Here is a 57,671-nt window from a genome sequence, read left to right as displayed (position 1 = left end):
TGGTATTCAGTCATCCAACTGTTTCACACAAACTGATCAACAAGCCAACGACCAACAAAAAGAAGTCGCTTGGGTTAACTTGGTAGTTCGCTCAAATCAGTACAACGACAAAGTACTAATTAACGGCGTTAACTACGGCAGCACCCCTGTTGAAGTCATGCTGCCAACCGGCCCGCACATGGTGACGATCGAGAAAGAAGGTTACCTCTCTTTCCACCAAGAGCTAAAAATAACTCGCGATCACAACCTAAGAGCAGTGTTACAAGCCAAGCAAAATACGTTAAACGTGGGCACCAAGTTTGCGGACCCGATGAAAGATAGCACTCAAAGCCCTGAAATGATTGTTGTCGGCTCTGGTCTTTACCTACTGGGTGAAAACAGCGCCAAGCAAGTGACGATAAAACAGCCGTTTGCCTTAGCCGCTACCCCAACACGTGTACAAGACTTTAGAGCATTTGTAGAGAGCACTGGCTACCAAACAGATGCAGAGCTAATGAATACATGCGATACCTTCGCTAATGCTGAAATTACCTCTGTTGCCGACAGTGATTGGCAAAAACCAGGCTTCACGCAAGCAGACAATTCACCAGTAGTTTGTGTCAGTCAAAATGATGCGATTGCCTACACTCGTTGGTTATCCAAGAACACCGGCTTTACCTATCGCTTGCCAACACCACAAGAGTGGGAAGCGGCAGCAAGAGCAGGCCAAGAAACCAACTTCTGGTGGGGTAATGAATTCCGTTCAGGTAAAGCGAATACGGGATGGGCAGGCACACCGTGGTCAAACGTGAGTACCTCTCCGGTAAAATCATTCATGCCAACACCAACAGGTTTCTACGACATGGTAGGCAATGTATGGGAGTGGACAATCATTCAGAAAGGCCTAGCCAAAGGTGGCGCGTGGAGCTTCTCTCCTGAAGAAGCCAAAGCATTTAACGAGCTGTACGTTCCGCCTTCAACAGCAGCCAACTACCTCGGCTTTAGAGTGTTACGAGAGCTATAAGCTCTCGATAACTCGCACCATTGTTTAAAATATTTACTCTAGGCTCTCATTTATCGCATTCAATTGTGTTTATAGGGGAATTCCCCCCTTATACATGAGCACGTCTAGGAGTAAATTTGTCGATAGAGTAGTAAGTCACTCTGGGTATCTAACTGATGCCTCAGCTTAATTTACCTGACCCTCGTAAACTAAGCTGAAAATCTTCTACATGTCGACAAGGCATATCTTGTCTTTGGCCAGCCCTTCTTCAGGCTGGCTTTTTTTGCCTATCGATCACTCGGTTAGCCTATCTATTGCCCGTGAATCATGCAGTTATTCAACACTCTGATTAACGAAAACTCACCCCGTCTTTTCTACACGTACTACAACCTGTAATTGCCATTGCAGTTCCATAGTAAACTGATATCATTGCAACATCGCAATCCACGAGATAAAACCTTGCCAGAATCACTAAACCCCATACATCGTTCTTTGTTCGAACAACTTCCAGGCTGCTGGGGCTGTAAAGATACTGACTCTGTTTTCGTATACGCAAACCTATCTTATAACCAATTGATCGGTTTAAAGCCGGGCGAAAGTTGTACTGGATTGACAGATTTTGATATGCCGAGCCAAACCATCGAGTGCGCGCAAGACTTTAGGGCTCAAGACAAGTATGTAATGGAAACGCGCTCGACGCTTAAAATCCTTGATATTCACCCCTACCCTGACGGACGCTGGCACGCCCATATCTTCACCAAAACGCCTTGGCTTGATGACAACAACATCGTACAAGGCACCATCTTCTATGGTCAGGAACTCACTGATACGGCAATTTTAGAAGTGGGTCACTGGGTATGTCAGGCAACTTGCGCCAAAGACAATCAGGCATCGATCGCAGGCTCAACACCGCGTGTGTCCAAACTGAAAAAGAAGCTGACCTCACGTGAATCAGAAGTCCTATTTTTGCTGCTGTTCGGTAAGAAACCTCAATACATTGCATTGACGTTAAACATCTCAATCAAGACGGTTGAGGGACATGTCGCAAGGCTGAAGCAAAAGTTCGATGCACGCAGTAAGAGCCAGTTAATCGAGTATGCATTGGATTCAGGGTTAGGCTCTGTGATTCCTGAAACTTTGCTCAAGAAACAGATCTCTGTGGTTCTACACAGCGACTGATTAACGACTCACAGCGCCCATAGAGATGAAAATATAGACAAAAAAATACCGTTGATGTGAATGAACACAAGATCAACGGTATCTTCCTAATTTTACTGTCTTTACTGCTTAATCCAGCAGGCTCAAACTATGGCGCTAGGCGATCAATGTCCCAGCTGTTGTCTTGGCGTGAGAACAAGAAGCGATCATGCAGGCGGTGCTCACCACCTTGCCAAAATTCAATGCTATCAACTCGCACTCGGAAACCACCCCAGAAAGAAGGAACCGGGATTTCGCCTTTCGCAAACTTCTGTTTAAGCTCTAAATATTTGCCCTCTAAGATGCCACGAGCAGAGATGCGGCTGCTTTGCTTACTTGCGATAGCTGCCAATTGGCTCTCTTTTGGACGAGACGAGAAGTACTTCATGTTTTCCATCGCCGTCAGCTTTTCAGCCGTACCAGTAATATGAACTTGTCGCTCTAAAGGATGCCAAGGGAAATGCAAACTGATCTTGCTGTTGTGCTCAAGTTGCTGCGCTTTACGGCTACCTAAGTTGGTGTAGAAAACGAAACCATCTTTATCAACATTCTTCAGCAAAACAATGCGTTGGAATGGCTGTCCATTTTCATCAACCGTCGCCACTGTCATTGCCGTCGGATCCGTCAACTTAGCTTCAATCGCTTGCTCTAACCAAAGGTTAAATTGGTCAATTGGGTCTGCGGCTAAGTCTTTACGTCTCAATCCACCCTGAGCGTACTCACGACGAATGTCTGTCAGTTCCATTTGGTTACTCCTTTTAATTTTTTGTGATTCTGCGCCGTAATCCTTTGAAACACAAGTCTAAGCCTTAATTTTGTCTCATTGGAGGTGCTCTGTGTTAACGAGATCTCGGTACGCCAACCGTCACATTGATAGTCTATATGTAAATTGATTGTAAATTGAGTTTCTCGTGTCTAAAAAACTGTCTAACCTGATCACGCCTTTTGTATTTTTCTCATTGATATTGGGAGCGGCAGGGCTAACCGCAACTCACTTTTTGGCAGGTCAATACCAAGAACAAGTTGTCACACAACAACTCAACGAAGCAGCGAACAAAGCCAACCTACAGATCGATTCTGAATTAGAAAAGTTCAAACAAATTCCCGACCTGCTCAGCCACGATCCGCGCCTGCTGTCCTACTTTGATAAATCACCAAAGACCGACAAAATCTCCACAGCTGAACTCAACACATTGTTATTCGAATGGTTGGGGCAAAGCCAAGCCGATACCATCTACATCCACGATCCGAGCGGCACAGTGGTTGCCTCAAGTAACTATCGAAAACCTCGAACCTTCGTTGGCGAAAACTTCGCGTTTCGCCCCTACTTTGCGTCCGCAATAAAAGGCCATAAAACCCAATATGTCGCACTCGGCGCTCGCTCTGATGTGCGAGGCTATTTCTTATCTTCACCACTCTATATCGACGATCACATCGTGGGCGTCATCACGGTGAAAGTAAGCTTAGAAAACCTAGAAAACATTCTAACTAGCGACGACTTTGAGATTGTGGTGCTTGATTCCAACCAAGTGGTGTTTCTCTCTAGTCAAACGCCTTGGCTTTATCACTCATTACTACCATTAACAGATCAACAGCAACAGGATATCGCAGCGCAACGCCAATACGGCCAAAACAAAATTTCGATCATTGATGCGTTTAACTCTTCGAACCAAACAACCGATGCAAGCAAAGTGCTTACTGCAAACAAGTTATTTAAACTTGGAACTTTTAACCTGTACCCAGCCACTACCAGTGACAACCAGTACCAAGTTGTTGCTATCAAGGACACAAGCTCCGTACTACTCAAGGTGCTGCAGATCGACGTTATCTTCATTGTGATTTACAGCTTGGTCATGCTGATTGCCTGGTCGTGGCGCCAAACCTACCTCGCGAAAGTGGCACTGACTGAACTCAATCAGAACCTTGAGCAAACCGTAGATAAGCGAACTCAGTATCTGAAGCAATCCAATCAACAACTTCAACAAACACTCTTTCAATATCAAGAGTCTCAATTGAAGTTAAAACAGACAGAGCAAGAACTAACGCAAACCGCTAAGTTAGCCGTGCTGGGTGAGCTGTCAGCCAGTATTAACCACGAGATTAATCAACCACTTGCTGCACTCAGAACCTACAGCGAAAACAGCGTCAAGCTGCTTGAGATGGGACGTTCAGACTTAGTAAAAAGCAATCTGGATAAAATGATCGCGCTAAACACTTCGATTACCGAGATCATTGCGCGCCTTAAAGTATTTACGCGCAAGGTGACCAAGCAAGAGCATCATGTGGCGAATCTGAATCAAGTGATCAACAATGCCACCAGCATTCTCAGCGCACTGATGATCCAACAAGGCATCACCCTTAGGTTAAGTACTGTACCAGGTGACATTAATATCGCGATTCACCCAACCGAGCTTGAGCAAGTGTTGGTTAACCTGATGCACAATGCGACACAAGCGCTTTCTCAACAAGCCGCACTTCAAAACGACTTAGAAATTCAAGAAGGGGGTCAACCGACCATTCCACAAATTGGCGTAGAGTGGCAGCTTAATAATGATGCCTGCCAACTGATCATTTGGGATAACGGAATTGGTATCACCAGCGACAAACTGGAACAGTTGTTCGACCCATTTTTTACCACTAAGCATGAGGGGTTAGGGCTCGGACTTTCGATATCGAAGCGAATCATTGAAGCCTATCACGGCACGATCAGCGCAATCCAACTCGAGCCTTCAGGCATGGTATTCTCTCTGAATATTCCACTTTACCAAGATAAAGGCTAACAGCCTGTTATTAAAAGCTTTCTCAACATTAAGGACTCAACACTTGCACTCTATGCCTAAACTCTACTTTGTCGATGATGAACCCGCGATTCGTGACTCGGTAGAACAAGCCATGCTCATTGAAGGTATCGATATAGTCTGCTTTCCGAATGCCATCGAGGCTCTCACGCAGATTAACATCACGCAAGCAGGCATTGTGATCACCGATATTCACATGCCAGTGATGAATGGCATTCAATTTACACAGAAGCTGTTGAGTCAAAATCCGAACTTTCAAATCATTGTTCTCACTGGTCACGGTGACGTGCAAACCGCCGTTTCTGCGATGAAGTCCGGAGCTTATGATTTTCTTGAGAAACCGTTTGTTGTTGATTCGCTATTAACGGCAGTCAAAAAAGCAGCCGATAAACTCGCTTTGGTTGAAGAGAACAATCTACTCAGAAAAGAGCTTGCTATGCAAAATCAAGTGGGCCCGAAACTGATTGGTCAATCTCAATCAATGCAGACATTGCGCCGCGAATTGATCACCTTAGATTGCAAACAGAACCCGCTGTTACTGTTTGTTGGCGACATAGGCACAGGCAAACGAATCACCGCGCAGTACACTCATGATTTACACAGCCATCCCACCGCTGAACTTTGTCCGATTGCTGCGTTTAGTTTACCACGCAATGACGAAGCGGCATTTCACCAGTTTGTCTTACAGCTCTTTCACAAACATCAAGGCGGAACACTCTACATCCATGAAACAGAAACATTAACTTCAGATCAATGGCAGTGGTTGGCGGCTTTAAAACCGACTCTGCTTCGAGAAAACTCATGTAAGAAAAATGCAACTTGTATCGTTGTCGCAACTACAGTGGTTCCTACTACAATTACAAGTGAGCTGCGCCGATTTGACTTATTGCCTTTGGCGCAACGAACAGAGGATATTGGCTCTTTGTTCAAACACTTTGCTAGAGGTGCAGCAAGTCGTTACCAGTTGCCACCACCAGTGATCACAGAGAAAGAGATTCGACGCTTGATAGCCACTCACTGGGGCGAAAATATTCGCCAGCTTCGTCAACATGCCGAGTTGCGCGTGCTAACTCAGGTGAAGCAACCAGCACTCGACAATCAAGAGTCAGATCAAGCAGACGATCCAAAACCATCGGATGACGGTTCGCTAGACGTCAACATTGAAGAACAGCAATTATCGTTAAGCCAACGTACCGACAGCTTTGAGCAAATTCTCTTGATAGAAGCACTGCATCGCCATCAAGGGTGCCTAAAAGACGTACAACAAGAGCTGCAAGTGTCGAGGAAAACCCTCTATGACAAGCTAAGAAAGCACCAACTCAACAAAACAGATTTCAAAAACAGATAAGAGTAAAAAAATATATAAATTCAAATATTTAAAAGAACATTTTCTTAACATTTATCAAAAGTAATAATACACTCAATAGGCTTGCACTTTTATTCAGCAAACAAGGACTGTTATGAGCCACAAGAATTTCAGCAAATTGAATGAAACTGAACTTGAGTACGTCGACGATAAAACCGCGGCATTACTGCTCAACACGCCGACCAGTGCGCGTATCATGTTGTGGATGATCGTTCTGTTCTTTATTGCTGCTATTGGGTGGGCCGCTTGGGCAGAGATCGACAAAGTCACCGTTGGCCAAGGCAAAGTGATCCCCTCTTCTCAGATCCAAGTTGTGCAAAACCTTGAAGGTGGTCTAGTCAAAGAGATCTTAGTTAAAGAAGGTCAAAAGGTTCAAAAAGGCCAACAACTGCTATTGATCGATGACACTCGATTCCGTTCTGACTTCCGTGAACGTGAACAGCAAGTTGCCAACTTGACCGCCAACGTATTGATGCTTTCCGCATCTTTAACCAGCGTAGTGATCAACGAAGACTTTGACGAAAAAAAGTGGAAGAAAAGTGTCACTCTTGATTATGGAAAACTCGCTTTCCCACCTAAGTTTTACGAGGTTCAACCTGAGCTGGTTAGTCGTCAAAAAGCAGAATACCGCCAAGATTTAAACAATCTAAAGAATCAACTTTCCGTTTTTGATCAACAAGTTGAACAGAAACAACAAGATCTTGTTGAAATAAAAGCGCGTGTGCGAAACCTAAAACAGAGCTACCAATTCGCTCGCCAGGAATTGGACATCACGAAGCCGCTTGCCGACGAAGGCGTGGTACCAAGAATTGAATTACTTAAGCTGCAACGACAAGTCAACGATACTCGCCGAGAAATGACCTCAAGCGAGCTTAAAATCCCTCTGCTACGCTCAGCGATCAAAGAAGCCATGCTCAGCCGTATCGACGCGGCGCTTAACTTCCGCTCTGAACAACAAGAAAAACTCAACCAAGCACAAGATAAACTCTCTGCACTAACCGAATCTGCGGTTGGCTTAGAAGACAGAGTAAACCGTACTGTCGTGGTTTCTCCAGTAACCGGCACCGTTAAAACGTTAGGCATCAATACCGTAGGTGGCGTAATCCAGCCAGGTATGGACATCGTTGAGATTGTACCGACCGAAGACTCCCTGCTCGTTGAAGCAAAAATTGCCCCGCAAGACATCGCATTCCTACGTCCAGAACTGACCGCCATTGTTAAGTTTAGTGCTTATGATTTCACTAAATATGGTGGCTTAGAAGGCGTGTTAGAGCACATCAGCGCCGATACGACACAAGATGAAGAAGGCAACAGCTTTTATATCGTGCGTGTACGAACCGAAAAACATAATTTTGGACAAAACGAAGAGCTGCCAATCATTCCAGGTATGACAGCCTCGGTCGATATCATCACAGGTAAAAGAACCGTACTCGAGTACATGTTGAAACCTATCCTCAGTGCACAAAACAACGCACTAAAGGAATAAGGACGTTTGATGGTTAACAACGCCTTTCAATACATAGTAAACCAACAAGAGTTGATACTATGAAGTCTCGAATATCGCTGTTATTGCTCGTCCTCACCTCTTTTACTTCTGTCGCTCTCAATAAGAACGACCAAAGATGGATCGATGCTGTCACGCAAACCTACGGTGAGAGAGCCGGAAAGCGCGTGGCAACTTGGCGCTCAAATATGACGTCATACGATGGTTTAAGCGAAAAAGAGAAGCTCACGTCAGTTAACCGGTTCTTCAATCAGATGTACTTTGTCGACGACAGCATCCTGTGGGGAAAGAAAGACTACTGGGCAACACCACTGGAGTTTTTAGGCAGTAACGCAGGTGACTGTGAAGACTTCACCATTGCGAAATACTTCTCTCTGCTTGAGCTAGGCGTTCCAGATAAGAAATTGCGATTAGTGTACGTAAAGGCACTGGAGCTAAACCAATTCCATATGGTGTTGGCTTACTACTCCACACCGAGTGCAGAGCCACTAATTTTGGACAACTTAAACCCTGAGATAAAGCGCGGCTCTAAGCGCCCTGACCTACGACCAATTTACAGTTTCAACGGTAAAAGCCTTTGGTTAATCAAGTCATCAGCAGGCAGCGGCAAGCTAGCAGGGAAATCTTCAAGATTGAACTTATGGAACGACTTACGTTCCCGTGAGCGCTCTCTAAAATTAAACAAACCCATTATCAATTACGATGAGTAGGTACAATGACTTTATATAAACAGCTTGTGGTCGGGATGGTTGCGGTGTTCATATTACTGATGACGTCAGTCTTTATGATCGAATTCAATACTACCCGTGGATACTTAGAGGAGCAGCAACGCTCTGAGGTAAGTAATACCATTAATACTGTTGGACTGGCTCTTGCCCCTTACCTTGAAGAAAAAGACAAGGTATCGGTAGAGTCTGTTATCAACGCCCTGTTTGATGGCAGTTCTTACTCGGTCGTACGATTGATTTTTCTCGACAGCGGTGAAGACATCATACGTTCATACCCTGTAAAACCATCAGGTGTGCCCCATTGGTTTACCAATCTCAACCTATTTGAACCCGTTCATGATCGCCGAGTGATTACCAGTGGCTGGATGCAGCTTGCAGAGGTAGAGATCGTCAGCCATCCAGGCCCTGCCTATGATCAATTATGGCAAGCCTTCACTCGCTTATTAAGCATCTTTGGTGTGATCTTCTTACTCGGCTTGATCTCGATTTCATGGATCCTTAAGCGGGCACTACGCCCACTATCGATGATCATTACCAAAATGGACCAGATCGCTAAGAACCAATTCGGTGAGCCATTAAAACGCCCTAAAACAAAAGATCTGATCTTAGTGGTTGATGGCATTAATCACATGTCGACTCAAGTTGAACAAGCCTTTAAAAACCAAGCAAAAGAAGCTCAGAAGCTACGTGAAAGAGCGTACATTGATCCGGTTTCTCAGCTGGGTAATCGCGCTTACTACATGTCGCAATTAAATCAGTGGCTAGAAGAATCGAGCTTAGGTGGTCTTGCAGTACTGAAAGCGGAATTTATCAGTGAAGAATACGACGAGAATGGTTACCAAGAAGGTGACGCGTTAGTACATCAATTGGCAGAAAAACTGCAAGCTTCTATCTCATCACCAGACACCATCATTGCGCGTATTTCTAGTGACGAGTTTGGTTTCATTATGCCGAACATTGATGAAAGCGAGCTTAAACTGGTCGCTGGCAGCATCGTCAACTGTATTCAAAGCCTAGGTTCAGATCCAACAGGCATGGCAAATCCACACATTGCATTGGGTGTAACGCATAGCAACAAACGTAAAACCAGCACCGAAATCATGTCATTGGTCGATAACGCGCTCTCTAGTGCTAAAGCGAATCGTGAACTCGCTTACGGCTACGTCACTGCTGATGACCATGGCGCAGTAATGGGTAAACAACAATGGCGCATGTTGGTTGAAGAGGCGATCATCAATGACCTAGTCACATTCCGCCTGCAAGCTGCAAATAATGCGTTTGGCAAAACCTATCACCAAGAGGTGTTCTCAGCGATTGAGAAAGATGGCATTCGTTACGGTGCTAACCAATACCTATACGCACTAGAACAGCTTGAAATGAGCCATATTCTCGACCAATACGTTATCGAGAAAATGATAAATAAGCTAACAGCAAAAGAGGTGACAAGTCCAATTGCAATCAATATCTCACCAAGCAGTATTTCTCAACCAAGCTTTATCCGTTGGATTGGCAAAACACTTGAGCAAAACGCTTCAGTTGCTCACCTGCTGCACTTTGAGATCCCAGAAAACTGTTTCATCAACGTTCCGCACTACACGGCACTATTGTGTAACACCATTCGTAATGCTGAAGCGATGTTTGGTGTCGATAACTACGGACGTAACTTCCAATCACTGGACTACATCAACGAGTACCGTCCTAGCTACGTGAAGCTGGATTACCTGTTCACGCATAACTTGGACGATGAGAAGCAGAAATTCACGCTCACGTCGATTTCACGAACGGCTCATAACCTTGGTGTCACCACCATCGCATCTCGAATAGAAACTCAGACTCAGTTAGATATCTTGTCTGATAACTACGTAGAAGTGTTCCAAGGTTTCATTGTTGATAAATAGTTGTAAGGGTTATATCGCATGCAAGATCCACTATTGAACTCATTGATCTACGTTAGCCGATATTACGGATTAGCGAACTCGCCTGAGGCGTTGGTCAATGGGTTGCCACTATCAGACGGAAAGCTAACCCCTTTCCTGTTCCCACGTTCGGCAGAACGTGCGGGGCTAGTGGCAAAAGAAAACCGTTCCGACTTAGATAACATCCCACACCTAATTTTGCCGGCGGTATTATTGCTAAAGCAGGGCGAAGCGTGTGTGCTCATCAGCATCGACCTTGAAAAACAAGAAGCTGAAATAATCACAGCTGAGAGTGGAATGGTGCCAATCATCATTCCTGTTGCCGAACTTAAAGAGCAGTTCATTGGCCGCTACTTCTTAGTTAAAAAGCAGTTCCGCTATGACGAGCGTTCACCAGAGGTTCTGAAAACACGCAAAGGTCACTGGTTTTGGAGCACCATTTGGGAATCGAAAAACATCTATCGCGATGTATTAATAGCGTCGATCCTTATCAACATTTTTGCGATTGCTGCGCCGATGTTTACGCGTTTGGTATACGACAAAGTAGTACCTAACCTTGCATTTGAAACCTTGTGGGTATTAGCGAGCGGCATTTTCGTCGTCTTCCTGTTCGATCTGCTCTTAAAGTTGATGCGTAGCTACTTCATCGACGTTGCGGGAAAAAAATCCGATATCCTGATTTCCTCCAAATTGTTTAGCAAGGTACTTGGTATTCGTATGGAAGCAAAACCAGCTTCAGTTGGTGCCTTCGCGAAGAACTTGCAAGAGTTTGAGTCAATTCGAGAATTCTTTACCTCTGCGACGATCGGCTCTCTGATCGACTTGCCTTTCGCTCTCATGTTCCTAGCCTTAATTTGGTTAATGGCGGGCAACTTGGTGTTTGTTCCAGTCGCAGGTGTGATGATTCTGATCATCTACGCACTGCTGATTCAAGGTCCATTGCGTCGCACTATTGAAGAAGGTTCACGCCTAGCCTCTCAGAAGTACGCGAACTTGATTGAAAGCTTGGCGGGCCTAGAAACCGTTAAGCTGTTCAGCGCACAGAGCCAGTTCCAATTCCGTTGGGAAGAAGCCGTTGCTCACATGGCGAACTGGAATATTAAAAGCCGCCGCATTACTGACAGCATCCAAAACACCGCAGGCTTTGTTCAGCAAAGTACCAATGTCGGGATGATCATTTTTGGTGTGTATCTAATTGCGGAAGGAGAACTGACGATGGGTGGTTTGATCGCTGCAACCATGTTGAGCGGCCGTGCGATTAGCCCTTTAGTTCAACTGTCGCTACTTTCTACACGTTACAACCAAGCCAAATCTTCAATGACGCTGATTGAACAAGTCATGTCGATGCCTGACGAGCAAGAGGAAGGTAAGCGTTACATTCACCGACCAATCATTCAAGGTCATATTGCGCTAGATAAAGTGACGTTCCACTATCCTTATTCCCCCGTCGCTTCAGTGCGAGATCTCAGCCTGACCATCGCTCCCGGCGAGAAGGTAGCGATCATCGGTCGTATTGGTTCAGGTAAAACAACCCTAGAACGCCTGATTATGGGCCTGTACAAGCCCACAGAAGGTCATGTGCGCATTGATGATACAGATATGGAACAACTTCACCATGTCGACGTACGACGCAATATAGGCTGTGTACCGCAAGACAGTAACCTATTCTATGGTTCAGTCAGAGATAACATTACTCTAGGCCGCCCTTTGGTGGACGATCGTGATGTGATGGATGCAGCGAACCGCGCCGGTGTGACAGCGTTTACTCAGCAAGATCCTGCTGGCCTAGAACGTCAAGTGGGTGAAGGCGGTGGTTTGCTTTCTGGTGGTCAACGTCAGTCGATTGCGATTGCTAGGGCTTTCTTAGGCCGTCCTCCGGTGCTACTAATGGATGAGCCAACCAGTGCAATGGATAACCGTTCAGAAATGCACATCAAGCACCAGCTTAGCCAACTGTTACCAAGCGAAACGCTGATCCTTATCACTCATAAAACCTCGATGTTAGATGTTGTAGACCGAGTCATCGTCATGGAGAAAGGCAGCATAATTGCTGATGGTCCGAAAGCGAAGGTTCTGTCCGATCTTAAACAAGGTCGTGTAAGAGCTGTTAGCTAAAAGCCTGTCATCAACACAATCACCAAAGGGGGAGCGAATGCTCCCCTTTTTTATCCCCTTAAACCGTGACAAAAGGGGAACAAAGTAACTGAACATTTTCTTATTTTCTCGAAGTTAAGTTGAGTAAAATACTAGGCTATCCATTAACAAAGGGCTCTTGGTGTCTAATCTCAACCTGCTTAGGTATTATCAGCGAATCGCACCCATTGGTGTCGGAAGCGAAATAAAAACCACAGTACAAGAAGTGGCTGATTTACTTTGTACTTCTCCTCGACATGCCCGCAACCTGTTATCACAAATGCAAGAGCTAGCGTGGTTAACTTGGCAACCGAAAGCCGGTCGAAACCAACGTTCGTCGCTTCTGCTAAACATTGAACTAGGCGTACTCAAGGAGAGCCTTGCTCTAGAGCGAATCCAACAAGGCAAGTATGAGAAAGCTTTGGCTATTCTTGATGAGGACGAAGCAACGTTTGGCCGCCTACTGAAAACCACCTCTGGGGCTTCAGTTCAAGAAGGCCGTGTCAGTATTCAACTCACATACAAGCGCATGTTCGAGCGTATTGTGCCACACCAATTACACCGCCGTAGCGAGCGCTTCTTCTTGCGTCAGGTGTATTGCTGCTTAGTATCCAGCCATGACAATGGTGTTATCAAACCAGAGCTCGCTCACCATTGGCACTATGACGAAGCGAGCTATCAATGGACATTCCATCTTCGCCCTGGACTTAAGTTCCACAACGACGAACCAATTGACGCAGATACCATTGTGAGCCTCTTTGCTAAACTCAGTGCCCTTCCCTATTATCAAAAAGAGCTCGCACACGTCAGAGACATCAGCGCCCCACATCCATTGAAAGTGGTATTTAAATTAAGCAAACCAGATCAAGGATTCGCAGGGCTTGTCTCTGGTGTCAAATACGGTATTCAGCCAGCAAACCAAGTTAATGTTGCAAACAACAATGCTGTGATTGGCAGTGGCCCATTTACAGTGGTCGAACACGACAAAAATAAGCTTAAACTGCAAGCATTCGATGGCTACTATTCGTGTCGTGTGTTGGTCGACTTAGTTACGATTTGGAGCGTCAACGACGAGAAAATGGAGAACCTATCACTATCCAGTAATACACCAATCCAAGTATCTGAAACAACAAGCGGTATTGAAGTTTCAATACAAGCACCCAATGCTATTCACGCGAGTCAACACAGTCGCACTGAAGACGGCTGCTTGTTCGCGTTATTCAACCATCATGCAAAGCATCCGTTAACACGTGCCCAACGCTGTTACATCACGGAATTGATTCAACCGCAGCGACTACTCGACGTGTTCCAGAAAAAGAAGGTTCATTACGGCAGTGTCGTAGCTAACAACTTATTGCCGGTTTGGAACCCCGTTTTACGCCCGTTTGGTGAATTCAGCACGCTACCAAAAACCATTACCATTGCTGGATACAACTACACAGCTCTGCGTCGATGCGCTCGGGCTATTTCTTCAGTACTTGCCGAACACAATTGTGTAGTTGAAATTGTGATGTATTCCTATCGAGAGTTGAGTGAGAAAGCGAACAACGGCACGCTCGATGAAACACTGATCTTAACCAATATCAATTTAGACGATAACCGTCATGCTTCAGCGTTTTCTAATTTCTATTGCAACAACGTGCTGTACCACACTTTAGGGGAAGCAAATGCAAGTTGGCTTGATCAACAATTGGAAAACCTCAGAGCGAGCACCCCGCTTGAAGATTACCTAACGGCGTTAGAGCCGATAGCTTCAACGTTGGTCAGTGAGTACTGGGTTGCCCCAATGTTTCATCACACTCAAACATTACGATTTCAAGGTGTCTTAGAAGATGTCGCACTCACCAACTGGGGATGGCCAGACATTCGCTCGGTGTGGTCTTCTGATTAAAGGAAGGTGTTGATGAGGATATTTTGATATGGGTGCCGCACACTGGCACCTTTTATAATGAAATGTCTTCTTGTTCCATCTTAAAGGAACATTGAATCTCGTATTGGTTGAAGGAAAACACGCTTCCCCCATGGGTACGCTTAGTTGTCACGGTTTCATCACCAAACTGCACGGTGACTCGAGTATAAACTTTTTCATGTGCTTCGACCGTACACTCCGCAAGGTTCGTTTCAAATTCAGCTTCCAGAGTATCAAGCTTTTGTTTAGTGCTTTCTATGGCGTGATTGTTCTTCTCGCGCTGCTGCTCTATTTGTAACGCTTGTTCTTCACTTCGCTCTGCTTTAGGTAATTTCTTAAATTCAAGCTCTTGTCGAATTACGTCCATAGTCTGTTCTTGCGTGTGTCTATAAATTTCCTTGAGCTCAGCAATCTTCTGTCGATAACCATCATAGCGTGCAAAACCATGAACTTTAGTTGCAGTATCTCCTTCAACGCCTAAGAAAACGCACTCCACCTTGCCACCCACTTTCGCTTCACCGCCACTGAGTGTGCCGTGCTTCTTGAGTGAGTCCATCACAATAAGGTTGTTACCACAGCGGATTTCATTACTCATGCTGTGTACGCCAAGGCGCATATCGCTCGCCGTTTGTAACTCGGCATTTTGAGCATAGCTTGCCGTGATAGAACCTTTGCTAAATACCTTACAACTTTTCGGTTCTCCCTCTTTCGTCGTATGTCCGATGATTCCTTTCGCGACTTTGATATCGCCTTGCGCCTGAACTTCAGCAGATTCAATAAAGCCGCCGACGGTAATACTCCCAGTGGCTTTCACAACCATGCCTGGTTCAATGTTGCCAGAGACAAGCACATTACCTTTAAACTTTACGTGTCCAGTAGAGACATCGACATTGCTAACACACAGTGCGTCATCCACTTCGATGGTTCGATCTTTAATGATGGGTAAGCCAGGGTGGGAAGCGAGCAATAGATTAGGGTCATCAGGAGAAATGTACGTACCTTTACCAGGCTTGATTAAGCTGTCTTGTCCAGGGATTGGTGGGATGACTCGGCCTTGAACCGTAAATCCAGCAACACCTTTAGTCGCGGGAGTACGCTTCATCAATTGGTCATTCAGTCCAACGGTGATGGTTTCTCCCAAATCCCGCATATCAATCTTGTCTTCGTTTTTACCGCGGGGCTTTAGAACTTGGCGCGTAATGTCTTCCACGAGCGCCGCAAACTTGGCGTCTTTACCCCTGATTGGCTGAGTGCCTTTAGCGACAGGCTGAGTAAACGTTTCTCCCGGCCTAAGCTTACTACTCATCATTAATACTTTTCTAAGGGCTAATTTATTAATCCCTTTAGTGATATGAGCTTGAGCTAGACAATGGATGATGTCACTACCGCGCAGAGGGTTTCCGTTGTATGGACCAGTGACAACAAGACTCGCTAACATCTCGTCATCGGATAGTTGCACCTCTACACTGGCGTCGCGAACCTCAGCAATCAGAATACCTTCGTAAGCTTCTCCTTTGCCTTCTTTAGCAATAGAGACAAAACGCAGCACTTCTTCTTCAAAAAGAAAATAGCTTGATGCGTCTATTGCTTCCAAGGCTGGTGGCAGTGTCTTGTTATCAAAGCTTGCATCAACCACAACACCTAACGGCAGACATGCCATCACTTGTTGTTTATCTTCCGACAATGTAACGATGTTATCCCACATTCGAATTGAGTATCCCTAATGACTCAGCTGTTATTCAGTCTATATAAATCAATCTGTGCTTAGAATCGTCACATTATAATAATCAGCGTCACATCACTTACTTTCGTGACTGCAAAGATGACTCATAAATAAGACGTACTCATTTTATGATTTGTCTCACCTTTACAAAGACAAAGCGACAATTCTCACACGGTTTAATTTGAAGTTTCAATGTCCTGTGATGTGGTGGGTTATCTGAGTAAAATAGGAAATTGAGATAGTGGAATCGAAATGAGGCTGAAGGCTTAGTGTTAAGGAACAGTTTACAGTGTAAATTCAACCTTCTAATTTACACTGTAAATCACATTTAAAACTGACTGCCGCTATTTACACTGTAAATTTACCAATAAGGCTTCTACATCTTTTCGGAATTGAGCCTCGGCTTGCTTACGCCCAATAAAGTTAAACTGTTCAACACAGCTCCCCCACCCTTTCTGTTGAACAACTTTGGCAATCAACAAATCAGAAACGAAAGAATGAACGACATTCGTAGTATCAACAACTGTTTTCTGGGCTTGACGTGCATTACTAATAAGCACCAACTTCAACACACTGTAGCCAATGCTATCGTAACTATTCCCTCCATCAACATAGCTCTTGATAAGTTGAACTTCGAGTTCGCAGATCGATTCAGAATAAGTTGGAAGCAATGCTCGCACCATATCAACTTCAAGAGATGCCAGAGAGCCGGAAACAACAAAACAAAAACTACGCTCAAAATGATTCAGAAGTTGGCTGACCCAACTATCTGAATTTGCTTTAAGAGGTTTAACCATTAGCACAGAGTGACATCCACTTGCCTGATCACGCTGGTGACCAATATGTACTGGAGCAAAATCATTATTCCTCCAGAATGCAATCAAATCACTTGTCGCTCCAAAGCTCGTCGCTAAGTAGTCGGCTTGTTCAATGCGCTGTGACAACTTGTCCAACATCCAACTACCGATACCAAAACCTTGGTGACATGTCGACACCGCAATACGCATGACTCTGATACAGATGCTCGTTGCCGCTTGTACTGCACCAAGTTGATTTGCTAACAATACCGGAGCCAGATGACCTTGAGGTCTGCGTTTTCCAATTTGAATCTGAGAAATCAATTCACTGTCTAACCCACCCTCTTGCGAAACCAACATACAACTCAAACACTCTTCTTGATGCCAAGCCGCGTACAACTGAATCGCTGGGTTGTTGAGAAATTGCATCAAGTCATTTGGGGATGTTTGATAATGAGCATCGACCAATAACGAAAAGCATTGTTGAAGCATGCTTGGGTTAGCTAAACAATCTTGCTTGGATAACTCGACCAAACTTAGTGAGCTGAGTTTCTCGCTAAAAAGCAGCTCAACATCGCGCTCTGCGGCGTTATTTGATGAGGCGGCACCAAGTAAGAAACAATCAAACAACCAAGCTTCAAGCGGATCATGATTATTCCAACGAATAGGTTGTTCCAACTTATAGCCTTTCCAGCCAGGTCGGTGTTTAGTAAGCCAAGCCTCGAACTTTATTCCAAAGCCTCGACCACTGCCTTCGTAGCCATGCACAGTGGTTGAAAAAACCATACGGTGATAATTGTCGACCATAGATTTCAACATTGGGATAGGAATCGCAGCCGCTTCATCAACCAATAATAAATCGCACTCGGACTTTGATTTTAGTAGTTCATCTGGCGCAACAAATCTAAGGCTACCGCCTTGATAGCAAACATGAGTGGCATTCACGACTTCACAACCATTGAGTCGTTGCTTCGCATGTGAAAAAACAGGCTCGGTGGCTTTAACAGATGGAGCTGTCACAACAATGTTGAACCCAGGACGTTCTGCCAAAAGCTGTGCTGCTGCAATACCTAACGTCGAACTCTTACCACGGCCTCTGTCAGCCGTTAAAATCAAAGGACGCTTTCGATGACCAGACACCACTTTTTTGACTAACTCAACGGCGATATTCTGCTGCTCAAATCGATCTAGATGATTTGGAGCGTTACTCATTTGTGGAAGTAAATCGAAGCTGCGTTCCAATCCTGAAGCTTCATCGTCTTGAGACACTGAAATTAGCTTTTCGAAATGCGTATGTAACCAACGTTGGCCAAGCACTAAAATTTCGGTATTTTCAATATCAGGCGGTAACACCAACAACAGTCCGCCACCGACCAAGGCACCAAGTGCTGCACTAAAGCCATTCGCATCAAACTGCTCTCTAAAATCACAAACAAGCACTTGGCATTCACGACCGAGAAGTTGCTGACCTTTCTTTACAGGTGCATGAATAACGCCGTCAAAAGGAGTCCCACCAATTTGGAAAACGATTTGTGCGTTGTTCTCTTTGAGGTAACCAGAGATAGCAGAGTTTTGCCATGTCGCATCGCCATTAAACACCACGCCGTAACGGTAAGCATTATGTTGGGCGATATCGGAAAGTGTATACAGAAATGTGTTGATTGGGCTTGTCATAATTTGTGTCCAGATTCATCTAAATACAGTTTATCACAGCTAAATAAAAAGCCGCATAAAGCGGCTTTAGAGAAGTTTTGGAAAGTAATCGACTTAGTCAAGTTTCGATTGCACAAACGTTAGGATTTCTTGCATCGTTGCATCATCAATTTTCTTCAGGTTTAACGCTAGGTTTGAACCCTTACGGCTGTATGATGCGCGGCCTTTGATAAGCTCAACTTTTGGTGACGCCTTTTTCGCTGGTGCAGGAGCCAATTCAAGAATCCAACCTTCTAGCGTTTCCGTTACGTCTTTAGTTAAACGAGTCACACCTTGTGCTTCACTGCGCTGCCATACAAAACCTTCAAGCGCATCACATTTAGTGAGTAATGTTTTCTGCTGCTCTTCAGTCAGGCCACTGAATTGTTTATACAGTTTAACAATCGTTGGACGACCAAGGTCGCTCACATTTGGGTAAGCTTGAAGCAGTTCAAGTGGTAAAGCCGCTGCTTTCAATGCACCACTCACTAGCGCTTCACTGCACTGGAACATTTTTGCTAACGCTTTTTGGTCTTCAGCTTCGCCTTTATCAAGCTTGGCTTGCATCTCTTTGCCCTTCTCGTACAGAGAAAGCGGCTTATGAGCGTTGGCTACATCAGATAAGAACTTAGCGTGTTCGCCGTGAATGTTTTCGGCAACATAGATTAGGAACTCTTTGTCAGCCAAAATACAAGACATACGACGACGGCTACCATCAAGAACTTCAATCTTACCGTCTTTGTTTTTACGACCTACTGCTGGGTATTGCTGGCCGCGTTCTTTCAATGTTGTAAGAACATCAGAAAGAGCATGTTCGTTTAGGAAAGATTGCTCACGAGCATTCTCTTCAAAAACGACGGTGCGGGTTGCTACTTCAGAAGCAGGAATTCGAACCAATTCAAATGAAACTAAATCTTCGCCAGCAACAGAAAGCTCGATCACTTGAGCCTGTTCTTTAGCAGCAGTTTGCGCTTCTTGAGGCGTAGCAACACGACGTTTGTTCGCCTTACCAAATAGCTTTGCATTTAAGTCAGATGTTTTAATTGCCATTCTTGTTATCCCTGATTAAGTGAAGGCCAATTGCTATGTAATACTCGCTCTAATTCTAGAGCACTTTTTTGTACCGCGTCTTGAGCGACAGCCAGAGTCTTCTTACCGCCTTCAAAATCACTCACTGTAAGGTCGAAAACCGTGCTGTAAGTATCTGCACAAGTCTCGAATGCGCGGCTTCTTGGAATCGTTGCCATCATTACTTGGTCATTCAACAGGTAATTCATTTCTGTCAGTACAGATACCTGTTTCTTGTTGTCGTCTTCAAACATGGTTGGCATCAGACGAACAAACTCAAGCCCTTTCCAATCGTCCGGGAACATTTCGTAGACGGTTGGCAAGTGTTGGAAGAAGTTAACCGTTGAAGCCCAGTCCAAACGCTTCGCCGCACATGGAATCAACAGTGCGTTAGACGCGTACATCGCGTTCCATACCAGTGGGTCTACGTGCGGGCCGGTATCAATCATAATCACGTCAAAATCATCCGCGATTTTATCGATAAGCTTCTCTTTTAAAAGACGCACAATATCTAAAGACTGATCTTGAGAAAGGCTTTGCCACGCTTCAGCGTTGAACATTGCATCTTCTGGGAAAGCTGAAATTGTCTTTAGGTTTGGATATTGTGTTGGCAACAGTACATTTTTACGCAGAAATTCTTGGTCAACTTCTTGGCCTTCTGGCACGTTGTCCAACATGATATCTACAGCAGAATAAATGCTATCGTGCTCAGTACCACTAATTTGTGGGTTTAGGAATAAGCGCAGAGAGCCTTGTGGATCCAAGTCAATCAGACAGATACGGTAACGTTTATCAAGATTCAAAGATAAACATGCCGCTAAATGAACCGCTGTCATTGATTTACCCGTACCACCCTTTTGGTTCTGTACGTTGATAATCCAAGGCTTATTTCCCGCATGCTGTTTACGTTGATGGAATTTTGGCACTTCAGCCGCGTCCATCAGCATGTGAGCTTCGGTCAATGAAATTGAGTAATGGTTAGCATTATTCTTCGTAAACTGGTGGCCTTCCGCCTCAAGCTTAGTGATAGCCTCATCCAATTTACGGCGAGTTAAGCCAGAACGAGTCTCCATCATAGCCTTAGACATAGGCGGAAAATGCTCATCACTTCGCTCCTCCAAAATAATCTCAATTCGGTCAGCCTGAACTTGTTGAGTTTGTTCGGCTAGCTGATAGAGCTTATCAATCGTTTGTTCTCTTTTCATTGCCAGTTTCCGTAATGATTAACTAGATATAAATTGTACAGCGATCAGTGATAAAAACAACAAAAACATGCACATACATTTATGAGTAAAATCACATAAAATAGACTGAATTTTTACAGTTTGATGAAAAGGTATCTAAAACGAATACAAATTTGACTACTTTCATAGCGCATAACTGGCCTAATTTTACCTTATATTTAAAATGTTACAGCATCACTTATTTACAATGTAAATGCTAAAATGACTAAAAAACGCCGGAACGATTGAAATACAACCATAGATTACGGTCTATGTGATTTTCATTGTAAATTACAGGCGAATCACGTAAAAAATAACAATACATGAAAATTCAAACTTCGATTTAAGAAAAGCGATTCGATATCTAGCCATTCAAAGTAATGAGCACCATTGAATAATGGACAAACTGAATCACACCGGAAGAATGATCATGGTGTAAATGATTAATTCTACAGTTGATAAACTAATACTATGAAGCATGATCAAGGTTCATCGTCGCCAATATTGATCCGAATGAATGTCAGTTCAAAATGATCAACTTCCGGAAAAATGATCAAGTAGATATCGTGCCGGAAGCATATATTTGGAGAGCTAACTTACGGAAAAATGCTTTTGGAATGGGGATTCATGACTTATTGGGCCTTATTGCTAGGAAATTCAATCGACACAAGATGGGAATACAGAAACATGACAATTTCATGATCATGCTTCCTACCTTTGGTTCGATGTCTTTTTAAAACGAAAGGCAACATGTGATAAATCGATACTGAATGGATTTTGTACGAAAGAGGGCAGGGAACAATGAAAATCACCACTTACTTGATCATTGTTCCGATAAATTGGCCTTCAAAAATATCCACACTTTCAGCAAATAAGCACTTCGAAACAAAATAGACAAAGATCGGTTGTGGATAAGCTGTATAACCATAATGATCATGCTTTCGAATCAATAATGATCATGCTTAAAATGATTTAATGATCATAGTTCTGACTCGCTGTGATCATGCTTTCTTCTGTTTTATGATCATCGTTTCGAGAAGCTTATGATCATGCTTTCCAAGCGTATTTTATTTAATTGTTTAAGTTCATAGACTTAACAGCAAAATTACAGCCAGATCATTAGATCACTTAATCATTTAAGATCATATTAATCTAAAAGATCAGTTATTTAAAAGCCAATAAATTCTCTTTATTTATGATCATTCTTTCTTTATCATCAGGAACTATAGTGAAATTACGGTTAGTGTGATATGGATCAAAAATGAAACCAGAAGAGAAATTGTTAATTAAGGCACGAAGCCACAAAGATGGTCATTTATTTGAGGTATCTGAAACAGCCGTTGAATGGATTGAACAATATCAACACTTCAAAGGTGTCACTAAAAGCATAGTTGAGCTTCTAAACCTAATTTCACTTCGTGGATTTAGCAGTAAAGATGGATACGTTTCAACGACCGAGATTATTGAATCAACCGATGGTCAAGTTACCCGCGCAGCTTTGCAACAAAGATTGAGAGCGGCTGTAAATATCGGTCTTTTCAAGCAAATCCCTGTTCGCTTTGAAGAAGGCCTAGCAGGAAAAACCATGCTCCATCGTTTTGTTAACCCTAACCAATTAATATCGGTATTGGGTGCCACCAGCTTGGTGACGGAAAGTGTCAAACAAAATGAAAAGCAGAAGCGTTCTAAAGCCCTAGCCCAAACCAAAGTTAACAAACGCCTGCTGAATGAACACGGACTAAATACTCCCCCAACAATGAAAGATGAAGCGGACCAGTTCATTGTATCTCCAACAAATTGGGCGGGGATTATTGATCAGGCGTTAGCGCCACCACGAACGCGTAAGAGTTACCAAAAATCAATGGTTTCGATCTCAGGTACTCGCGCAGTGATCGAGACAAGATCATCGAAAAATATCATGACAGTTGATGATCTCATGACACTATTCGCGTTATTTACACTCACCGTTCAATACCATGAGCACCACCAAGATGACTATCATCTTGATGCAAAACACACACCGAACAAAACCCCACTCTACATCACTGATATTTTGTCGCTTCGAGGCAAAAAAGACAGCGGACCTGCACGTGACTCAATCCGTGACAGTATTGATCGTATCGAATTTACAGATTTTCAACTGCATGAGCTTACTGGTCGTTGGCTTAGCGAGAACATGCCAGAAGGCTTTAAGAGTGATCGTTTCCGATTCTTAGCGAGAACCATTACTGCATCGGAAGAAGCGCCTACAGAGGGCTCTGACGGCGAAATTCGCATTAAACCGAACTTATACATCCTTGTTTGGGAGCCATCGTTCTACGAAGAGCTGCTGACACGTGATTATTTCTTCTTATTCCCGCCAGAGATCCTGAAACAGCATACTTTGGTTTTCCAAATGTATTCTTACTTCAGAAGCCGTATGGCGCGTCGTCATTCTGATTGCATGTTGTTAAGCGAACTTAATCAGAAGTTGGCTCGCAACATCGATTGGCGTCGATTCTCAATGGATCTGATCCGTGAATTGAGAAAGCTTGGCGAAGAAGGAGATCAAGAAGATACCTTCCTGGTTAATCTGTGGGGTTACCATTTGACGATCACAGCTTTGATCGAGAAAGGGAAAACTACAGACTATCAAGTTGATATAAAATGTAACGTGGAAGAAGTATTGCGTTACTCAAGAGCCCGCACCACCAACGCTGGTAAACGTAATATGGCACCAACGCTGCCAAACCCGCTCCGCAACGAGATGGTATCAAAGCAGAAGCTGGAAGAGCTGTCTGAAATCATCGATGGTGAGTTCGAGCCAATCCAACGCAAGGCACCATCACCAAGAGGTAAATTAGGGCGTCGTGTTAAGCAGCGTAAGCACTCTGTCGAGATCAATGCAGACGAGATCATGATAACACTCTCTAAATATACCTCTGCAGAGGCTCTAGAACGCAGCATAACGGCTTTATCTGCTATGACAGGGCACTCACACGCCTCAATCAAAGAAGAGTGCTCAGAGCTTATAGGGAAGCTTGATTGGCTGAGAGTAGGTGATGAGATCATTCCTTATGAAACGTTGAGTAAGTTAATTGAGCTGTACAACGACCGCGATAGTAACTGCAACCGCCATCTTTCGATTGAACGTCTTATTTCTGGCTTGGCGGTTCGTCGTAAAGTGTGTAAGCAAGTTCACGAAGGACATTTGGATGAGAATGTGTTCTTAGCGTTAGATGAAATGGCGATTGGCCACTGATTCTGGGCCTGATTTCAGGCCTGTGGATGGAAATTTGAAACATCATTAGGTGTTGATAAGAACCGCACCTAACGCTGACAAAGTGATGACAAAGTAGCGCAGTCGGTTGATTATTCTTTATCCCGAATAGACAACCTTTTGTCCTTTCTTATGATTAACAGATTGGCTCATATTTTGTTACATCATACTGAATAGATTTTTGCGAGTTCCCCAAGGGACTCGCTTTTTTTTGTAAAAAATTCGACTAGCCATTAAAAATCAGTAGTTTAATGTGTTTCCTTCTGAAGTATGATCAAGGTTAAATCATGCGTTCATGGATCTGGCTCTCATTGGCAGGAGTGGAAGCTTCTTAAGGGTGGACTTTGGATCAAATGAGTAGCGATCAGTGAATCTGATGTTTTACATTACATTGATCATCGTTTCGGGGATGGCTCGCCATGAAGCGGACGTGCGACTCGATCAACTTCTCTGACTCTGCTTGCCAGCGCGGCTCATGCTGCTGATTGGCAAACTCGAGAGCCAGCACACACAGATGCTGAACTCGTTGAGTACACCACTCTTGCAAGTTCGGCTCTGCTTTGGGGTCACAAGACACCGCTTGCAGCTTGCTGTAAGCAAACATTAGGTATTGGTAAGCCCTTTCTTGATGCTGTGCATTTTCATTCGGGTGTCGATAGAAGGTAAAGATTCTCAGGCAGCCATCTAACCAACATGCGATGCCTTTGCTCTGTTCATCCGTGATCAATGGCCCCCAGAGTGCATCTGGAGGCGTTAAGATCAAAGGTTCTAACCGTTCCACTTGATCATGCTTTCGGGCTTTGTACCAATCTCCGATCCGCTCTAACCAAGTGTCTAGTTCATTCATGCAACATCATCCCATTGTTTTACGTAGTGATTATCAGCAACTTGTTTAACGTTATGCTGTATTTCACTGCTTTGTTCTCGAATAAGCTCCGCGTCTATTGAATAGTTTGGTTCATTTTTAACGAGTTCGCCAAATGGCAGATCAGGATCTGGCACCGCAGAGATCAATAGCTTGGTGTATGGGTGTTGAGGATTGGTCAAGATCGACTGAGTGGATCCCCATTCGACGACCTGTCCTTTGTACATAACTGCTGTCTCTTCTGCGATGTAATGTGCGGTCGCTAGATCATGGGTTATGTACAAAAAGCCAATCCCGAGTTCTTTCTTCATTCGTAGCATGAGGTTGAGCACACCAAGTCGAATCGAAACATCCAACATGGAGGTAGGTTCGTCGGCAAGAATAACCTCAGCGCCAACAGCCAGTGCTCTTGCTAGGTTAACCCTTTGTCTTTGGCCCCCACTGAGCTCGTGAGGGTACTTAGCCAGTGTTTCAATGGGTAACTCCACCAGCGTTAATAACTCTTCCAAGCGCTCTGCTAGCGCTTGTTTATTGGCGACTTGCTTATGAATCTTGAGAGGGCGCGTTAAATGGTGCTCTATAGTGTGTGTCGGATTCAACGAGCCAAACGGGTCTTGGAACACCATTTGCACTCGGCTGCGGTAGTCCAAGATGTCCTTGCGGTTGTGGAGGGTTGAGATGTCTTTGCCATTGAACAGGATCTCGCCCTTTGTCGGTGGGTAGACCTTGGTCATTAGCCTCGCACAGGTACTTTTTCCGCAGCCTGATTCGCCAACGAGTGCTAGCGCTCTTCCTGGGTATAAATCAAAACTCACGCCATGCAGGGCTCTAAATATCTCCTCTTTGTCAAATCCGCCCCCAACAGTGAACTCTTTAACGAGGTTTTTTACTTGCATAATTGGTTGTGACATTGAGGCTCCTAGCACGCTGTGGCGTGAGCATGTTCGTGAATATTAGGGAATGAACTCCACAGCTTTTGGGTGTAGCAGTGCTGAGGGTTATTGCGAATCTCATAGGCTTGATTGACTTCAACGATCTTGCCATGACGCATAATGGCAATGCGGTCACACAGCTGGCTCATCAGGGCCAAATCGTGGGTAATAAAGAGGATAGAGAAGCCGAACTCTGCTCTGAGTTGGTGTATCTGTTGCAATATTTCTCGTTGAACGACGACATCCAAAGCCGTCGTTGGCTCATCCATGATGATCAGTTTGGGATTGAGCGCGAGAGCAATCGCAATCACTAATCGTTGACGCATACCGCCACTAAATTGATGAGGGTATTCGGTCAGGCGATGACGAGGTATATTCACTAGGTCGAGCAGTTTTTCTGCGCGGTCCTTGGCTTGTTCATCACTCATTCCTTTGTGGTGGCGTAGTACGTCAGCAAATTGTTCTTCGATAGTTAATACAGGGTTGAGTGAGTTCATGGCACTCTGGAACACCATGGCGATCTCACTCCAACGTAATGTATTAAGCTGGCTGTCAGATAGTCTCAGTAGGTCTTGCCCATCAAAAAGTATTTGACCGCCAGAGATGAATGCGGGCGGCTTGTGAAGTCGGTTAATAGCAAAGGCGATGGTGCTCTTGCCACAACCCGATTCGCCAGCCAGACCAAAGATTTCTCCTTGCCCTATGCTAAAGTTAACGGACTTTACCGCGTTGAAGTCTCCGTCATCGGTGATGTAGTCGACACATAGATTCTTCACTTCTAGAAGAGGTGTATCTGGATTTTCCATAGACATGATAGATACTCAGTTATGATATTGATAACTATTATCATTAACACGTGTTGGATTTAGTGAAAGCGACCAGTACAAAAACAATGAAGTGCCTCGGAATTTATCTAGCGGTATTTCAGGAATTTTCAGTGGGAAAGGCGAAAATTAAGGGAGGAAAGTGAGAGTTGGATCAAACCCCATTTATTATGGAGAATCCTCTAAATGTAATTGCAGAAAATGGCTTTGGCAAAGTTTAAATGAGCCATTTGTTAATGAGCTTTATGAAGCGTCGTAATCATCACATTTCAGTGCAGAATTTCTTAACAAGCGAAATAGCATTTGCTACAGATTACCTGTCCATTACATGGTGCTTTTCGGAGGAAAACATGTCCATTAATTCTATCAACCATGATGAAATGACAAACATTGCAAACAAGTGGGATGCTGAAGAAGAAGTATCTTTCAAACCAGAAAAGAAAATGAAGTCCGCTGAAGCTCGTCGTCGTATCGAGGCTTTAAGAGAAATTAGAGAAAGCGGTTTGAGTCTGGAAGAAGCGAGGGAGCTGGGTCTTATTCACTAATATCCCCGATTGCATGTAATAGGGTGGCTCAAGGCCACCCTTTGATTTGTATGCATTTTATTCATTTCTCATTTGATTCTCCTCTGTAATTTTACCTTCTGGGCATAAAGCTCACTCATACAAATTCTCTCGGCAGTTTCTACTTTTCGTTTAAAAGCAGGCTGACGGCATACTCTTGAACTAAGTTGTTTGACAGCAATATGTGACGCCACTAATTTTAAAGGCAAAGCAAAAATATGTGATGTCGTTGGTAGGGAGAAGGCTATGTCGAATTCTGTGGCTCAAGCTGAAGAAGTGTTGTTTTATGAACCAGAAGATCCGAATGGATACCTTTCAAATTTTGCCGCTTGCCCGATCAAGGTGGATGGGCAAGTGTGGGCAACCAGTGAGCACTATTATCAGGCAATGAAGTTTTCTTCACCGTCACTGAGAAATATCATCCTTGAAGCCTGCACACCTGCTGAAGCATTCTCATTAAGCCGACAATACAAAGAGCAGGTTCGAGAGGACTGGTACGACATTCGTGTAGAGGTGATGCGATTTATTGTGACTGAGAAATTCACACAGAACCCGCAGTTTGCTTTGTTTTTAACGAACACGGGCGATTCGGTGATCAAAGAGCACTCTCATAAAGACCATTTTTGGGGAGATGGGGGAGACGGAACCGGTGAGAATCACTTAGGAAAAATTTTGATGGCAGTGCGCCAACAACTTCGTAGTCAGCAATTGCATTTGATCACATCACATTAAGTACACATTAAAAAGGCCGCTCTGCTTAGCTTGTACGCTGAATGCAGAACGGCCTTTTAGATTTCTATAGTTCCGGTATTCGAAGCCGCTAGAGTGCGTTACAGAGCCATAGAATGACGCTAGAACTATAAGTAACTTTGGACGATGTCATCAAGCTGTCCATCGTCTTTCATTTGGTCTAAACGTTGGTTAATAAAAGTTTCTAGCTTGGGGTCCATTTCTGGGTCGAAAGCCAAATGAATCGGATAGTTATTGATGACTGAACCAAAGTCTTGGATTTGATAATCATCGATATTGAGTTTCTGTTGGTTTAGGTTGTATTTGATTCGAGACTCCATCTCTACAAAAACAATGTCACCTGGCGCACGGTTTATGACGCGAAAGGCTGCTGTGTAATCTTTTACTCGGATCTCATTGAGCTTACCTTGTTGTATGTAAGGCTCTAAGTTTGGATATTCAAATCCTACTAGCAATACCACAGCCTTGCCATCTAAATCGTCAATCGTATTGAACTCGAACGGCTTTTTACCGCTACTCAGCAATACGTGTTTTACATTGTAAATTGGCTCTTCAGAGAGGTTGACTGATTGGATGTTTCCCCAGCTAGGACTGCCGTAGGTAACCCAATTGGGGTTTTCTCTCGCATCTAGCTTGTCAATCATTCGATTAAAAGGGTAGGTGTGGTAGTTAATCTCGTACTGGCTATCGTCAAACACGGCTTCAACAATATCAGAAACGATTCCTCTGTGGGATGACCCGTCAGTTTCGATCTGAAAAGGTTGCGCTTGGCTCGCAATAATGTAGTAGTGAAGAGGCTCGCTTGAGAAAGCATAACTGCTTGAAAACAAACTGACTATGGATGCAACGATAAGATGTTTTTTCATAACCTTCCCTAGTTATTTGATGAATGACTACTACTATACTAGTTGAGTAATTGTAGTTTACTAAGATAACAATATTGGTAATTTTTATATGGTGAAAAAAGGAAAACGCTATATTGGACTCTCTCGACAGTTAATCGGGGCCATCATTGCCATCAGTACCTTATTCACAGTTATAGTGACAGGTCTGGGGCTGTATGTGGAGTACCAAAATCGAGTTTCTTTTATCAGTTCTCAGATCGAACAGGTCAAAGCTGGCTACCTTTCTAGTTTAACGTCAAGCCTATGGGTTGAAGATCGCGCTCAATTGTTTGTGCAAGCGGAGGGCATATCCCGCCTCCCTTCGGTCAGTTATCTCCTTATCGAAAGCCCTGACGAAAAAATCTTAGAGCTTGGCAGCCCCACGACTGGGCAATCGTATTCTCAGTCATGGGAGATGGTGTATCAGATGGGGGGGAAAGACTTCCCACTTGCCACCCTCACGGTGCAATCTGACTTAAGTATGATCCTCAATGACTTCGAAGAACGAGTGCTGTTGCTACTCGCTTTTGAAGCCGTGAAAATCTTTTTGCTATCATTGGTCTCTTTGGTCATTGTTTATCGCTTGGTCGTAAAACGCTTAATGACCATGTCCTCTCAGATAAACGAGCAGCAAGTTGAAGACAATAAACCACGTTTTTTAACACCAACCGACTCTACTTACAAAGATGAAATATCGACGTTGGAAAACAGTTATAACCAATCAATTGAACGCATTCGTCAACAATATCAAGAGTTGATTAAAGCCAAAGAGACGGCTGAAGTTGCTAACCGCAACAAGAGTGAATTTTTGGCTAACATGAGCCACGAAATCCGCACTCCAATGAATGGAATTATCGGGCTTTCGTCTCTGCTTTCAGAAATGGATATGCCGAAAGAGCAAAAAGAGTACGTCAACATGCTCAATACCTCTTCGTTAACTCTTCTCGACCTTATTAATGACATCCTGGATTATTCGAAAATTGAAGCGGGACGTTTAGAGCTTCAACAAGAGCCGATGAAAATGATGGGCATTGCGGCCGATGTTGAGTCGACGTTCAGAGTGAAAGCCGAGCAAAAAGGGCTTCGATTCCAACTGGCGATAGATCCCAAGATTCCAACTATGGTGATTGGTGATGGAACGCAGCTCAGACAAGTGCTGAATAACTTAGTGGGTAACGCCATCAAATTTACCGAGCGCGGTCATGTCACGCTTTCTCTTCGCTTAGAGCAAGTGATTGAGCCTGAGCAGAAATTGAGAGTGCGATTTGAAGTTGCCGACAGCGGTATTGGTATCGCGGAAGACAAACAAAAATCGGTATTTGATAAGTTTCAGCAGGCGGATGGCAGCACTACGCGCATATACGGCGGTACCGGGTTGGGGCTGACCATATGCGATAAGATTGTGACCTTAATGGGCAGCAAGCTTGAGCTAACCAGTGTTGAAGGCAAGGGGAGTACGTTTTGCTTTGTGGCTGACTTTGATCCGTGTTTGGAAAGCAACGAGAATAATATCGATTTTAATAAGGTCTCGGTGTTGCTGGTGGATGATAGCCAACTGAATATGCGTATTACATCGGCACAGCTACAATCGTTTGGTGTGTCCTCTTCATGCTGTGAAACCGCAACCCAAGCGTTAGAGCTCGTTTCAGAGTCTATCGAAAATGCTTCGCCGTATGACTTAGTGTTGATTGATAAAGTGATGCCTTCCATCGATGGGTTCCAGCTTGCAAGAAACCTGATCGAGCGCTTTGGCAAAGCTTGCCCTAAGCTTGTCATGATCTCTGCTGATCCGCGTAAGCAAGACGAAATACATGCTAAGCAAGTGGGTTTTATTGCCTACATTGCTCGCCCATATCAAGATAACCAGCTTAAATGGACCATCAGTGAGGTATTAGCGAAAACAGCTGAAACCGAGACCTTTACCTATCCAAATCGAGGGGAGGTGGCGTTTAAGGACAATGAGCTTGTACCAACCACTAAACCAGCGGTGGTGGCTAAAGAGGGCGTCGATGCCGAAGAACCTAAGCCTGAAGCTACGTTATTTAGCGGTAAAGTTCTGGTGGTTGAAGACTCTAGAGTCAACCAGCAGGTTGCCAAGGTGATGCTTAAGAAGCTTGGCTTTGAGGTAGACATTGCCGATAACGGTAAAGTGGGAGTCGATAAGTTTAAGCATAATGAGTATCAGATGATCTTTATGGATTGTCAGATGCCAGTACTCGATGGCTTTGAAGCGACAAAACAGATTAGAGCACTCGAAGAAGGGACGTCGAAACATATTCCTATCGTGGCACTGACAGCGAACGTAGTGCTGAAAGATAAGCACTTATGCTTTGATGTGGGTATGGACAAGTTTCTACCTAAACCTGTTAATCAAGGTACACTGAGAGAAGTCGTGGCGAGTTTTTTGTCTGGCAAGCGCGAACTGGCAGGAGAAGGTGAGCAGAAGATTATTTAGTCGGTGCGCCATTAAACCTCATCGTAAAAAACCAAAACTCCTACCTAATCCGTCGGAGTTTTTGTATAAGTGGGGTTACCTATCTTTATGGATGCGGCACTAGCCAATGCTATCAATGTGGATCACTACTGAGTCTGGTCGCCAGTATTCCAATTCGCAGTCCATTAGCTCGCCATCTTGCTTGTAGTTCACACGGCAGATCTTCAACACCGGTTGACCCTCAGTCAAATTTAGCGCCTTAGCGACATAGGCAGGGGCTGAAGTCTGAATGACATCAAAGCGCGAACGTTTGGTTTCATAGCCATACTTCTCTCTATAAATACCAGTCAGCGACATGGTGAGGTTTTCCGACAATATTTTTTCAAACAGCGGTTCTTTCAATACATTTTCAACGAACAGCACCGCTCTGCCATCAATAAAGCGTAATCGCTCGATCACGTGTATTGGCGTTATCTGTTCTATCTCTAATGCTTTGGCGTAATCGCCTGCCGCCATCTCTGTGCGAGTGCTCAGTAGCCGCGTTTCTGCGATGCGGTCTTGTTCGCGAATCATTTGATGAAAGTGAGAACGAGACAGTGGGTTGTAGCGAATACGTTCGGGTGACACATACCATCCTCGGCGCTCCTCTCGGTATATCAGACCTTCAGTTTCTAACGACACCAATGCATCTTTGAGCGTGATTCTAGTGGTGGAAAACAGTTCGCTGAGCTCTCGCTCGGATGGCAGTTTTTGCCCCTCGGTGAAGATACCCGATTGAAGTTGTCCTCTGATGCTCGCCTTGATTCTACCTAGCTGTGTCCCTGATTGCGTTGTTGCCAATGTTTTCATTGCTGATCTAGTCCATAAGTTCGTGTGTTCAATAAGGTAAACCATGGAGTTAACAGGAATGTGACAGTAAACATAGCCTTACTGTCATATGAGTGAAATATAACTGCCATACAAATGCACCCTAACTGTCAAATAAGTTGCGCGAAAGCGTCACATTCTGGCGATAGCATACAAAACGAACTTACTGACCTAGTCCAGAGGGATAGAGACAATGAAAACCTTGCTTAGCCGTTCAATTGTATCGCCAGCCAAACTGATTGGCGCAACGTTAATAACGGCAACACTTTCAATGCCAGCGATGGCAAAGGATGCTGATCTTGAGTCACTGATTGAAGCCGCTCAAAAAGAGGGTGCGGTTTACAGTGTGGGCATGCCTGACAATTGGGCAAACTGGAAAGGCACATGGGCTGATCTGAAAGCGAACTACGGTTTGAAGCATCAGGATACAGACATGAGCTCAGCACAAGAGATCTCGAAATTTGAAGCAGAGAAAAGAAACGCAACCGCAGATATCGGTGACGTTGGCTTCGCCTTTGCACGTGTTGCGGTGAAGAAAGACGTGACTCAGCCATACAAGCCAAGTACTTGGAATGATATTCCGGACTGGGCGAAAGACAAAGATGGTCACTGGGCTCTTGCTTATACGGGCACTATCTCGTTTATCTCAAACAACAACCTTGTCAAAGACGCACCAAAATCTTGGAGTGACTTATTAGAAGGCGATTACAAAGTCACTGTTGGTGACGTAGGCGTAGCAGCACAAGCAAACAACGCGATTCTAGCTGCAGCATTTGCGAATGGTGGTGATGAGTCGAACCTAAAACCGGCGATTAAATTCTTTGGTGAGCTAGCGAAGCAAGGCCGTCTATCTTACACAGATCCAAGCATTGCGAACCTTGAAAAAGGTGAAGTGGAAGTCGCGATCATGTGGGATTTCAACGCACTGAACTACCGCGACAAGATTGATCGTAAGCGCTTCACTGTCAACATCCCACAAGATGGCTCAGTGATCTCTGGTTACACCACCATCATCAACAAATATGCGAAGAACCCGAATGCGGCGAAGCTGGCTCGTGAATACATCTTCAGCGACCAAGGCCAGATCAACCTAGCAGAAGGTTACGCGCGCCCAATCCGTAGCAACGTTACGCTTCCTCAATCAGTACAAGACAAGCTGATCTCGAACGAGCAATACAGCAACGTTCACCCAGTCACTGACTTCTCAGCATGGGAAAAATCAGCACGTCGTCTGCCGCGTCAATGGCAAGAAAGCGTCTTGATTCATCAGCAATAATCCATATTCAAAACAAGTAACAGAGAATATACCATGAGCAATAAGGTTATCCTTGTTGTTCTAGATGGACTGAATTATCAGGTAGCCCGTGATTGCATGGGCTACCTGAACGGTCTTCTAGAACTGAGCGATCTTCATGAAAAACAGGGCGACTCGCTAAACATGAACACGCAAAAAAACAAGCTGCGTGCCACGCTTTACCCAATGCAGTGTGAGCTGCCGTCCATGTCACGTCCACTGTATGAGTGCATCTTAACCGGAGTTCGCCCCGTTGAGAGTGGCATTGTTAATAACCAAATCGTGCGTTTATCGAATCACGAATCGATTTTTAGTTTGGCTAAATCACAGGGTAAAGTAACGGCCGCTGCGGCGTATCACTGGGTGAGTGAGCTGTATAACCGAGCGCCATTTGATGCGGTGCGTGATCGCTTTACCAACGACGAAACCATGAACATTCAACATGGCTGTTTTTATCACTGGGACCACTACCCAGATGAAGCCTTGTTCTTGGATGCTGAGCATTTGCGTGTCACTCATCAGCCGGACTTCTTGCTGATTCACCCAATGAACATTGACGATATGGGCCACAAGCACGGGTTGGACTCTCGCCAATACCGTAATAGTGCACGTGGCGCCGATATCTACCTATCGAACTACCTTGAGAAATGGGTGGACGAAGGTTATCAGGTGATCATCACCAGTGACCACGGCATGAATAATGACTTATCACACGGTGGCATTCTGCCTGAAGAGCGTGAAGTGCCATTCTTTGTGATTGGCGATAAGTTCACACACCAAGTCTGTTCAGTAAAACAGACTGACATCTGCGGCAGCGTGTGTCAGCTACTCAACCTTGAACACGATAAATCTTACACTCAGGAATTGTTGGCCTTATGAGCAGTTCTGTAATCACGCAGAGCGATGGCTCTGTCCTTAAACCTCAAACCAAATCTTGGTTCAAACGCTTCAAGCCCGCTTTGTGGCTTGCGCCTTTCGCCCTGTTTTTCTATCTGTTCCAACTGGCTCCTATGGTTTGGGTGTTGATCAACAGCTTCTTCTACGACGATGAGCTTTCTTTAGAAAACTACTCTGAAGTCCTCGATTCAGCCTTCATGATGCAGGCCTTTGGTAACAGTTTATGGCTGTCGATTTGGTCGAGTATCTTTGGTTTGGCGATTGCGACTCTGCTCGTTTCTTCATTGCGCCGTGTCGACTCTAAAATCCGCGACGCAGTGATTGCTTTCACTAACATGAGCAGCAATTTCTCTGGTGTGCCTCTGTCGTTCGCCTTTATCATCATCTTAGGCACCAACGGTGCAATCACCTTATTGCTCAAGCAGTACGGATTGCTAGGGGACTTCGACTTGTACGGCAAGTGGGGCTTGTTGGCGATTTACATTTACTTTCAGATCCCATTGGCTGTGTTGTTGCTGTATCCAGCGTTTGATGCCCTTAGCGACGACTGGCAAGCCGCCTCAGCGCTGCTTGGTGCGAAAGCCTGGCAATACTGGACCAAAGTTGCGCTTCCTGTGCTGTCTCCAGCTTTATTTGGCACCTTCATCATTTTGATTGCTAATGCGATTGGCGCCTATGCGAGCGTGTACGCGTTAACCTCGGGTAATTACAACGTGATTACGATTCGAATCGCGAGCTTGGTATCGGGCGACTTGTTCCTAGAGCCAAACCTAGCCGCTGCAATTTCCGTGATTCTGATGGCTATGCTGGCCTTTATCACTGTGATTAACCAATGGCTGATCAACAAAAGCTACGCAGGGAAGAGAAAGTAATGAACACCGTAAATACTCACTTTCATAAAACCGTGGTCTATTCGATCGTTGGCATCATGATGATCCCGATCTTAGCCACCTTCATTTACTCGATCTCGTCACGTTGGGGCGCCACGATCTTGCCTGATGGTTTTACTTTGGATTGGTACATCAACTTGCTGATGGATCTTCGCTTCTTACAAGCCTTTGGTCGTTCACTGTTTATCTGTGTAGCGGCGTTGTCACTGAGTGTGGTTTTGATTCTGCCTGCGATTTTCGTGGTGTTTTATTATTTCCCGAAACTCGACAGGGTCATGAATATCCTGATCTTATTGCCGTTCGCAGTGCCGCCAGTGGTGTCTTCGGTAGGCTTGCTTCAGCTGTATGCCGATAGCGAAATCTCACTGATAGGCACGCCGTGGATTTTGATTGGTACTTACTTCACCATCGCGCTGCCATTCATGTATCGCGCGATTGCCAACAGCTTTGATGCAATCAACTTGCGCGACTTGATGGATGCGGCTCACCTGCTCGGTGCAAGCACTACTAAGGCGTTCTTGTTGATTATTTTGCCAAACCTTAAAAAAGGCTTAATGGCGTCGCTGTTCTTATCGTTCTCGTTCCTACTAGGCGAGTTCGTGTTTGCCAACATCTTGGTTGGTACACGTTACGAGACACTACAAATCTACCTATACAACATGCGTCAAACCAGCGGTCACTTCACGTCAGCCCTTGTGATGACGTACTTCCTGTTTATTTTCTTACTGACTTGGTTGGCAAGTCGTTTCAGCCAAGGAACCAAATAATGAGCTATGTACATGCGAAAAACCTCACCAAGCGTTTTGGTGACAACACAGTTTTTGAAGACATTGAATTCTCTATCGAGAAGGGGGAATTCATCACGTTGCTTGGCCCAAGTGGCTGCGGTAAATCAACGCTGCTGCGAAGTTTAGCAGGCCTAAATCCGGTCGATGGTGGCGAGATTTGGGTGAATGGTGAAGAGATCACTCACCAAGTGCCGCAAGACCGTGGCATCGGCATGGTGTTTCAATCTTATGCTTTGTTCCCGAACATGACGGTTGAGGGCAACATTGCGTTTGGCCTTAAAATGAAAAAGCTTGCTGCTGACGATATAAAGCGCGAAGTCGCGAAAGTGATTGGGCTGGTGGACTTATCGGGCAAAGAGAAGTTCTACCCGCATCAATTATCAGGTGGTCAGCGTCAGCGTGTGGCTTTAGCCAGAGCCTTGGTGGTCAAGCCGCGTATTTTATTGCTTGATGAACCACTTTCAGCGCTGGATGCGAAGATCCGTAAACATCTGCGCCAGCAGATCCGAGATATTCAAAAAGAGATGAACCTAACCACCATCTTCGTGACTCACGATCAAGAAGAAGCGATGATCATGTCTGACCGTATCTTCCTGATGAATAAAGGTGAGATCGTCCAAGCCGGTACACCTGAAGAGATCTACACTCAACCAGCTGATGAGTTTGTGGCAGGGTTTATGGGACACTACAACTTGGTACAAGCGAACAAGGCTAAGCAGCTGTTTAATATTGAAACCGAGTGGAAGGTGGCGATTCGACCTGAATCTATCTACGTTAAAGAGCAAGGTCGACAATATGGCGAACATATCTCTGCGCCGAAAACCGGCACTATTCGTAACCACCAGCTGTTGGGCAACGTGATTCGCTACCAAGTGGATGTTGATGAATGCGAGCTGACGGTCGACCTGCTTAACCGTTCTTCAGAACGTCTATTGGCAAATGGCAGCCAACTTGAACTGCTGTTTAACCTTAACGAAATTCAACCAGTGAGAGCCTAAGATGTTCAAACCTTTGTATGTATTCGATATGGATGAAACGCTGATCAATGCCGATGCAGCGATGCTTTGGAATGAATTCTTGGTTGAAAAGGGCATTGCTAAAGCACCGAACTTTATTGAAGAAGACCAACGCTTAATGGGCTTATATTCGGAAGGTAGGCTGAACATGGAAGACTACCTTGCGTTTGCTATGGAGCCACTGGCTGACATGCCAACTGAGCAAGTCAGCGCTTTGGTGGAAGAGTGTGTGGAGCAGTGTATTTTACCTAAGCAGTTCAAACAGTCGAAACCATTGATAGAGCAGCTTGCGCGGGACGATATTGACATGTTGATCATCTCGGCGAGCGTCACTTTTTTAGTAGAAGCTGTGGGCCGTAAGATTGGTATCGAGAATGCACTCGGTATCGATTTGGTCGAAAACCAAGGCCGTTTTACTTCTCAAATATTAGGTGTGCCGAGTTACCGAGAAGGTAAGGTCACCCGTTTGAAAGAGTGGTTAGACAATCAAGAAACTAACTATTCAGACATTCACTTTTATACTGATTCAATCAATGACTTACCTTTGTGTGAACACGCTGATTTTGCGTATTTAGTGAACCCATGCCCGCGTTTGAAAGCACTGGCCGAGCAACCGAATTGGTCGATTCTCAACTGGGATTAACGCGAACCCTATATTCGAATTAGCTTCGTTTTAGAACTTATCAAGCCGCTGACTACAGCGGCTTTTTTGCCACATCAGTCTAAGGTTCGACTTATCACCTTAGCTCATAAAAGCTTTAATGTAACAATTCAATAACATCTCTTGCTTGCCTGTAAATCAAACCACCATATTTCAACCCCTTGATAGTGCTCACTTTCTTGTGATTAGAGTTTGTGTGTAACAAATATTTTACAAATTGATGGGGTTTTAGCGTGATTGTCCATTTCTCTCCATCCATTCCAATCTGTCGGCTTGTGGGCCAAATTTAATTAGGGACAAAAACAAACAATCATTTCATAAAAAACGTAACACAAAACCGATAGGTACAAGGAGAAAGTTCATGGTGGAGTCATACAACCCGCTTGGCACGGATGGATTCGAGTTTGTTGAATACACAGCTGTCGACCACAAGGGAATTGAGCAACTTAAAGCGCTGTTTGTGTCACTTGGTTTTGCCGAGATCGCTAAGCACCGTTCAAAAGAGGCTTGGCTTTATCGACAAGGTGACATCAACTTTATCGTCAATGAACAACCACACAGCCAAGCTGAAGCGTTCGCTAAAGTTCACGGCCCATCGGTGTGTGGCATGGCGTTTCGTGTTAACGATGCAACCACGGCAATGACGCAGGCGTCTAACTGTGGTGGTGAAGAGTACAAAACAGAAATCGGGCCAATGGAGCTAAGCATTCCTGCTATTTACGGTATCGGTGAAAGTCTGCTTTATTTCGTAGACCGTTACGGCAAGCAGAGCATCTATGATGTTGATTTCCGATTCTATGATGATGCGGAAGAGCGCATGGCGAAAGCTGATGTAGGCCTCTACGAGATCGACCACCTTACGCACAACGTGAAACAAGGCAATATGGACCTGTGGTCGGGTTTTTATGAGCGTATCGGTAACTTCCGCGAGATTCGTTACTTTGATATCGAAGGTAAGCTGACAGGCCTTGTGAGCCGCGCAATGACCTCCCCATGTGGCAAAATCCGCATCCCTATCAATGAGTCTTCAGATGATAAATCACAAATTGAAGAGTTCATCCGCGAATACAACGGTGAAGGCATTCAACACATCGCACTCGCTACAGATGATATCTACAAAACAGTGAAAACTCTGCGTGATCGCGGCATGGACTTTATGCCAACCCCAGATACCTACTACGAGAAAGTTGATGAGCGCGTTAAAGGCCATGGTGAAGACACTGATCTGCTGCGTGAGCTGCGTGTTCTGATTGATGGTGCACCGACTAAAGACGGCATCTTACTGCAAATTTTCACACAGACGGTTATTGGACCTGTGTTCTTTGAAATCATTCAGCGTAAAGGCAATGAAGGCTTTGGTGAAGGCAACTTTAAGGCGCTGTTTGAATCGATCGAAGAGGACCAGATTCGTCGAGGAGTATTAGACGATGCATAAATGGATCTCGTTTCCTCATCGGGAGGGAGTGTGCTCTAAACAAGCGCATGCCGACTTCCCCGAAGAGGCTATCTATGAGCGAGAGGCGGGCCGAAGTGGTTTCTTCGGCCCTGCCGCTCACTTCCATCACCAACATGCGCCAACAGGTTGGTCGGAGTGGGAGGGCGACTTACGCCCTCGCGCTTTTGATTTTACGCTGGTGGAAAAAGCCAGCCAGATAACCCCTTGGGCTGTGCCTCACCTTTTGCACAATGCGGACTGCAAAATTCGCGTATGGCGTATGGTTGAGGAGATGGATTTCTTGGTACGTAACTCCGATGGCGATGAGCTACTGTTCATTCACCAAGGCAGCGCTGATCTCTATTGCGATTATGGTCATTTAGAGGTGAGTGAAGGGGATTACGTGATGATCCCGCGCTCGACTAATTGGCGCTTGGAGCCAAGCGAACCAATGTTTATCCTGATGATTGAGAACACCGACGCCGCTTACTCCTTGCCGGAGAAGGGCATGGTCGGCAATCACGCAGTGTTTGATCCGGCGGTTCTTGAAATTCCATCGATCAACGATCAATTCCGCGCTCAGTATTCAGAAGATCAAACTCAAGTTCAGGTTAAACGCCATGACAAAGTCAGCGTGATCACTTATCCGTTCAATCCTTTAGACGCGATTGGCTGGCATGGTGATTTGGCTGTGGTGAAAGTGAACTGGCGCGATATCAGACCGCTGATGTCACATCGCTACCACTTGCCACCGTCTGCGCATACCACGTTTGTTGGCGCGGGCTTTGTGGTGTGTACCTTTGTGCCGCGTCCGATTGAGAGCGACCCCGGTGCGCTGAAAGTGCCGTTTTACCACAACAATGATGATTACGACGAAGTGCTTTTCTATCACGCTGGAGACTTTTTCAGTCGCGACAATATTGAAGCGGGCATGGTGACTTTCCACCCAGCGGGCTTCACTCATGGGCCTCACCCGAAAGCTTTTAAGGCTGGGCAAGCGTATAAGAAAAAGTTCACCGACGAAGTCGCGGTAATGATCGATACCCGCCATGCATTGCAGTTCTCTGACGAGCTCGATAGCGTTGAGAACAAAGAATATGTCTACAGTTGGCAAGAGAAGTAAGGGGCAACAAGGATGAAATTAGCAACCAAGAAAAATGGTACTCGTGATGGTCTGTTGATGGTCGTGAGTAGAGATCTCAAACAGTGTGTGCCAGCGACGGAAATTTTCCACGCGATGCATCTGGCGCCAACCATGCAAGTTGCTCTGGATAACTGGGACAGCGTTGCACCTCAGTTAGAGGAGCTATACACCTCGCTCAACATTGGTCATGTGACGGGCAGTGAAGTTTTTGCGCCTCAATATTGTGAATCGCCTCTGCCACGTGCTTATCAATGGGCGGATGGCAGCGCGTATGTAAACCACGTTGAGCTGGTGCGTAAGGCTCGTGGTGCTGAAATGCCAGAAAGCTTCTGGGTTGACCCGCTTATGTATCAAGGTGGTTCAGATGCGTTTATTGGTCCACGTGACAATATTGAATTTGCCAGTGACGAATGGGGTATCGATTTCGAGGGTGAAGTTGCGGTTATCACCGGAGATGTGCCAATGGGAGTCAGTGCCAAGAAGGCGCACGATTCGATTCGTCTGCTAATGTTGGTGAATGATGTGTCGCTGCGTGGTTTGATTCCGGCTGAGCTCGCCAAGGGCTTTGGTTTCTTCCAGTCCAAGCCTTCTTCAGCGTTCTCTCCAGTTGCCGTCACGCCCGACGAGCTTGGTGAACAGTGGAAAGGGAGTAAGGTTCACCTGCCACTGACTTCAACCTACAACGACACACCTTTTGGTTGCCCGAATGCTGGTGTGGACATGACCTTCAATTTCGCGGAGCTGATTGTCCATGCTGCGAAGACTCGTCCACTGTCGGCTGGCGCGATCATTGGCTCTGGCACGGTATCGAATAAGCAAGACACTGACCATGGCACCTCGATTGCAGAAGGCGGTGTGGGCTACTCGTGTATTGCTGAAGTACGCATGATAGAGACAATTCGTGATGGTAAGCCGTCGACTCAATTCATGTCGTTTGGTGATTCGATTCGTCTAGAGATGTTCGATGCCGCTGGTGACTCGATCTTTGGCGCGATTGACCAAAAAGTCAGTCAATATCGACCACGCAAGGGATAGCGACAAGAGTAAAGCGACAGAGAGGAATAGTATGGACAAGGGCTCTTTATGAACAAGAAGATCACTCTCTATAGTTATTGGCGCTCTTCGGCAGCCTATCGAGTGCGTATTGGGTTGAACCTCAAGCAACTTAGCTATGAGTTGAAATTGGTGCATTTGGTGCGTAATGGCGGCGAGCAGCATGATCCACAATATCGCGAGATCAATGCCAGTGAATTAGTGCCTGTGCTGGTGGATGGTGACGTTCAACTCAATCAGTCGCTGACGATTTTACAATACTTGGATGAAAGCTATTTGTGTGAGAGCAGTCCTGACACCTTGTTGATCCCTGAGCAAAAACCACTGCGTTACCAAGCATTGGCGATGGCTCAGGATATTGCGATGGAGATTCACCCTCTGAACAATCTGCGTGTGCTGCAGTATTTGGAGCGAGAATTATCGTGCGAACAAGAAGCGAAAATGGATTGGCTTCATCATTGGATGAGCCAGGGTTTCCATGCTTTAGAAGAGAAGCTGGCGAAGCACAAAAAAGCGCACGGCGACTCGGTGTATAGTCTCACGGATTCACCTTGTATCGTTGATATTTGTTTAGTGCCGCAAGTCTATAATGCCTTACGCTTTGGTCTTGATATGTCGCCTTATCCGCTGATTAACTCGATTGTTGCAGCGTGTAACCAGTTGCCTGCGTTCATTGATGCGATGCCAGAGAATCAGGCGGATGCGACTTTACTCTTATAAACTGAAACCGCAAGTTTAGCCCCAAATTAAAACTGATTGGGTTTAGATTATTGAGGGGATCATGACCGAGTCGCGATTATTCGGTCATGATACATAGGACTAGTTTGTGCTACTGTCTAAGCTTATTTCTATGTAGGCTCAAGACAACATGAAGGAATCTTTATCTTAATATGTAGCCGAACTTTTTGCTTCCATAAAAATCAAGCACTTTTATCTATTTCGGTAAAACAGCATTATTATTTCGCACTATTTATCTAGTATGTTAATCACTTTTTAATACTCATCGATTAGATTGAACCTATTGGAATGATGTTAATTCCTACTGGCAACTTTTTGTTCGGAGTCTGGATGTTGAGCGGTGTTTATGAATTTTTTATAGGGATACGTATTACCCTTCCTGAAATATAGCTATCGTTGCTCTCCCTAATCCTGACTGTATAAATATTTCTTTTCGCTTGTTTCCTGCGTTAATGATTGTTATTTGTTAATAATATGTTAGGTGGGTTTGTTAACTTTTAAAGAGTAACTTCGCATTAGTGCCTTTACTTATTTTTATATTTAATTGTGCAGAACATATGTTTGATTTTTTTCATGAGTAGTTGGTATTGCTTTGCGGCAAATAGGATTCATGAGCTTTATATAATTAAAGATATTATTTTTTCGAGTCGGTACACGCTATTTACAAAAATTGCTTTTAACCTGCAATTTGCAGTGTAGTGTTTTTATACTTTTTTTGTTAGGTAAATTATATGAAGTATAAACTGTCACTTTTAGCGTTATCGGTTTTAACAGGCTGTGCATCTATCCAGGGGGGGGAGAGTATAACTCAAGCTGATGTCGACTATGCGGCCGGCAATATAATGATCAAGCCAGCACTAGTTAATAATCAGCCAAACGATTGTCCAGACGAGGCTCCGTGGGGGGCTTGTTTCAGACAATCTTTTGAGATTACTAATACTGGTGACAAGAACCTTCACGGTGATATTGAAATTTACTTTGGTAGTTTATTCTCAATGCTGTCCGAAAGCTCCCTTGAGTTCGATGTGGAGCATATTAATGGTGATTTGCATCGTATAACGATGACTGATGCCTTTGACGGTTTGGCACCAGGCGAGACGAAATCGTTCACGGTTGATTTCCCTTCTTGGATAGTCAGTGATACTGATTTTTTCCCAAATTATTACGTGGCGCACGGTGATCTTGAGGCGAAGGTGATTGCTAATACGGTCCCTGTTCAGGTTAATGGTCGTGAAGACATTAGCGCTTTTTCTCAAGGTATTCTCCCAACAGAAAATCAGATGAAGCGAACAGCTGGTGACACAGTTGTGAATCCTACTGCTTTGACACGTTTCGATCTAAATGTTGATACTCCTGATACAGGGTTAAGGAGTGTAGATGCCCTAATTTTGCCAACTCCAACATTCATTAAAGAATTAGATGACCGAGTTTTAATAGCTAATGGTATTGTGATCAACCCTATCGATAATGCGCTGCCTTCTGAGCAGGTTTCAGTTTTGAATGCTAACTTTGAACGCCTAAATGTCTCTTCTTCAGGTGAACTGCTGGTTAATGTATCTGTTAAGCCTGAACCTGGTAAAATGCCTGGTTCTTATCTCATGAATGTTAATGCTGATAGGGTAGAGATTGTAGGTGTCGATAAAGAGGGCGCTTTTAATGCAGTACAGTCCCTAATCTCGCTTATTACTCCTGGTCAAGATACTATTCCGGCTGTGTCAATTGTGGACGAGCCTCGTTATGATTTCCGTTCTGTGCATTTGGATGTCTCACGGAATTTTCATTCAAAGGAGCTTGTTTTTAAGCTGCTCGATCGAATGTCTGCTTATAAATTAAACAAGTTTCATTTCCATTTGTCTGACGATGAAGGTTGGCGTTTAGAGATCAAAGATATCCCGGAACTAACGGATATTGGATCTAATAGGTGTCATGATCTTAAAGAAAAAACTTGTCTATTGCCACAGCTAGCTTCTGGACCTGACGTGTCAACAAGTGGATCTGGTTACTATACTCGTGATGATTATATTGAAATCCTTCAATACGCTAAGTCACGAAATATCGAGGTGATACCCTCCATGGATATGCCAGGTCACTCGCGTGCTGCAATTAAGTCAATGGAAGCTCGCTACGACAAATACATGGCTGAAGGTGATACCGTTAAAGCTGAAATGTACTTGCTCACTGATCTTAATGATACTACAGAGTACCGATCTGTACAGAACTATAACGACAACACTATTAACCCCTGCATAGAATCCAGTTATGCTTTCATAGACAAAGTGATTTTTGAGATTAAGAATCTTCACGCCGAAGCAGGCGTACCACTGGTTGATTATCACGTAGGTGCTGATGAAACTGCAGGTGCGTGGCTTGACTCCCCCGTTTGTCGTAAATTGTTCATTGACCCAAACAGTGGGATTGCAAACTTTGATGATCTTGGTAAGCACTTTATTGAGCGAATTTCTCATATTGTTGATCGTCATGGTTTGACCCTTGGCGCTTGGAATGATGGGTTAAACCATGGTGGAATCATGGACCCAACCACACTTGCTGGTGAGGATACTAAAGCTTGGGTTTGGTCAAACCTATTCTGGGGTGGTGCTGGCTCTTATGATGCATATGCCACAGCTGGTTATGATGTTGTAGTGTCACTGCCAGATACATTGTATTTGGATATGCCTTACGAGGCTGATCCTAAAGAGCGTGGTTATTACTGGGCTACTCGAGAAAACAGCAGTCGAGAAATTTTCAATTTTATGCCTGACAATATTCCTGCGAACATAGAAACGACAGCAGACCGTATGGGGGCTCAGATATCTCATGTCTCTGGACCAAAAACTAAAGAGTTTAAAGGGATTCAAAGTAGTATCTGGTCTGAAACAATTAGAACTGATGCGCAGGTAGAATACATGGCATTCCCACGTCTGTTGGCGACAGCTGAAAGAGCATGGCATGAAGCGAGCTGGGAGCCCGAACATAAAGAAGGAGTTATGTACAAGACCAATACTCTTGAACATAAAGGTAAGGGTACTAATCATCTAGAGAGTAATATTAGGCAACGCGATTTGGAGTGGATTGTTTACGCAAATAAGGTTGGCTACAAAGAGCTTCCAAAACTTGACCTTGCAGGGATTCTATATCGACTTCCTGTTCCGGGAGGTATGATTGATGGTGGTGTTCTTTCGGCAAATTCGACTTACCCAGGATTAACGATTGAGTATTCGGTTGATGATGGCCATGTTTGGCTAGAGTACGATGATTCAAATAAACCAAAAGTTTCGGGTGATGTTCGCATTCGTACTATATCGACTACAGGTCGTGCCGGCCGTGACGTTCTGGTGGAGTTCTAGTTGTTTTGTTGTGTAATTCAATGGAACTAAGTTAAGAAACTACAATCTGATCATTTACGTTTGTTACCTCTTGGCCTGTATGTCTAGCCCCCCTTTTGATTGGAGGCGTCAAATAGTGCATGCAGGCCCCAAGACGTTTTTTTACTCTCACCACTCGTTTACTAATGTATGCGTATTATGTTTGCCAAAGTAAATTGCAATGGTACTGTAGCGAGCTGTTTTAGTTGAGTCTTGCGCCTATTCTCACTGGAGCCTGGGTTAGGAGCTACAGACGTGAAGCGCAAGTCGACAGAACTAGACAGCCAGATGTCTGTTGGAGCACTCTTAGCCTAGAGATAGGAAATGGGTAAGTCTTGATTGTAATTGCTAGGATATTATAAGGAAAAGAGCCCACTACGTCGTCTTTCGTAGAGGGCTTTTTACATTTCAAGAGGTAAACGTTAAACCGAAATCACACGCTTGATCTCATCGAGCACATCTGCATTGGCCATCGCGCCGATGTTCTCAACGGGTTTGCCATTTACCACCTGTTTTACCGCCAGCTCAACTAGTTTTCCTGAGCGTGTTTTTGGCACGTCACTGATAGTAAAAATTTGGCTCGGTACATGCCTTGGTGAACACGAGGATTTGAGCTTGTGCTTAATGGCGGCTAATAACGTTTCATTGAGAACCACGCCTTGCTGAAGTTGAACGAACAACCAAATTTGCTCATTGCGGTCGATATCTTTACCGACGGCAATGGAATCTATGATGCCCTCAATAGTGTTCACTTGTTGGTAGATCTCAGCAGTCCCAATACGCACCCCTCCAGGGTTGAGCGTAGTGTCACCTCGCCCGTAGAACAGATAACCGCCATACGCGCTCTGTGCGACTTCGTCACCGTGATGCCATACGTTTTCGAACCTGTCCCAATAAGTGCTGTGATAGCGCTCTCCTGTGTCATTCCAGAAGCCAACAGGGAAGTTTGGGAGAGAATTCGTGCACACCAGTTCACCACGTTCGTGATCGACTTTATGGCCCGTTGAATTGAACACCTTAATGTCGACGCCAAGCCCTGCCTGTTGGCATTCGCCGCGATACACCGGCGAGATAGGATTACCTAACACAAAGCATCCGCAAATATCTGTGCCGCCAGAGATAGACGCCAAATGTAGATCTTGTTTGATGTGTTTGTAAACGTAATCAAATTGCTCTGGGTAAAGTACAGACCCCGTTGAGCACAGTGTTCTTAAATAAGGTAGAGAGTGACTGTCGATAGGTGAGAGATCTGCCTTCTCAATCGCTTCTAAATACTTGGCCGATGTACCAAACAGCGACACTTCGGCGCGCTGTGCCAAGTCCCATAGCACATTGGGTTGCGGGTAAACAGGGCTGCCATCAAAGATCACCAAACAAGCACCGCTGGCAAGCGCAGAAACATGCCAGTTCCACATCATCCAACCACAGGTGGTGTAGTAAAAAACGCGATCGTTCGGCTTAACATCGCTGTGCAGCTGATGCTCTTTTAGGTGATTGATGATGGTGCCGCCAACAGAATGCACTATGCACTTTGGCTTACCTGTGGTTCCAGAAGAGTAGAGCACAAACAGCGGATCATTGAAGCCTATACGCACAAATCGAACAGGTTGCGACTGGTAATGATTGATGATGTTGTTCCAGCTTTGCAGCGACACGTCGTACTCAAAATCGTTCTTTTTTAAATAGCCGATCTGACACACTTGTTTTAGCTCGCTGAGATGCTCAATGATGGCGCTGTTCTTGTCAGCCATATCAAATGTTTTACCATTGAAGGTGTAACCATCGCAGGTGAATAGCACCTTGGGTTTAACTTGGCCAAACCGCTCAATAACACTCTCAATGCCAAAATCAGGCGAGGTTGACGTCCAAATCGCTCCTAAGCTGGTGGTCGCGAGCATGGCTATTAAGGTTTGTGGCAGGTAGGGCGTATACGCAGCAACCACATCCCCTCGTCCCACGCCGCTATCAACAAGCCATTGCTGAGTGCTAGAAACAGCCTCACATAGGGTTTTCCATGTGTAGCTCTGCTGCTCACCACGCTCATTCTCAAACCAGATCGCCTGCTCGTCAGGCATGGTTTGCGCCAAGCGCAGCAAGTTCTCGGCATAGTTTACTTGCGCATTCGGAAACCAAATTGCATCACGATTCGATTTGGGCTGCTGCCAGCGGCTCTCACCTTGAGTTTGGATTTCACCCCCTTGCGAGCCAACCACTCCACAAAAATGCCACACGTTTTGCCAAAACGACTCTGGTTGATCCACAGACCATTGATGTAGCTCGGTGTAGCTTTTTATACCTCTATCTAGATGTAATTCAGACAGATCAAGGTTGTCGATAAATCGGGTTAAGTTGGCATCAGCGATACGCTGCTCACTTGGCTGCCAAACTGGCTTGTTGCTTTCGTACATTCCTTTACCTTTTAACAAAAACTTAACTATTTCAGTCTGGTATGAAGGTTTTACAAAGTCAAAAGATCAGGTAAATAAGGCTTTGATATATTTATGTAAATAAAATGTTACATGACGGGCTATTTCGAAAAATAGCGTAAATTTGGCGCTTACAATGAGTGGGGATAGGCTTAAAGGGAGACATTCGAAAGGAGGTACGTAATGACTCAATATCATTCTAAGCCCGTGAGCCAAGAGGGATGGGTTGAGTGGAGCCTCGAAGAAGAAGCCATTTGGCACGACTTGGTGAAAAGGCAACTGGACGTAATTGATGATCGCGCGTGTGAAGCCTATCTGCATGGATTGACGCTGCTTGATCTGCCATTAGACAGAGTTCCTCAACTACCTGAGATAAACAAAGTTCTAAAGGAAACAACAGGTTGGCAAGTACATCCCGTACCTGCGTTGATAGATTTCGACCGTTTCTTTGATTTGCTCGCCAATAAGCGATTCCCTGTAGCCACATTTTTGAGAACGCGAGACGAGTTTGATTACCTACAAGAACCAGATTTCTTTCATGAAATTTTTGGTCACTGTGCCATGCTCACTAATCCTGATTTTGCCGCTTTCACTGAGCAATATGGAAAGCTAGGCCAAGCCGCCAACTCTAAACAGCGAGGTTATCTTGCCCGTTTGTATTGGTTTACGGTTGAGTTCGGATTAGTAAAAGAAGGCGATAAATTGAAAATCTACGGCGGCGGCATTCTCTCTTCTCCAGCAGAAACCCATTATGCGCTGGAAGGGGAGTTGGCCGTTCGTGAGAGTTTTGATTTGCAAACGGTGCTAAGAACCCCTTATCGCATCGACATCATGCAACCGAAGTATTATGTGATTAATGACTTAGCTGAGCTATTTCAAATCAGTCAAGAAAACCTGTTACAGCAAGCTGATCTCGCAATTGAAGCGGGGTTACTACCACCACTTTTTGAACCCAAGGAACCGACACATGTTGAATGAATTAAAATGCGAAGCCTGCAGTATTGACGCGATTGCCCTGAGTAAAGATGAGCAGCAGTCGCTATTGTTGGAGTTGTCTGATTGGCAAATCATCGAAAGAGACGGCATCCCGCAGCTTGAAAAGGTATTCAAGTTTAAGAACTACAAACAAGCATGGGCATTCAGCAATAAAGTGTCGGAGTTGGCAGAAGAAGAGTTCCATCATCCTTCTATCCTATTGGAGTGGGGTAAAGTCACCGTCACCTGGTGGAGTCACTCAATCAAAGGCCTGCACAAAAATGACTTCATCTGTGCCTCACGCTGCGACGTGTTCGCGGAGAGTGAGTAGCATTGTAATTTGATTAACCGATTCGGTTCGTGTTGCGGGCCGAATCATTGATACTCTCGTTGTAAAAGGGCTAACTTCTCTTAACCCAACTTGACCTGCATCAGCACTTGCTTGGTTTCTTGTCTCATAAATCCTGTCTGCTACTCATAGTATTGGTTTTATGAGGCAGCTCTATGATATATTTCTCGGCCAAGTGTATTACAGACGAAGGCGACTAATGTCTATCAACCTTTCACTCCTTCCACCCAGCGAGAAAAACAAAATCGAACTGGATAAGCAGGCATCGTTTCTAGTATGGAAATTGAAGCAGGCTAAATGTGGCCCAGAAGCCATTGTTGAAGAAGCAATGAAGCTCGGTGACCCAGATGAAAAGGCGTGGTTTGAACAGTCTGTAGAAAAATACAAACGAGTAATGGGCGTCGCATAACCGCAGACAAACCTTGCTCAGCAAAGCTGTGGAATTGAAATGACACGGTAATTTGCTAGAATTTGCCCCGTTAATTGAATCAGAGAGAAGATCCCGATGGGAAGAAGTTTTGAAGTGCGCAAAGCCTCAATGGCTAAAACTGCTGGCGCAAAAATTAAAGTTTATTCCAAATACGGTAAAGAAATTTACATGTGTGCGAAGAATGGTGGTTCAGATCCAGACATGAACCTGTCGCTAAAGCACCTTATTGCTAAAGCGAAGAAAGACCAAGTTCCTGCACACGTTATCGACAAAGCGATCGACAAAGCAAGCGGCGGCGGTGGTGAAGACTACGCTCCAGCTCGTTACGAAGGCTTTGGCCCAGGCGGCACAAGCGTAATCGTTGACTGTCTAACTGACAACGGCAACCGTACTTTCCAAGACGTTCGCCAATGTTTCGTTAAAACTGGCGCGAAAATCGGTGTTGAAGGTTCTGTTTCTCACATGTTCGCTCACCAAGCTGTATTCCAGTTCAAAGGTGAAGATGACGAGATCATCCTAGAAACACTAATGATGGACGACGTAGACGTAACAGATGTAGAGCTAGAAGATGGTGTAATCACTGTATTCGCTCCAACAACAGAGTTCTTCAAAACGAAGACTGCACTAACTAACGCGTTCCCTGAGCTAGTTCTAGATGTTGAGGAAATTACCTTCGTTCCTCAAACTATGACGCCAGTAGCGGAAGAAGATTCTGAGAAGTTCCAGAAGTTCTTAGACATGCTTGACGACTGTGATGACGTTCAGCAGGTTTACCACAACGCTGAGCTGTAATTTTTACAGTTATAATAGTTAATAAAAAAGCCGAGCCTAGTGCTCGGTTTTTTTATGCTTTGAGTATTGATCAAACCTTGATCATCGTTCCGTGCTTTTGCCTAACAGAAGGTCTGTTTATATAGCGCTGGTTAGCAAAGTGTACGCGGTCGACAAATCCACTCAGATAGCTTTCGAATCAAAGGGAGTACTGTAAGGTTCAGCACAATGGCACACGGCCAAGCCAGGAAGAAGCTTTGTAACCAGATTGGCGGCCACTCGTGGCTGAATCCCATTTTAAAGCCAGAAATTAACCCAGACATGATGGTTGCCATGGTGAGTGAGGATAAAATCGCGGTTACCCAAAATTGTTTTTTGCTCATATATGTGTCTCCCGTGATTTTCTGTAACTGATGAGATAAGGTTACAACTATCCATTAATGAGAAAAATAGGCATAAATAGAAGTATGAATTCCATATTCGGAAATATTGACGATCTATTCCTGTTTTGTATTGTGGTTGAAGAGGGCTCGTTGTTGTCGGCATCGAAGCGGCTTCAACTGCCTGTGTCGACCATGTCACGCCGATTAACCGCTTTAGAAGAGCGTTTGAGCATCCGCTTGTTAGAAAAGAAGGGTAGGGAACTGGTGGCGACGAAAGATGGTGAGGCGGCCTTTGCAGCGCTGAGTAGTGGCATGGAGTCTCTTCATCAAGGCTTTAGTAGCCTGCTTGAAGAGCGCGATGCCATTCAAGGTAAGGTAAAACTCGCAGTGCCTCATAATTTCTATAGTGGTTTTCTTCGCCCGACAGTCGAGCAATACCTTACTCAATATCCAAATGTGCAGCTCAATCTGATTTTGAGCCAGCAACAAGTGGTGCCAAAAACCGACCGTGATTTGTTGATCACGTTTCAGATTTCCGACATGGACGGCATGATCGCTCGACCATTGTTTAAAGCGAAACATGGTTTTTTTGCAAGCCAAACCTATTTAGAATCACGTGAGCCGATCGTTAAACCACAAGATCTCGAACATCAAGACTGGATTAACGTTGATGATGTGTTTGATATGCCGCTTTACAAAGCGGGTCACCTGGAACAGATGGTGACGATCAGGCCTAAGTTTATTGTGAACGATATTCGTGCGGTCGCGGCAGCAGCGCAGAAGGGGCTGGGTATCGCTTCGCTGCCTTTTCGTCATGTTGATCCGGAAATGAATCTGGTTCAAGTACTCCCTGAGTACCATCGGGGTGATCGTCAAGCGTATTTAGTGTACAAAGAAAGAAAATATCAGCCGAAGGCTTTAACTCTGCTTATTGAGGCGTTAATTAAAAGCGTTCAGTCGTTCCATAGCGACGAGCTGAGTTAAACAAAAGGAGAAAGAGATGAAAGTAAGTTTTATCGGGTTAGGTGTTATGGGTTTCCCAATGGCAGGACACCTAGTCAAAGCCGGTTTCGAGGTAACGGTATTTAACCGTACTCATAGCAAAGCATTGGACTGGGCTGGAAAGCACCAAGGTAGAACCGCTGAGAGCGTTGCTGAGTGTGTGGCAGAAGCCGATGTTGTGCTGGTTTGTGTGGGTAATGATGATGACGTACGAAGCATGACAACCAGCGAAACAGGCGCACTGGCAGCAATGAAGCCAAACGCGATTCTTGTTGACCACACCACAACGTCTGCAATCCTGTCTGAAGAGCTTGAAGTAGCTGCGAAGCAAGCTGGAGTTCGTTTTATGGATGCACCAGTGTCTGGTGGTCAAGCAGGTGCAGAGAACGGCGTGCTAACTATCATGTGTGGTGGTGAGCAACAGCTATTCAACGACCTTCAACCTGTGTTTGAAGCTTACGGTAAATCGTCAGTTCTGATGGGTAAAGTCGGCCAAGGCCAACGCGCGAAAATGGTTAACCAGATCTGCATCGCTGGTGTGTTGAATGGCTTATCTGAAGGCTTAGTGCTTGCTGAGAAATCAGGTTTAGATATCCCAACTCTGGTTGATTGCCTCAAAAACGGCGCTGCTGGTTCGTGGCAGATGGAAAACCGCGCTACGACAATGGCGCAAGACAAGTTTGATTTCGGTTTCGCCATTGATTGGATGATCAAAGACTTAGGTTTCTGTTTAGATGAAGCTGAGCGCCAAGGCATTCAACTTCCATTGACGGAGAAGACCAGCAACGCATACAAGGCTCTTTCTGCACAAGGTGAAGGCCGTATGGATACCTCTGTATTGATGAAAGCTGTGGTTGAAGAGACAAAGACGTAGAAAGATAGAAACTTCGTTTAGATAATTAAAAATAGCCGCTAATCAGCGGCTATTTTTTTGCCCACCCACACTCGAACTTTACACTTCCTGGAAAACCATACCTACTGATAGATAGGCGATCCCTGTGAATTATGCTATATTCACCCAAAATATAGGTGGAATTAATATGAAAGAACTTAATCCAACGGCAGAAAAGATCGTCGATTTAGCGGAAAGTTATATGCAAAGCCGAGGTTTTAATGGCTTCAGTTTTCGCGACATTCAAAATGAGCTTGGGATAAAGACTGCGAGTATCCATTATCATTTCAAAACGAAACAAGACCTGGCTCAAACGGTATTTGAACGTTACCTTGTTAATTACGAAGTAGCGTTAAAGCGGATCGAGAGTCAAGACATCTCTGCAGAAGGTAAAATTGAAGCATTAGCCGACATTTTTGTTGATGTACGCGAGAACAATAAACTGTGTCTATGTGGTATGTATGCTTCTGACTTCTATTTTTTGGCGGATGGTTTGGAAAGCCTATTGTCTAAATTTGTTCAAATCAATGAAGACTTTATTCGTAAAAGCATAGAGCAGGGGATTGCGAGTGGACATTTCCGTTCTGGGTTAGAAGCGACTCAAGCTGCGAGGTTGGTTTTTGTCGCCTTGGAGGGAGGGATTTTACTGTCTCAATTCAAGGACACAGATTATATCCGTTCGGTGAAAGTCGGCTGCTTAAACATTCTGAAGGCTTTATAGTTTATCGACTATGCTGATACGGTGCAGTATAGCGTTAGGCTTTGTAAGAGGGCATCGTTATTGCGTTTTAGATATGTTGAACACAGTGCTACCCAAAAGAGATTGTTGTTTTGAAAGCGAGGCTTAGCCCTCGCTTTTTTTATGTCTGCAAACTGGTCATTGGACAAAAATTCGTAATGGTTCTGACTCACTAAATGGTGTTGTAGACACTTTTTATGAGACGGATGCTTATTTTTACAAAAATAATTTTACATACTATGTTTATGATAAATATGGACTTTCATTGAAAATAACTTTATCTACCTATTGATAGGTAGATAAAGTTGTTGACGCGAAACCGATCCGATCTTAAAGTACACCCACTGACGAGGAGATGGTCTCTACTACTCCTCCATTTTTTTGAATAAAAAACCTATCTACTGGTAGGTAGTTTTTAGATTAAGGATTTCATTATGTTTAACACATCTTCTATTGCACTAATTGTTGGCGGTTCTTCTGGTATGGGTAAAGCAACAGCAGAGCGACTGCTTAAGTCTGGTGTGCCTGTAATGATTCTCTCTCATGACAAACAGAATCTTGCTGAAGCAAAATTGGAACTGGAATCAGCCACGAATGGTCATGTTGAAACGGCTCAGGTTGATTTATACGACCCTTCTGCTGTTCAAAGCTTTATTGAACAATTAAATGCAGAAAAACGTCACATTGGCTATTTGGTGAATGCAGCTGGTTTCTTCAAACCTGTCGATTTCCTAGAGCATTCTGAGCAAGATTACGACCTTCAGTTAGATATGAACCGTGCTTTCTTCTTCATTACACAAGCTGTTGCGAAAAATATGAAACAGCACGGTGGTGGCGCAATTGTAAACATCGGTTCTATGTGGGCACACCAAGCAATTAAAGCAACGCCTTCTTCAGCTTACTCAATGCAGAAAGCGGCACTACATGCACTAACAAAAAACTTGGCCATTGAACTAGGTGACCACGGTGTACGTGTAAACGCAGTGGCTCCAGCAGTCGTAATGTCGACAATTTATAAGTCATTCATCGCTGAAGATGAGATTGAATCTGCACTACAAGGTTTTAACGATTTCCACCCAATCGGTCGAATTGGTTCTACAGACGATGTTGCTGATGCAATTGAATACCTACTATCGAATAAGTCTTCTTGGGTAACGGGCACGATTCTAAATGTCGATGGCGGCGTGATGGCGGGTCGAAACTAAATTACAAGTCGCCTTCCACGCGGTGTGGGAGGCACTACATGAATATTAATCACTATAAACAAGAAATAATTAAAGGATTTAACATGAGTAATGCACCATTAAATGGCCTTAACTTAGAAGACCTATCAGCTTATACGAAAGTTATTACTGATGATGCAACACAAGCGGTATCTGAATACGGCATTGTTGCTGAATGGAAAGGCGGTGTTCATAGCGAAATTCGCACGTTGAACCAAAAGGTAGGTGGAACAGAAATCGTTAAAGATTTTACTTTCGACGTGGGTGAACCAGAAGAGCTTCTTGGCAATAACGCATACCCTACGCCACAAGATTACCTGCTGGGTGGCATGGCTGGCTGTATGATGGTTGGTTTTGTTGCAGGCGCCAGTGCCCGCGGCATTCGTTTAGAGTCTGTAAAGCTGACCATCAAAGGGGCTTTGGATCTTCGTGGGTTCTTGAATGTATCTGAAGAAGCTCCGGTTGGCTTCGAAGAGATCCAATTTCAGTTTGAAGTTCAAGGTGATGGTACTCAGGCTGATTACGATGAAGTTATTGCTGGGGTCCAACAATTTTCTCCGAATTACCGAACAATCAGTGATGCCGTTAAAGTCTCAGCGATTGTGGCTTAATTAAACGATTTTATTTAATTAGCTAAAAATATAGAACCCTTTTTTAATTTATGCACTGCCACTGCTTTGAGCCTATATTTTAATATAGGCTCTTTTTTTATTCTCAATTCTCTAAATTAGGTGGGTTTAAATTAGATTTTTTTAAATTTGACAATGTTAATTTATTCTATTCTAATTAATGATGTAATAGACTCAGTTACATAAAACATACATATACCTACACTGCTTATTATCAAATTAATTTATCATTTTTAACTTCCGTATAGTGGAGTAATAAAATGAAACCTCTTAAATATGTGATGACACTTGCTTTAATTCAAGGTTCATTCGCATGTCATAGCGAACAAGTTAAAAAAGACCAGACCCATGATATTAATGGGGTTTGGTTTAGCCAACGAGACGGCGAAATTAAAGTTATCGAAAATGAGACTACAAGAACGATACAAGTGGTTAATAACACTTGTTATGAAGTGTCTAACTCTTTGAGTTATGGTACAGAGTTGAGTTATGAGGCGATAAAACAGCATTCCATTCGTCAAGATAATCAATTGATTCTTAATATTCTTCGACCTAGACCTTTTACTTATACTTTAGTTAGTAATATCAATGATGTATGTACTGAAGGTCTTGGTCACTCTATGGTTCGCGATGGTTACTTTGATTTTGATGCTCAATCGATGTTCGATATATATTGGCAAGATATGAACAACCACTATGCCTTTTTTGATGAACGTAACATTGACTGGGATGAGGTTTATGAAAAATATTATGATGACTTACACGGTGCAGACGACGAACAGCTAATAAATGTATTCGATGAAATACTTCGTCACTTAAAGGATGATCATAGTTCTATTTCTATCCCTTCAAAAGAGCTGCAGATATGGTATAGCAATAAAGCCATCTTGGAACAAAAACTGGAGTTGGAAGCTGACCAGTTAAATATTCCTGAATCCGAAAAAGAAAGCTACATAACCAGCCAGAAGGATAAAATCACGCTCAATATCATGAAGTATTTGTTTGAACATGAACAGGAAGGTTTTAAAAAACGAGCTTCTCTTGAGAGCAAGGAACATCGTCTGAACTGGGGCATCATTGATAATAAAGGCATACCGACTGGATACTTAAGAATTGGCGACTTTATGAGCTATATCGATGAAGGTTTAATAACAGAAACGCCTAAACGAAACACAGATAAAGCTCATCGTCAGTTTGAAGAATTAGTGACTAAAATTTTAACGCAGCTAAATGATACCCAGTCGTTGATTATCGATATCCGTGAAAATGAGGGTGGGCTTGATATGCAAGGTCTATGGTTATTGCAGCATTTGATTGAAGAGCAGCAGTTAGCTTGGCATGTTAGCTCTTACTTCAAAGGTGAATTCAGCCATGATGCTGATGTCATGATGACCCCAAGCGATGGTATTTCATATACAAAACCGATTGTACTTTTGACCTCTTTTGGAACGGTCAGTGCAGCAGAGACATTCGCATCGGCAATGAAGACGCTCCCTCACGTGACCATCGTTGGTGAATCAACATCAGGTGCCACCTCAGATGCATTTGGCAGAATGCTTCCCAATGGCTGGGAGTATTCATTAAGTAATTTATATTATAAGAATCGCGACCTTAAAAACCATGAAGTTACAGGGGTGCAGCCAGAGCACGTGGTTAGAAACTTTGTGTTAGAAGATCGTCAGCAAGGCCGAGATGCAGCACTTGAAAAAGCATTGTCATTACTTTATTAAGGCTAACGAGTGCCTAGTTAGAGTGTCACTTGGATAACGAAAAATAGCCGCTGATTAGCGGCTATTTTTGTGTGGCTTGTATAAATCAAGACAAGCCTATCGATGGTTATGTATACCCGATTAGTTAGGTACACATAATGCTTGTAATCAGGTTTGAGCTAGAGACTAATCTAGGTTAACACGCTCAAATTTGACAGTGTGGCCACCGGTGTTTTGACTTGATTCTGTTGCGTAATACAGAGATACCTTACCATTTGAATGAAGGTAGAATTCTTCGCCTGTATTCACTTGAAGCGTCGAATTTTCAGAATTTCGAGAATCAATGTAGTTGATCGATACTGCGGTAATAGCATTTCCGTTTTCATCGGTTGCGCTTCCCGTCGCCGAAACTCGATACGTCGTATCCGCATCAATAAAATGTGATAGA

47 protein-coding genes (2 of these 47 cut by a window edge) are annotated in these 57,671 nt (G+C 44.4%); 34 read left to right on the top strand and 13 right to left on the bottom strand.

Translation table 11 applies throughout. From position 1 onward, the window contains the following. Positions 1 to 1,003 carry the 3' portion of a formylglycine-generating enzyme family protein gene (locus tag A3712_RS20675; protein ID WP_063524872.1) on the top strand. Its footprint begins 830 nt before the window's first position, so only the last 1,003 of its 1,833 coding nucleotides appear in the window; its start codon lies off the left edge, out of view; its stop codon occupies positions 1,001 to 1,003. A gap of 408 nt (positions 1,004 to 1,411) precedes the next feature. Then, on the top strand, positions 1,412 to 2,161 hold the full coding sequence (locus tag A3712_RS20670) for a PAS domain-containing protein (protein WP_443083607.1): 750 nt from the start codon (positions 1,412 to 1,414) through the stop codon (positions 2,159 to 2,161). A gap of 127 nt (positions 2,162 to 2,288) precedes the next feature. On the opposite strand, the gene pdxH is transcribed toward A3712_RS20670, so the two are convergent. After that, entirely contained in the window at positions 2,289 to 2,924 is a 636-nt protein-coding gene (gene pdxH / locus A3712_RS20665) for a pyridoxamine 5'-phosphate oxidase (RefSeq protein WP_004736905.1), read from the bottom strand. A 166-nt stretch (positions 2,925 to 3,090) separates the two neighbouring features. On the opposite strand from pdxH, the gene A3712_RS20660 reads away from it, so the two are divergent. The 7 genes from A3712_RS20660 (at position 3,091) to A3712_RS20630 (ending at position 14,515) form a co-directional block, all read left to right on the top strand. Next, a complete protein-coding gene (locus A3712_RS20660) occupies positions 3,091 to 4,959 on the top strand; it encodes an ATP-binding protein (protein WP_063524870.1) in 1,869 nt (622 codons plus the stop codon). 52 nt (positions 4,960 to 5,011) lie between these two features. Further along, a complete protein-coding gene (locus A3712_RS20655) occupies positions 5,012 to 6,325 on the top strand; it encodes a sigma-54-dependent transcriptional regulator (protein ID WP_063524869.1) in 1,314 nt (437 codons plus the stop codon). Between the two features lie 112 nt (positions 6,326 to 6,437). After that, positions 6,438 to 7,829 (top strand): HlyD family type I secretion periplasmic adaptor subunit, encoded by a 1,392-nt coding sequence (locus A3712_RS20650; RefSeq protein ID WP_063524868.1) that lies wholly within the window; start codon positions 6,438 to 6,440, stop codon positions 7,827 to 7,829. 59 nt (positions 7,830 to 7,888) lie between these two features. Then, positions 7,889 to 8,557 carry a transglutaminase-like cysteine peptidase gene (locus tag A3712_RS20645; protein WP_063524867.1) on the top strand — a complete coding sequence of 223 codons (669 nt, stop codon included), beginning with the start codon at positions 7,889 to 7,891 and terminating at the stop codon, positions 8,555 to 8,557. A gap of 5 nt (positions 8,558 to 8,562) precedes the next feature. Further along, the gene (locus A3712_RS20640) at positions 8,563 to 10,473 is read left to right on the top strand and encodes a bifunctional diguanylate cyclase/phosphodiesterase (protein WP_063524866.1); all 1,911 of its coding nucleotides are present in this window, start codon (positions 8,563 to 8,565) and stop codon (positions 10,471 to 10,473) included. 18 nt (positions 10,474 to 10,491) lie between these two features. Next, positions 10,492 to 12,606: a type I secretion system permease/ATPase gene (locus tag A3712_RS20635; RefSeq protein ID WP_063524865.1), complete on the top strand. Its 2,115-nt coding sequence runs from the start codon at positions 10,492 to 10,494 to the stop codon at positions 12,604 to 12,606. 160 nt (positions 12,607 to 12,766) lie between these two features. Then, a complete protein-coding gene (locus tag A3712_RS20630; RefSeq protein ID WP_063524864.1) occupies positions 12,767 to 14,515 on the top strand; it encodes an SgrR family transcriptional regulator in 1,749 nt (582 codons plus the stop codon). A 52-nt stretch (positions 14,516 to 14,567) separates the two neighbouring features. Here A3712_RS20630 and A3712_RS20625 read toward each other — a convergent pair whose 3' ends face one another. The 4 genes from A3712_RS20625 to A3712_RS20610 all read right to left on the bottom strand — a co-directional run bounded on the left by A3712_RS20625 (position 14,568) and on the right by A3712_RS20610 (position 21,018). After that, complete coding sequence (locus tag A3712_RS20625) at positions 14,568 to 16,238, bottom strand: DUF342 domain-containing protein (RefSeq protein ID WP_063524863.1); 1,671 nt, start codon at positions 16,236 to 16,238, stop codon at positions 14,568 to 14,570. A 362-nt stretch (positions 16,239 to 16,600) separates the two neighbouring features. Then, positions 16,601 to 18,727, bottom strand: a complete 2,127-nt coding sequence (locus A3712_RS20620; RefSeq protein WP_063524862.1) for a GNAT family N-acetyltransferase — start codon at positions 18,725 to 18,727, stop codon at positions 16,601 to 16,603. Between the two features lie 93 nt (positions 18,728 to 18,820). After that, positions 18,821 to 19,795 carry a ParB/RepB/Spo0J family partition protein gene (locus A3712_RS20615; protein ID WP_063524861.1) on the bottom strand — a complete coding sequence of 325 codons (975 nt, stop codon included), beginning with the start codon at positions 19,793 to 19,795 and terminating at the stop codon, positions 18,821 to 18,823. A 5-nt stretch (positions 19,796 to 19,800) separates the two neighbouring features. Beyond that, positions 19,801 to 21,018 (bottom strand): ParA family protein, encoded by a 1,218-nt coding sequence (locus A3712_RS20610; protein ID WP_004736920.1) that lies wholly within the window; start codon positions 21,016 to 21,018, stop codon positions 19,801 to 19,803. Between the two features lie 1,279 nt (positions 21,019 to 22,297). Here A3712_RS20610 and A3712_RS20600 point away from each other — a divergent pair. Further along, positions 22,298 to 24,277, top strand: a complete 1,980-nt coding sequence (locus tag A3712_RS20600; protein WP_063524859.1) for a replication initiator protein RctB domain-containing protein — start codon at positions 22,298 to 22,300, stop codon at positions 24,275 to 24,277. 382 nt (positions 24,278 to 24,659) lie between these two features. On the opposite strand, the gene A3712_RS20595 is transcribed toward A3712_RS20600, so the two are convergent. Genes A3712_RS20595 through A3712_RS20585 form a run of 3 tightly spaced genes read right to left on the bottom strand, consistent with a single transcriptional unit; the run spans position 24,660 to position 26,904 of the window. Beyond that, positions 24,660 to 25,142 carry a hypothetical protein gene (locus tag A3712_RS20595; protein ID WP_063524858.1) on the bottom strand — a complete coding sequence of 161 codons (483 nt, stop codon included), beginning with the start codon at positions 25,140 to 25,142 and terminating at the stop codon, positions 24,660 to 24,662. Next, positions 25,139 to 26,071, bottom strand: a complete 933-nt coding sequence (locus tag A3712_RS20590; protein WP_063524857.1) for an ABC transporter ATP-binding protein — start codon at positions 26,069 to 26,071, stop codon at positions 25,139 to 25,141. The genes A3712_RS20595 and A3712_RS20590 overlap by 4 nt, the downstream gene beginning before the upstream one ends. Positions 26,072 to 26,079: 8 nt before the next feature. Next, the gene (locus tag A3712_RS20585; RefSeq protein ID WP_063524856.1) at positions 26,080 to 26,904 is read right to left on the bottom strand and encodes an ABC transporter ATP-binding protein; all 825 of its coding nucleotides are present in this window, start codon (positions 26,902 to 26,904) and stop codon (positions 26,080 to 26,082) included. Positions 26,905 to 27,266: 362 nt separating this feature from the next. On the opposite strand from A3712_RS20585, the gene A3712_RS20580 reads away from it, so the two are divergent. Both A3712_RS20580 and A3712_RS20575 read left to right on the top strand, forming a co-directional pair. Continuing rightward, positions 27,267 to 27,461 (top strand): PA3496 family putative envelope integrity protein, encoded by a 195-nt coding sequence (locus tag A3712_RS20580; protein WP_004736928.1) that lies wholly within the window; start codon positions 27,267 to 27,269, stop codon positions 27,459 to 27,461. A gap of 189 nt (positions 27,462 to 27,650) precedes the next feature. Next, positions 27,651 to 28,211, top strand: a complete 561-nt coding sequence (locus A3712_RS20575; protein WP_063524855.1) for an NADAR family protein — start codon at positions 27,651 to 27,653, stop codon at positions 28,209 to 28,211. A gap of 125 nt (positions 28,212 to 28,336) precedes the next feature. Here A3712_RS20575 and A3712_RS20570 read toward each other — a convergent pair whose 3' ends face one another. Continuing rightward, entirely contained in the window at positions 28,337 to 29,095 is a 759-nt protein-coding gene (locus A3712_RS20570; protein ID WP_063524854.1) for a substrate-binding periplasmic protein, read from the bottom strand. A gap of 88 nt (positions 29,096 to 29,183) precedes the next feature. Here A3712_RS20570 and A3712_RS20565 point away from each other — a divergent pair, with 88 nt between their 5' ends. Then, a complete protein-coding gene (locus tag A3712_RS20565) occupies positions 29,184 to 31,568 on the top strand; it encodes a response regulator (protein WP_063524853.1) in 2,385 nt (794 codons plus the stop codon). A gap of 99 nt (positions 31,569 to 31,667) precedes the next feature. Here the strand turns inward: A3712_RS20565 and A3712_RS20560 are convergent, their stop codons facing one another. Continuing rightward, positions 31,668 to 32,396 carry a UTRA domain-containing protein gene (locus A3712_RS20560; RefSeq protein ID WP_063524974.1) on the bottom strand — a complete coding sequence of 243 codons (729 nt, stop codon included), beginning with the start codon at positions 32,394 to 32,396 and terminating at the stop codon, positions 31,668 to 31,670. Between the two features lie 211 nt (positions 32,397 to 32,607). Between A3712_RS20560 and A3712_RS20555 the strand changes: the two genes are divergently transcribed. The 11 genes from A3712_RS20555 to A3712_RS20505 all read left to right on the top strand — a co-directional run bounded on the left by A3712_RS20555 (position 32,608) and on the right by A3712_RS20505 (position 45,677). Further along, on the top strand, positions 32,608 to 33,690 hold the full coding sequence (locus A3712_RS20555; protein WP_063524852.1) for an ABC transporter substrate-binding protein: 1,083 nt from the start codon (positions 32,608 to 32,610) through the stop codon (positions 33,688 to 33,690). 33 nt (positions 33,691 to 33,723) lie between these two features. Beyond that, positions 33,724 to 34,587, top strand: coding sequence for an alkaline phosphatase family protein (locus A3712_RS20550; protein ID WP_063524851.1), 864 nt, complete (start codon positions 33,724 to 33,726; stop codon positions 34,585 to 34,587). Beyond that, positions 34,584 to 35,477, top strand: coding sequence for an ABC transporter permease (locus A3712_RS20545; RefSeq protein WP_063524850.1), 894 nt, complete (start codon positions 34,584 to 34,586; stop codon positions 35,475 to 35,477). Before A3712_RS20550 ends, A3712_RS20545 begins: the two co-directional genes overlap by 4 nt. After that, positions 35,477 to 36,262: an ABC transporter permease gene (locus A3712_RS20540; RefSeq protein ID WP_063524849.1), complete on the top strand. Its 786-nt coding sequence runs from the start codon at positions 35,477 to 35,479 to the stop codon at positions 36,260 to 36,262. The genes A3712_RS20545 and A3712_RS20540 overlap by 1 nt, the downstream gene beginning before the upstream one ends. Next, positions 36,262 to 37,281, top strand: coding sequence for an ABC transporter ATP-binding protein (locus A3712_RS20535; RefSeq protein WP_063524848.1), 1,020 nt, complete (start codon positions 36,262 to 36,264; stop codon positions 37,279 to 37,281). The genes A3712_RS20540 and A3712_RS20535 overlap by 1 nt, the downstream gene beginning before the upstream one ends. Before the next feature lies 1 nt (position 37,282). Beyond that, positions 37,283 to 37,942: an HAD family hydrolase gene (locus tag A3712_RS20530; protein ID WP_063524847.1), complete on the top strand. Its 660-nt coding sequence runs from the start codon at positions 37,283 to 37,285 to the stop codon at positions 37,940 to 37,942. 379 nt (positions 37,943 to 38,321) lie between these two features. Continuing rightward, positions 38,322 to 39,395 carry a 4-hydroxyphenylpyruvate dioxygenase gene (hppD, locus tag A3712_RS20525; protein WP_063524846.1) on the top strand — a complete coding sequence of 358 codons (1,074 nt, stop codon included), beginning with the start codon at positions 38,322 to 38,324 and terminating at the stop codon, positions 39,393 to 39,395. Beyond that, the gene (locus A3712_RS20520) at positions 39,388 to 40,518 is read left to right on the top strand and encodes a homogentisate 1,2-dioxygenase (RefSeq protein WP_063524845.1); all 1,131 of its coding nucleotides are present in this window, start codon (positions 39,388 to 39,390) and stop codon (positions 40,516 to 40,518) included. Before hppD ends, A3712_RS20520 begins: the two co-directional genes overlap by 8 nt. A 12-nt stretch (positions 40,519 to 40,530) precedes the next feature. After that, complete coding sequence (locus A3712_RS20515) at positions 40,531 to 41,574, top strand: fumarylacetoacetate hydrolase family protein (protein WP_063524844.1); 1,044 nt, start codon at positions 40,531 to 40,533, stop codon at positions 41,572 to 41,574. A 48-nt stretch (positions 41,575 to 41,622) separates the two neighbouring features. Further along, positions 41,623 to 42,312, top strand: coding sequence for a maleylacetoacetate isomerase (maiA, locus tag A3712_RS20510; protein ID WP_063524843.1), 690 nt, complete (start codon positions 41,623 to 41,625; stop codon positions 42,310 to 42,312). Positions 42,313 to 43,061: 749 nt separating this feature from the next. Then, on the top strand, positions 43,062 to 45,677 hold the full coding sequence (locus A3712_RS20505) for a family 20 glycosylhydrolase (protein WP_063524842.1): 2,616 nt from the start codon (positions 43,062 to 43,064) through the stop codon (positions 45,675 to 45,677). Between the two features lie 440 nt (positions 45,678 to 46,117). On the opposite strand, the gene A3712_RS20500 is transcribed toward A3712_RS20505, so the two are convergent. Beyond that, entirely contained in the window at positions 46,118 to 48,103 is a 1,986-nt protein-coding gene (locus tag A3712_RS20500) for an acetoacetate--CoA ligase (protein ID WP_063524841.1), read from the bottom strand. Positions 48,104 to 48,304: 201 nt separating this feature from the next. On the opposite strand from A3712_RS20500, the gene phhA reads away from it, so the two are divergent. The 4 genes from phhA to A3712_RS20480 all read left to right on the top strand — a co-directional run bounded on the left by phhA (position 48,305) and on the right by A3712_RS20480 (position 50,667). Next, the gene (gene phhA / locus A3712_RS20495; protein ID WP_063524840.1) at positions 48,305 to 49,099 is read left to right on the top strand and encodes a phenylalanine 4-monooxygenase; all 795 of its coding nucleotides are present in this window, start codon (positions 48,305 to 48,307) and stop codon (positions 49,097 to 49,099) included. Beyond that, on the top strand, positions 49,089 to 49,427 hold the full coding sequence (locus tag A3712_RS20490; RefSeq protein WP_063524839.1) for a 4a-hydroxytetrahydrobiopterin dehydratase: 339 nt from the start codon (positions 49,089 to 49,091) through the stop codon (positions 49,425 to 49,427). The genes phhA and A3712_RS20490 overlap by 11 nt, the downstream gene beginning before the upstream one ends. A 217-nt stretch (positions 49,428 to 49,644) precedes the next feature. Then, positions 49,645 to 49,854 (top strand): DUF3283 family protein, encoded by a 210-nt coding sequence (locus A3712_RS20485; RefSeq protein WP_004736949.1) that lies wholly within the window; start codon positions 49,645 to 49,647, stop codon positions 49,852 to 49,854. A gap of 96 nt (positions 49,855 to 49,950) precedes the next feature. After that, a complete protein-coding gene (locus A3712_RS20480; protein WP_063524838.1) occupies positions 49,951 to 50,667 on the top strand; it encodes a YebC/PmpR family DNA-binding transcriptional regulator in 717 nt (238 codons plus the stop codon). Between the two features lie 131 nt (positions 50,668 to 50,798). Here A3712_RS20480 and A3712_RS27030 read toward each other — a convergent pair whose 3' ends face one another. Beyond that, positions 50,799 to 51,029, bottom strand: a complete 231-nt coding sequence (locus A3712_RS27030; protein ID WP_082856281.1) for a DUF2798 domain-containing protein — start codon at positions 51,027 to 51,029, stop codon at positions 50,799 to 50,801. An 84-nt stretch (positions 51,030 to 51,113) separates the two neighbouring features. Here A3712_RS27030 and A3712_RS20470 point away from each other — a divergent pair, with 84 nt between their 5' ends. From A3712_RS20470 to A3712_RS20445, 6 genes are all read left to right on the top strand, one after another. Then, positions 51,114 to 52,013: a LysR family transcriptional regulator gene (locus A3712_RS20470; RefSeq protein WP_063524836.1), complete on the top strand. Its 900-nt coding sequence runs from the start codon at positions 51,114 to 51,116 to the stop codon at positions 52,011 to 52,013. A gap of 16 nt (positions 52,014 to 52,029) precedes the next feature. Further along, complete coding sequence (locus A3712_RS20465; RefSeq protein WP_063524835.1) at positions 52,030 to 52,905, top strand: NAD(P)-dependent oxidoreductase; 876 nt, start codon at positions 52,030 to 52,032, stop codon at positions 52,903 to 52,905. A gap of 166 nt (positions 52,906 to 53,071) precedes the next feature. Beyond that, positions 53,072 to 53,644 (top strand): TetR/AcrR family transcriptional regulator, encoded by a 573-nt coding sequence (locus tag A3712_RS20460; RefSeq protein WP_063524834.1) that lies wholly within the window; start codon positions 53,072 to 53,074, stop codon positions 53,642 to 53,644. Positions 53,645 to 54,096: 452 nt separating this feature from the next. Further along, a complete protein-coding gene (locus A3712_RS20455) occupies positions 54,097 to 54,867 on the top strand; it encodes an SDR family NAD(P)-dependent oxidoreductase (protein ID WP_063524833.1) in 771 nt (256 codons plus the stop codon). An 83-nt stretch (positions 54,868 to 54,950) separates the two neighbouring features. After that, complete coding sequence (locus A3712_RS20450; RefSeq protein WP_032553968.1) at positions 54,951 to 55,496, top strand: OsmC family protein; 546 nt, start codon at positions 54,951 to 54,953, stop codon at positions 55,494 to 55,496. 278 nt (positions 55,497 to 55,774) lie between these two features. Further along, positions 55,775 to 57,244: a S41 family peptidase gene (locus tag A3712_RS20445; RefSeq protein WP_063524832.1), complete on the top strand. Its 1,470-nt coding sequence runs from the start codon at positions 55,775 to 55,777 to the stop codon at positions 57,242 to 57,244. Between the two features lie 165 nt (positions 57,245 to 57,409). Here the strand turns inward: A3712_RS20445 and A3712_RS20440 are convergent, their stop codons facing one another. Beyond that, on the bottom strand, positions 57,410 to 57,671 hold the end of the coding sequence (locus A3712_RS20440) for a hypothetical protein (protein WP_063524831.1). It continues 548 nt past the right edge of the window; the window shows 262 of its 810 coding nt (coding positions 549-810); the start codon falls outside the window, past its right edge — the gene reads right to left on this strand; it ends in the stop codon at positions 57,410 to 57,412.

Origin of the sequence: Vibrio sp. HI00D65 (assembly GCF_001635455.1) — a bacterium.
Taxonomy (GTDB): Bacteria; Pseudomonadota; Gammaproteobacteria; order Enterobacterales; family Vibrionaceae; genus Vibrio.
This window is presented reverse-complemented; position numbering and strand designations above follow the sequence as displayed.

Coding starts and splice junctions, on each gene's coding strand:
- A3712_RS20610 (WP_004736920.1), bottom strand. CDS start 21,018: ATGAAAAGAGAACAAACGATTGATAAGCTCTATCAGCTAGCCGAACAA.
- A3712_RS20515 (WP_063524844.1), top strand. CDS start 40,531: ATGAAATTAGCAACCAAGAAAAATGGTACTCGTGATGGTCTGTTGATG.
- A3712_RS20600 (WP_063524859.1), top strand. CDS start 22,298: ATGAAACCAGAAGAGAAATTGTTAATTAAGGCACGAAGCCACAAAGAT.
- A3712_RS20470 (WP_063524836.1), top strand. CDS start 51,114: ATGAATTCCATATTCGGAAATATTGACGATCTATTCCTGTTTTGTATT.
- A3712_RS20580 (WP_004736928.1), top strand. CDS start 27,267: ATGTCCATTAATTCTATCAACCATGATGAAATGACAAACATTGCAAAC.
- A3712_RS20540 (WP_063524849.1), top strand. CDS start 35,477: ATGAACACCGTAAATACTCACTTTCATAAAACCGTGGTCTATTCGATC.
- A3712_RS20645 (WP_063524867.1), top strand. CDS start 7,889: ATGAAGTCTCGAATATCGCTGTTATTGCTCGTCCTCACCTCTTTTACT.
- A3712_RS20505 (WP_063524842.1), top strand. CDS start 43,062: ATGAAGTATAAACTGTCACTTTTAGCGTTATCGGTTTTAACAGGCTGT.
- A3712_RS20480 (WP_063524838.1), top strand. CDS start 49,951: ATGGGAAGAAGTTTTGAAGTGCGCAAAGCCTCAATGGCTAAAACTGCT.
- A3712_RS20550 (WP_063524851.1), top strand. CDS start 33,724: ATGAGCAATAAGGTTATCCTTGTTGTTCTAGATGGACTGAATTATCAG.
- A3712_RS27030 (WP_082856281.1), bottom strand. CDS start 51,029: ATGAGCAAAAAACAATTTTGGGTAACCGCGATTTTATCCTCACTCACC.
- A3712_RS20455 (WP_063524833.1), top strand. CDS start 54,097: ATGTTTAACACATCTTCTATTGCACTAATTGTTGGCGGTTCTTCTGGT.
- A3712_RS20560 (WP_063524974.1), bottom strand. CDS start 32,396: ATGAAAACATTGGCAACAACGCAATCAGGGACACAGCTAGGTAGAATC.
- A3712_RS20485 (WP_004736949.1), top strand. CDS start 49,645: ATGTCTATCAACCTTTCACTCCTTCCACCCAGCGAGAAAAACAAAATC.
- A3712_RS20585 (WP_063524856.1), bottom strand. CDS start 26,904: ATGTCTATGGAAAATCCAGATACACCTCTTCTAGAAGTGAAGAATCTA.
- A3712_RS20450 (WP_032553968.1), top strand. CDS start 54,951: ATGAGTAATGCACCATTAAATGGCCTTAACTTAGAAGACCTATCAGCT.
- hppD (WP_063524846.1), top strand. CDS start 38,322: ATGGTGGAGTCATACAACCCGCTTGGCACGGATGGATTCGAGTTTGTT.
- A3712_RS20535 (WP_063524848.1), top strand. CDS start 36,262: ATGAGCTATGTACATGCGAAAAACCTCACCAAGCGTTTTGGTGACAAC.
- A3712_RS20490 (WP_063524839.1), top strand. CDS start 49,089: ATGTTGAATGAATTAAAATGCGAAGCCTGCAGTATTGACGCGATTGCC.
- A3712_RS20655 (WP_063524869.1), top strand. CDS start 5,012: ATGCCTAAACTCTACTTTGTCGATGATGAACCCGCGATTCGTGACTCG.
- A3712_RS20620 (WP_063524862.1), bottom strand. CDS start 18,727: ATGACAAGCCCAATCAACACATTTCTGTATACACTTTCCGATATCGCC.
- A3712_RS20590 (WP_063524857.1), bottom strand. CDS start 26,071: ATGTCACAACCAATTATGCAAGTAAAAAACCTCGTTAAAGAGTTCACT.
- A3712_RS20595 (WP_063524858.1), bottom strand. CDS start 25,142: ATGAATGAACTAGACACTTGGTTAGAGCGGATCGGAGATTGGTACAAA.
- A3712_RS20465 (WP_063524835.1), top strand. CDS start 52,030: ATGAAAGTAAGTTTTATCGGGTTAGGTGTTATGGGTTTCCCAATGGCA.
- A3712_RS20635 (WP_063524865.1), top strand. CDS start 10,492: ATGCAAGATCCACTATTGAACTCATTGATCTACGTTAGCCGATATTAC.
- A3712_RS20460 (WP_063524834.1), top strand. CDS start 53,072: ATGAAAGAACTTAATCCAACGGCAGAAAAGATCGTCGATTTAGCGGAA.
- A3712_RS20445 (WP_063524832.1), top strand. CDS start 55,775: ATGAAACCTCTTAAATATGTGATGACACTTGCTTTAATTCAAGGTTCA.
- A3712_RS20555 (WP_063524852.1), top strand. CDS start 32,608: ATGAAAACCTTGCTTAGCCGTTCAATTGTATCGCCAGCCAAACTGATT.
- pdxH (WP_004736905.1), bottom strand. CDS start 2,924: ATGGAACTGACAGACATTCGTCGTGAGTACGCTCAGGGTGGATTGAGA.
- A3712_RS20640 (WP_063524866.1), top strand. CDS start 8,563: ATGACTTTATATAAACAGCTTGTGGTCGGGATGGTTGCGGTGTTCATA.
- phhA (WP_063524840.1), top strand. CDS start 48,305: ATGACTCAATATCATTCTAAGCCCGTGAGCCAAGAGGGATGGGTTGAG.
- A3712_RS20545 (WP_063524850.1), top strand. CDS start 34,584: ATGAGCAGTTCTGTAATCACGCAGAGCGATGGCTCTGTCCTTAAACCT.
- A3712_RS20570 (WP_063524854.1), bottom strand. CDS start 29,095: ATGAAAAAACATCTTATCGTTGCATCCATAGTCAGTTTGTTTTCAAGC.
- A3712_RS20625 (WP_063524863.1), bottom strand. CDS start 16,238: ATGTGGGATAACATCGTTACATTGTCGGAAGATAAACAACAAGTGATG.
- A3712_RS20530 (WP_063524847.1), top strand. CDS start 37,283: ATGTTCAAACCTTTGTATGTATTCGATATGGATGAAACGCTGATCAAT.
- A3712_RS20650 (WP_063524868.1), top strand. CDS start 6,438: ATGAGCCACAAGAATTTCAGCAAATTGAATGAAACTGAACTTGAGTAC.
- A3712_RS20520 (WP_063524845.1), top strand. CDS start 39,388: ATGCATAAATGGATCTCGTTTCCTCATCGGGAGGGAGTGTGCTCTAAA.
- A3712_RS20615 (WP_063524861.1), bottom strand. CDS start 19,795: ATGGCAATTAAAACATCTGACTTAAATGCAAAGCTATTTGGTAAGGCG.
- A3712_RS20500 (WP_063524841.1), bottom strand. CDS start 48,103: ATGTACGAAAGCAACAAGCCAGTTTGGCAGCCAAGTGAGCAGCGTATC.
- A3712_RS20565 (WP_063524853.1), top strand. CDS start 29,184: ATGGTGAAAAAAGGAAAACGCTATATTGGACTCTCTCGACAGTTAATC.
- maiA (WP_063524843.1), top strand. CDS start 41,623: ATGAACAAGAAGATCACTCTCTATAGTTATTGGCGCTCTTCGGCAGCC.